50 protein-coding genes, 3 tRNA genes and 3 rRNA genes (2 of these 56 running past the window's edge) are annotated in these 57,671 nt (G+C 56.3%); 23 read left to right on the top strand and 33 right to left on the bottom strand.

What is annotated here, in order from left to right:
- The 9 genes from thrC to ffh form a co-directional block, all read right to left on the bottom strand.
- A protein-coding gene (gene thrC, locus HALO_RS20460) for a threonine synthase (protein WP_050713957.1) crosses the window boundary here: on the bottom strand, positions 1–218 show its beginning. It extends 1,171 nt beyond the left edge of the window; 218 of the gene's 1,389 nt are visible here — the first part of the coding sequence; the start codon lies at positions 216–218; the stop codon falls past the left edge of the window.
- Positions 219–224: 6 nt separating this feature from the next.
- A complete protein-coding gene (locus HALO_RS20465) occupies positions 225–1,541 on the bottom strand; it encodes a homoserine dehydrogenase (RefSeq protein WP_035576509.1) in 1,317 nt (438 codons plus the stop codon).
- A 110-nt stretch (positions 1,542–1,651) separates the two neighbouring features.
- The gene (locus HALO_RS20470; protein ID WP_035576508.1) at positions 1,652–2,455 is read right to left on the bottom strand and encodes a DsbC family protein; all 804 of its coding nucleotides are present in this window, start codon (positions 2,453–2,455) and stop codon (positions 1,652–1,654) included.
- Positions 2,430–3,311: a site-specific tyrosine recombinase XerD gene (gene xerD, locus HALO_RS20475; RefSeq protein WP_035576507.1), complete on the bottom strand. Its 882-nt coding sequence runs from the start codon at positions 3,309–3,311 to the stop codon at positions 2,430–2,432. The genes HALO_RS20470 and xerD overlap by 26 nt, the downstream gene beginning before the upstream one ends.
- A 144-nt stretch (positions 3,312–3,455) precedes the next feature.
- Entirely contained in the window at positions 3,456–3,812 is a 357-nt protein-coding gene (gene rplS, locus HALO_RS20480; protein WP_035576506.1) for a 50S ribosomal protein L19, read from the bottom strand.
- A 161-nt stretch (positions 3,813–3,973) separates the two neighbouring features.
- Positions 3,974–4,735 carry a tRNA (guanosine(37)-N1)-methyltransferase TrmD gene (gene trmD / locus HALO_RS20485; RefSeq protein ID WP_035583021.1) on the bottom strand — a complete coding sequence of 254 codons (762 nt, stop codon included), beginning with the start codon at positions 4,733–4,735 and terminating at the stop codon, positions 3,974–3,976.
- Between the two features lie 86 nt (positions 4,736–4,821).
- Positions 4,822–5,367, bottom strand: coding sequence for a ribosome maturation factor RimM (rimM, locus tag HALO_RS20490; protein ID WP_035576505.1), 546 nt, complete (start codon positions 5,365–5,367; stop codon positions 4,822–4,824).
- A gap of 62 nt (positions 5,368–5,429) precedes the next feature.
- Complete coding sequence (rpsP, locus tag HALO_RS20495; RefSeq protein WP_007111767.1) at positions 5,430–5,678, bottom strand: 30S ribosomal protein S16; 249 nt, start codon at positions 5,676–5,678, stop codon at positions 5,430–5,432.
- A gap of 246 nt (positions 5,679–5,924) precedes the next feature.
- Positions 5,925–7,352: a signal recognition particle protein gene (gene ffh / locus HALO_RS20500; protein ID WP_035576504.1), complete on the bottom strand. Its 1,428-nt coding sequence runs from the start codon at positions 7,350–7,352 to the stop codon at positions 5,925–5,927.
- A gap of 348 nt (positions 7,353–7,700) precedes the next feature.
- Between ffh and HALO_RS20505 the strand changes: the two genes are divergently transcribed.
- Together HALO_RS20505 and HALO_RS20510 are read left to right on the top strand one after the other, a co-directional pair.
- A complete protein-coding gene (locus HALO_RS20505) occupies positions 7,701–8,498 on the top strand; it encodes a cytochrome C assembly family protein (protein ID WP_050713958.1) in 798 nt (265 codons plus the stop codon).
- A 104-nt stretch (positions 8,499–8,602) separates the two neighbouring features.
- Positions 8,603–9,877, top strand: a complete 1,275-nt coding sequence (locus HALO_RS20510) for an HlyC/CorC family transporter (RefSeq protein ID WP_035576502.1) — start codon at positions 8,603–8,605, stop codon at positions 9,875–9,877.
- A gap of 15 nt (positions 9,878–9,892) precedes the next feature.
- Here the strand turns inward: HALO_RS20510 and HALO_RS20515 are convergent, their stop codons facing one another.
- The gene (locus HALO_RS20515) at positions 9,893–10,558 is read right to left on the bottom strand and encodes a 1-acyl-sn-glycerol-3-phosphate acyltransferase (RefSeq protein ID WP_035576501.1); all 666 of its coding nucleotides are present in this window, start codon (positions 10,556–10,558) and stop codon (positions 9,893–9,895) included.
- The gene (locus HALO_RS20520; protein WP_035576500.1) at positions 10,555–11,169 is read right to left on the bottom strand and encodes a TetR/AcrR family transcriptional regulator; all 615 of its coding nucleotides are present in this window, start codon (positions 11,167–11,169) and stop codon (positions 10,555–10,557) included. Before HALO_RS20520 ends, HALO_RS20515 begins: the two co-directional genes overlap by 4 nt.
- Positions 11,170–11,361: 192 nt before the next feature.
- Here HALO_RS20520 and HALO_RS20525 point away from each other — a divergent pair, with 192 nt between their 5' ends.
- Positions 11,362–12,048, top strand: a complete 687-nt coding sequence (locus tag HALO_RS20525; protein WP_050713959.1) for an SOS response-associated peptidase — start codon at positions 11,362–11,364, stop codon at positions 12,046–12,048.
- 77 nt (positions 12,049–12,125) lie between these two features.
- On the top strand, positions 12,126–14,906 hold the full coding sequence (locus HALO_RS20530; RefSeq protein ID WP_442905698.1) for an insulinase family protein: 2,781 nt from the start codon (positions 12,126–12,128) through the stop codon (positions 14,904–14,906).
- Between the two features lie 28 nt (positions 14,907–14,934).
- Here HALO_RS20530 and sbcB read toward each other — a convergent pair whose 3' ends face one another.
- From sbcB to minC, 4 genes are all read right to left on the bottom strand, one after another.
- Positions 14,935–16,428 carry an exodeoxyribonuclease I gene (gene sbcB, locus HALO_RS20535; RefSeq protein WP_035576497.1) on the bottom strand — a complete coding sequence of 498 codons (1,494 nt, stop codon included), beginning with the start codon at positions 16,426–16,428 and terminating at the stop codon, positions 14,935–14,937.
- Positions 16,429–16,522: 94 nt separating this feature from the next.
- On the bottom strand, positions 16,523–16,774 hold the full coding sequence (minE, locus tag HALO_RS20540; RefSeq protein WP_007111776.1) for a cell division topological specificity factor MinE: 252 nt from the start codon (positions 16,772–16,774) through the stop codon (positions 16,523–16,525).
- Complete coding sequence (minD, locus tag HALO_RS20545; protein ID WP_035576496.1) at positions 16,771–17,589, bottom strand: septum site-determining protein MinD; 819 nt, start codon at positions 17,587–17,589, stop codon at positions 16,771–16,773. The genes minE and minD overlap by 4 nt, the downstream gene beginning before the upstream one ends.
- A 157-nt stretch (positions 17,590–17,746) precedes the next feature.
- Entirely contained in the window at positions 17,747–18,493 is a 747-nt protein-coding gene (gene minC / locus HALO_RS20550; RefSeq protein WP_035576495.1) for a septum site-determining protein MinC, read from the bottom strand.
- A 226-nt stretch (positions 18,494–18,719) separates the two neighbouring features.
- On the opposite strand from minC, the gene HALO_RS20555 reads away from it, so the two are divergent.
- Complete coding sequence (locus HALO_RS20555; protein ID WP_035576494.1) at positions 18,720–21,536, top strand: DUF349 domain-containing protein; 2,817 nt, start codon at positions 18,720–18,722, stop codon at positions 21,534–21,536.
- 62 nt (positions 21,537–21,598) lie between these two features.
- Here HALO_RS20555 and phbB read toward each other — a convergent pair whose 3' ends face one another.
- Positions 21,599–22,345, bottom strand: a complete 747-nt coding sequence (gene phbB, locus HALO_RS20560) for an acetoacetyl-CoA reductase (protein WP_035576493.1) — start codon at positions 22,343–22,345, stop codon at positions 21,599–21,601.
- A gap of 271 nt (positions 22,346–22,616) precedes the next feature.
- On the opposite strand from phbB, the gene HALO_RS20565 reads away from it, so the two are divergent.
- A tRNA-Met gene (locus tag HALO_RS20565) sits at positions 22,617–22,693 on the top strand.
- Here HALO_RS20565 and HALO_RS20570 read toward each other — a convergent pair.
- Positions 22,688–23,695, bottom strand: coding sequence for a LysR family transcriptional regulator (locus HALO_RS20570; protein ID WP_050714220.1), 1,008 nt, complete (start codon positions 23,693–23,695; stop codon positions 22,688–22,690). The two genes, HALO_RS20565 and HALO_RS20570, sit on opposite strands and share 6 nt — an antisense overlap.
- A 140-nt stretch (positions 23,696–23,835) precedes the next feature.
- On the opposite strand from HALO_RS20570, the gene HALO_RS20575 reads away from it, so the two are divergent.
- Complete coding sequence (locus HALO_RS20575) at positions 23,836–24,894, top strand: SDR family oxidoreductase (protein WP_050713960.1); 1,059 nt, start codon at positions 23,836–23,838, stop codon at positions 24,892–24,894.
- A 151-nt stretch (positions 24,895–25,045) separates the two neighbouring features.
- Positions 25,046–25,990 (top strand): co-chaperone YbbN, encoded by a 945-nt coding sequence (locus HALO_RS20580; protein WP_035576457.1) that lies wholly within the window; start codon positions 25,046–25,048, stop codon positions 25,988–25,990.
- Between the two features lie 16 nt (positions 25,991–26,006).
- Here the strand turns inward: HALO_RS20580 and HALO_RS20585 are convergent, their stop codons facing one another.
- Complete coding sequence (locus tag HALO_RS20585; protein WP_035576456.1) at positions 26,007–27,173, bottom strand: MalY/PatB family protein; 1,167 nt, start codon at positions 27,171–27,173, stop codon at positions 26,007–26,009.
- A gap of 37 nt (positions 27,174–27,210) precedes the next feature.
- Here HALO_RS20585 and HALO_RS20590 point away from each other — a divergent pair, with 37 nt between their 5' ends.
- The 5 genes from HALO_RS20590 (at position 27,211) to HALO_RS20610 (ending at position 29,662) form a co-directional block, all read left to right on the top strand.
- Positions 27,211–27,642: a hypothetical protein gene (locus HALO_RS20590; protein WP_035576455.1), complete on the top strand. Its 432-nt coding sequence runs from the start codon at positions 27,211–27,213 to the stop codon at positions 27,640–27,642.
- A 101-nt stretch (positions 27,643–27,743) separates the two neighbouring features.
- Positions 27,744–28,151 carry an acyl-CoA thioesterase gene (locus HALO_RS20595; protein WP_035576454.1) on the top strand — a complete coding sequence of 136 codons (408 nt, stop codon included), beginning with the start codon at positions 27,744–27,746 and terminating at the stop codon, positions 28,149–28,151.
- Between the two features lie 42 nt (positions 28,152–28,193).
- Positions 28,194–28,496, top strand: a complete 303-nt coding sequence (locus HALO_RS20600; RefSeq protein WP_035576453.1) for a hypothetical protein — start codon at positions 28,194–28,196, stop codon at positions 28,494–28,496.
- Between the two features lie 12 nt (positions 28,497–28,508).
- Positions 28,509–29,030: a DUF501 domain-containing protein gene (locus HALO_RS20605; RefSeq protein WP_035576452.1), complete on the top strand. Its 522-nt coding sequence runs from the start codon at positions 28,509–28,511 to the stop codon at positions 29,028–29,030.
- An 89-nt stretch (positions 29,031–29,119) separates the two neighbouring features.
- The gene (locus HALO_RS20610) at positions 29,120–29,662 is read left to right on the top strand and encodes a TIGR00730 family Rossman fold protein (protein WP_035576451.1); all 543 of its coding nucleotides are present in this window, start codon (positions 29,120–29,122) and stop codon (positions 29,660–29,662) included.
- 17 nt (positions 29,663–29,679) lie between these two features.
- Here HALO_RS20610 and HALO_RS20615 read toward each other — a convergent pair whose 3' ends face one another.
- Positions 29,680–30,192: a hypothetical protein gene (locus HALO_RS20615; RefSeq protein ID WP_035576450.1), complete on the bottom strand. Its 513-nt coding sequence runs from the start codon at positions 30,190–30,192 to the stop codon at positions 29,680–29,682.
- A 34-nt stretch (positions 30,193–30,226) separates the two neighbouring features.
- Positions 30,227–30,721 (bottom strand): tetratricopeptide repeat protein, encoded by a 495-nt coding sequence (locus HALO_RS20620; protein WP_050713961.1) that lies wholly within the window; start codon positions 30,719–30,721, stop codon positions 30,227–30,229.
- A 245-nt stretch (positions 30,722–30,966) separates the two neighbouring features.
- On the opposite strand from HALO_RS20620, the gene HALO_RS20625 reads away from it, so the two are divergent.
- Both HALO_RS20625 and yaaA read left to right on the top strand, forming a co-directional pair.
- Positions 30,967–31,998, top strand: a complete 1,032-nt coding sequence (locus HALO_RS20625; RefSeq protein ID WP_050713962.1) for an NADP(H)-dependent aldo-keto reductase — start codon at positions 30,967–30,969, stop codon at positions 31,996–31,998.
- A 122-nt stretch (positions 31,999–32,120) separates the two neighbouring features.
- Entirely contained in the window at positions 32,121–32,900 is a 780-nt protein-coding gene (yaaA, locus tag HALO_RS20630) for a peroxide stress protein YaaA (RefSeq protein ID WP_035576447.1), read from the top strand.
- A gap of 14 nt (positions 32,901–32,914) precedes the next feature.
- Here yaaA and HALO_RS20635 read toward each other — a convergent pair whose 3' ends face one another.
- From HALO_RS20635 to lldD, 8 genes are all read right to left on the bottom strand, one after another.
- Complete coding sequence (locus HALO_RS20635) at positions 32,915–33,490, bottom strand: isochorismatase family protein (RefSeq protein WP_035576446.1); 576 nt, start codon at positions 33,488–33,490, stop codon at positions 32,915–32,917.
- A gap of 114 nt (positions 33,491–33,604) precedes the next feature.
- Complete coding sequence (locus HALO_RS20640) at positions 33,605–33,793, bottom strand: hypothetical protein (RefSeq protein WP_035576445.1); 189 nt, start codon at positions 33,791–33,793, stop codon at positions 33,605–33,607.
- Between the two features lie 253 nt (positions 33,794–34,046).
- Positions 34,047–34,162: ribosomal RNA gene (rrf, locus tag HALO_RS20645) — 5S ribosomal RNA — on the bottom strand.
- 155 nt (positions 34,163–34,317) lie between these two features.
- Positions 34,318–37,208 (bottom strand): 23S ribosomal RNA (locus tag HALO_RS20650).
- Positions 37,209–37,468: 260 nt separating this feature from the next.
- Positions 37,469–37,544, bottom strand: a tRNA-Ala gene (locus HALO_RS20655).
- A 187-nt stretch (positions 37,545–37,731) separates the two neighbouring features.
- Positions 37,732–37,808: transfer RNA gene (locus HALO_RS20660), tRNA-Ile, on the bottom strand.
- Between the two features lie 114 nt (positions 37,809–37,922).
- A 16S ribosomal RNA gene (locus HALO_RS20665) occupies positions 37,923–39,455 on the bottom strand.
- Together the 16S, 23S and 5S rRNA genes with 2 tRNA genes alongside form the textbook arrangement of a ribosomal RNA operon.
- A 451-nt stretch (positions 39,456–39,906) precedes the next feature.
- Positions 39,907–41,061 carry an FMN-dependent L-lactate dehydrogenase LldD gene (lldD, locus tag HALO_RS20670; protein WP_035576444.1) on the bottom strand — a complete coding sequence of 385 codons (1,155 nt, stop codon included), beginning with the start codon at positions 41,059–41,061 and terminating at the stop codon, positions 39,907–39,909.
- 274 nt (positions 41,062–41,335) lie between these two features.
- On the opposite strand from lldD, the gene HALO_RS20675 reads away from it, so the two are divergent.
- Genes HALO_RS20675 through HALO_RS20685 form a run of 3 tightly spaced genes read left to right on the top strand, consistent with a single transcriptional unit; the run spans position 41,336 to position 45,403 of the window.
- Complete coding sequence (locus tag HALO_RS20675) at positions 41,336–42,109, top strand: GntR family transcriptional regulator (protein ID WP_050713963.1); 774 nt, start codon at positions 41,336–41,338, stop codon at positions 42,107–42,109.
- Positions 42,106–44,028: a sensor histidine kinase gene (locus tag HALO_RS20680; RefSeq protein ID WP_050713964.1), complete on the top strand. Its 1,923-nt coding sequence runs from the start codon at positions 42,106–42,108 to the stop codon at positions 44,026–44,028. Before HALO_RS20675 ends, HALO_RS20680 begins: the two co-directional genes overlap by 4 nt.
- Positions 44,021–45,403, top strand: a complete 1,383-nt coding sequence (locus HALO_RS20685) for a sigma-54-dependent transcriptional regulator (protein WP_035576441.1) — start codon at positions 44,021–44,023, stop codon at positions 45,401–45,403. The genes HALO_RS20680 and HALO_RS20685 overlap by 8 nt, the downstream gene beginning before the upstream one ends.
- Here HALO_RS20685 and HALO_RS20690 read toward each other — a convergent pair.
- The 3 genes from HALO_RS20690 to HALO_RS20700 form a co-directional block, all read right to left on the bottom strand.
- On the bottom strand, positions 45,379–46,050 hold the full coding sequence (locus tag HALO_RS20690; protein ID WP_035576440.1) for a metal-dependent hydrolase: 672 nt from the start codon (positions 46,048–46,050) through the stop codon (positions 45,379–45,381). The two genes, HALO_RS20685 and HALO_RS20690, sit on opposite strands and share 25 nt — an antisense overlap.
- Before the next feature lie 128 nt (positions 46,051–46,178).
- Positions 46,179–46,724, bottom strand: a complete 546-nt coding sequence (locus HALO_RS20695; protein WP_035576439.1) for a gamma carbonic anhydrase family protein — start codon at positions 46,722–46,724, stop codon at positions 46,179–46,181.
- Between the two features lie 62 nt (positions 46,725–46,786).
- Complete coding sequence (locus HALO_RS20700; RefSeq protein WP_035576438.1) at positions 46,787–48,127, bottom strand: sodium-dependent transporter; 1,341 nt, start codon at positions 48,125–48,127, stop codon at positions 46,787–46,789.
- Positions 48,128–48,356: 229 nt separating this feature from the next.
- Here HALO_RS20700 and prlC point away from each other — a divergent pair, with 229 nt between their 5' ends.
- The 4 genes from prlC (at position 48,357) to HALO_RS20720 (ending at position 54,405) form a co-directional block, all read left to right on the top strand.
- Positions 48,357–50,405, top strand: coding sequence for an oligopeptidase A (gene prlC, locus HALO_RS20705; RefSeq protein WP_050713965.1), 2,049 nt, complete (start codon positions 48,357–48,359; stop codon positions 50,403–50,405).
- An 85-nt stretch (positions 50,406–50,490) separates the two neighbouring features.
- Positions 50,491–50,742, top strand: coding sequence for a YheV family putative zinc ribbon protein (locus tag HALO_RS20710; protein ID WP_035576436.1), 252 nt, complete (start codon positions 50,491–50,493; stop codon positions 50,740–50,742).
- Positions 50,743–51,110: 368 nt separating this feature from the next.
- Positions 51,111–52,100, top strand: a complete 990-nt coding sequence (locus HALO_RS20715) for a TAXI family TRAP transporter solute-binding subunit (RefSeq protein WP_050713966.1) — start codon at positions 51,111–51,113, stop codon at positions 52,098–52,100.
- Between the two features lie 103 nt (positions 52,101–52,203).
- Positions 52,204–54,405 (top strand): TRAP transporter permease, encoded by a 2,202-nt coding sequence (locus HALO_RS20720; RefSeq protein ID WP_050713967.1) that lies wholly within the window; start codon positions 52,204–52,206, stop codon positions 54,403–54,405.
- Between the two features lie 100 nt (positions 54,406–54,505).
- Here the strand turns inward: HALO_RS20720 and metF are convergent, their stop codons facing one another.
- Complete coding sequence (gene metF, locus HALO_RS20725) at positions 54,506–55,348, bottom strand: methylenetetrahydrofolate reductase [NAD(P)H] (protein ID WP_035576433.1); 843 nt, start codon at positions 55,346–55,348, stop codon at positions 54,506–54,508.
- Positions 55,349–55,491: 143 nt separating this feature from the next.
- On the opposite strand from metF, the gene HALO_RS20730 reads away from it, so the two are divergent.
- The gene (locus tag HALO_RS20730; protein ID WP_035576432.1) at positions 55,492–56,427 is read left to right on the top strand and encodes an AEC family transporter; all 936 of its coding nucleotides are present in this window, start codon (positions 55,492–55,494) and stop codon (positions 56,425–56,427) included.
- On the opposite strand, the gene ligB is transcribed toward HALO_RS20730, so the two are convergent.
- Positions 56,424–57,671: the 3' portion of an NAD-dependent DNA ligase LigB gene (ligB, locus tag HALO_RS20735; protein WP_035576431.1), read on the bottom strand. 429 nt of this gene lie beyond the right edge of the window; 1,248 of the gene's 1,677 nt are visible here — the last part of the coding sequence; the start codon falls outside the window, past its right edge; the stop codon is at positions 56,424–56,426. The genes HALO_RS20730 and ligB overlap by 4 nt on opposite strands.

A 57,671-nucleotide genomic window follows, 5' to 3' on the forward strand; every position in this document is an offset into this window, starting at 1 on the left:
TGGAACGTCGCGTCGTCAATTTCACCGTTCACAAACGGCTTCATCACTCGGAAAGCGATTTCCGCGTAGGAGAGCCCGGCCATGTCGGCCAGCTCTTCGCGGGAGAATTCTGGCAGGGTTTCCGGCACATAGAGGCCGCCGTCGCTAGCCATACCGGTGAGCACCACTTCCTCAAAGGAGAGCGCGGGCGCCTGCCCACGCGTGCTGATATAGCGCATCTGGGTTTACTCCCCCTCGTCCAGGCTTTCCACGCGAATGCGTGTTAGCGGCCCGGCAATATCGGCCATAGACTCAATTTCACGGATCGCTGCGTTCATCTGCTTCTCTTTGGTGCGGTGGGTCAGCAGGATAATCGGTACCAGCTCGCCTTCAGTGGCCTCTTTCTGAATCAGCGCTTCAATAGAGATGCCTTGTTCAGCAAGAATCGTTGCCACCCGCGCCAGCACACCGGGACGATCAACCGCCAATAGTCGCAGGTAGTAGGCGGTAATGATCTCTTCCATCGGCATGATGGGCAGTTGGCTGACATCTTCGTCGATGCCGCTAAACGCCAGGTAAGGCACCCGGTAGTGGTGGTCGGTGGAGATATCCCGCGCCACGTCGAGTAAATCGGCCACCACCGCTGAAGCGGTCGGTTCCGCGCCTGCACCCGCGCCGTAGTAGAGCGTCGGCCCAACGGCGTCGCCCATTACCGCAATGGCATTTTTGACACCGTGAACATTGGCCAGCAGGCGCTCTTTGGGAATCAGCGTGGGGTGAACACGCAGTTCAAGGCCCTGGTCGGTACGCTTGGAGATACCCAAGTGCTTGATCACGTAGCCTAGGTTGTCGGCCTGCTCGACGTCTTCAGCGGTGATGCGCGAAATGCCTTCGGTAAAGGCTTTCTCAAACTGCAGCGGCACACCATAGGCAATCGAGGCGAGAATGGTGAGCTTGTGTGCGGCGTCGATGCCTTCCACATCGAAGGTCGGGTCGGATTCGGCGTAGCCTAGCGCCTGGGCTTCCGCGAGCACGTCTTCAAAGGCACGGCCTTCATCGCGCATATGGGTAAGAATGTAATTGCCGGTGCCGTTGATAATGCCCGCCACCCACTCGATACGGTTGGCACCCAGGCCTTCGCGCAGCGATTTAATCACCGGAATACCGCCAGCGACCGCGGCTTCAAACGCTACGATCACACCCTTTTCATGCGCGGCCTTGAAGATTTCGTTGCCGTGGACGGCGATCAGCGCCTTGTTGGCAGTCACCACATGCTTGCCGTTTTCAATCGCGGTAAGTACCAGTTCACGGGCGATGTCGTAGCCGCCAATCAGCTCCACCAGGACATCTACATTAGGGTTAGTCGCCACTTCAAACACATCGGAAGTGGCATTGATGCCGGTAATATCGCAGTCAGGATGAATACTGCGGTGAGCAATCTGCTCAACCACAATAGGGCGGCCAGCACGACGCGCAATATCGTCGGCGTTGCGGGTCAATACGTTAAAGGTGCCGCCACCGACAGTGCCTAAACCACAGATACCTACTCTTACCGGTTTCAAAATACTTCCCCTTTCGTGTTGTGCACCTGGCGGTGCTGGCCTTAATTACGGTTATGAATTCGATCTTAAAGACCGTGTCTCAGCGTTTTGTATTATCTTTCAATGTGACGTTATTCGTCATCCAAGCCTAACATGGCGGAGAGCCGCTCGGGGGGCACAAATCCCGGCACTAGCTGCCCATCGGGCAAAATAATCGCAGGGGTGCCCTGTACGCCCAATGCTTTGCCCAGATCATACTGCCCTGCTACGGGATTGTCGCAGTCTGCTGCGCTGGAAATAGTCTGGCCTTCCTTGGCTTGGGTCATCGCTTCGCTGCGGTTATCCGAGCACCACACCTGCTGCAGCGTGGTGGCGGCTTGGCTTCCCATGCCCGCACGGGGAAACGCCATATAGTGAACCGCGATACCGCGTTCATTCAACTCTGGAATGGTGTCGTGTAACCGCGCGCAGTAGGGGCAAGTCGGGTCAGTAAACACCGTTATAGTGGCTTTCGGTTCATTGGCACCGCGGAAGATCACCAACTCACTGTCAGGCACGGCCGCCAATGCATCGGCACGTTCTTGGTTCTGCTCTTGTTCAGTCAAATTGACCAGCCCTTCATCGGCATTTTCGTACAGGTCACCGACCAGAAAGTGGCTACCGTCAGCATTGGAGTAGAAAGACTCGCCGCTCTCTAAGCGCACGTGATAGACGCCTTCCATAGGCGTTTCGGTGACCGCCTCTACGGGCATCTGCTGGCCATTGACACTTAGTGATCCCGCCAGTTGGTCTGCCACGTCATCAGCCTGGGCAGCGGCGGGCAACAGGCTGGCGGAGAACAAACACGCCAGCATCAAGGAGGGTGTCAATAAAGGGAGTGCTACAAAACGGCGTTGACGCATTATCAATTCAACCTCTTGGGTGGTGTTCTGCATGTAGGCTTTCCAAGCGCGCCTGGGCTACATGGGTATAAATTTGGGTCGTCGACAGGTCGCTATGACCTAGCAGCAGCTGTACGACCCTCAAATTGGCCCCATGATTCAATAAATGGGTGGCAAATGCATGGCGAAGCGTATGTGGCGACAGTGGCCGGGTAATCCCTGCGGTGATGGCATGCACCTTAATCCGGTGCCAAAAGGTCTGTCGGGTCATGGCTTTATCGCCCCGGCCGGGAAATAGCGCGGGCCGGGTTGGGTCGCTCATCAGCACTAGCCGTGCGGTCTGCATATAGTGCGCCAGCCAATCCGCCGCCTCTTCACCCATGGGTACCAGGCGGTCTTTATCGCTTTTACCGCGGACCCGCACCACGTTTTGACGCAGGTTGACCGCGTCGCCGGTGAGCCCTACCAGCTCTGATACCCGCAAGCCACAGGCGTACAGTAGCTCCAGCATGGCACGGTCACGGACGCCCAGCGGGGTGTCGGTATCTGGTGCTAAGAGTAAGCGCTCGACCTCGTCCTCTTCCAAGGTATTCGGTAAGCCGGGGATCACGCGCGGCAGCTTGATGTCGGTGAGGGGGTCGCTTTCCACCTGGTTATTTAAACGCCCCCAGCGGTAGAAGCTGCGCAGCGTCGATAGCAGCCGGGCATTACTGCGCAGTTGATAGCCTTCCTCCCGGCGGCTTGCCAGCCACTCACTGAGTCGCTCCGGTGGCGGCGCCAAGAGCGCTTCGCCGTGGTTCTCCAAGTGGGCTTGCCAGGCGGTTAAATCACGCCGATAGGCGGCTAACGTATGATCGCTGGCGCCCTGCTCTAGCCACAGGGCATCTAAAAATGCATCGATAACGCTCATACGTTAGTCACCTTAAGCCGCTTTTACTCAGCGACATAAACATGCATGTAGATAAAAAAAAACCCGCCCCGCAAAGCGGTGACGGGGTTTTGGTATCCAGGCGCAGCTGTTCGAGAACAGCGTGCGCCCGCAGAATAGCGGCGTTTAAGCCAGCTTTTCCTTGATACGTGCAGAACGACCGCTGCGCTCGCGCAGGTAGTAAAGCTTGGCTTGACGCACGTCACCACGACGCTTGACTTCAATCGAGTCAACCAGCGGGCTGTAGGTCTGGAAGGTACGCTCAACGCCAACGCCGTGAGAAATTTTACGCACGGTGAAAGCGGAGTTCAGGCCACGGTTACGCTTACCGATGACCACACCTTCAAACGCCTGTAGACGCTCGCGGGTGCCTTCTTTTACTTTTACCTGAACGACAATGGTGTCGCCGGGAGAAAAGGCAGGAATTTCCTTGCCCATTTGCTCAGATTCGATCGCCTGGATCACTTTGCTTTTACTGCTCATCATCATACTCCTGAATAACGTGTTGGCTTGACCGCTCAATCATGGGTGGCGGAAGCCGTGATCCCGGCGCTCGAAACGAGCTACGCGGGAGTCGTTATGGGTGACACAGGTGCGCTTTTTCGCCCTGCACCGCCGCTCTGCGCTACGTAGTTGAAAAGCAACTACTTAGTGGACAGAGCGTGTTCCTCGATAAACTCGTTCAACAGCTTGCGCTGTTCGGCATCTAATGTTCGCCCTTCTAAAAGGTCGGGTCGACGTTGCCATGTCCGGCCTAGTGACTGCTTTAATCGCCAACGCTTGATAGCTGCATGATTACCGCTTAACAGCACATCCGGCACTTGGCGCCCGTCGATGATTTCCGGACGGGTATAGTGCGGGCAGTCTAACAGACCGTCATTAAACGAGTCTTCGACAGCGGAATCCTGATGGCCCAGCACGCCGGGAATCAGCCTTGCCGCTGCATCAATTAGCACCATTGCTGGCAGCTCGCCGCCGCTCAACACATAGTCACCAATCGACCACTCTTCATCGATGTCACTCTCCACCACGCGTTCATCAATGCCTTCATAGCGCCCTGCCACGACCACTAAAGGCCCGGCAGAAGCCAGTGCTTGAACGCCCTGCTGATCCAGCTTACGCCCTTGGGGCGAGAGGTAGATCACCGTCGGCACTAAGCCGGTGGCTTGCTGCGCCCGTTCCCGGGCCGCAAAGATCGCTGCGCGCAGGGTGTCGACTTTCATCAACATACCTGGACCACCACCATAGGGGCGATCATCAACGCTGCGGTGGCGGTCAGTGGCGTAATCCCGCGGGTTCCAAAACTCCAGTGCGATGCGTTGTTTCTCTACCGCTCTGCCGACTACACCTTGTTGCGTTAGCGCGTCGAACATCTCGGGAAACAACGACACAACGCCAATCCACATTGCTGGCGACACGACTGCATTTTCACCTAGCACCGGCTCTGCCGAGTCGGTAGACATATCACCGCTCAAACTATTGATCAGTTTGGTCAAAACTCAGGATCCCAATCGACGACCATGTGGCCCTCTTCGGCACTGATTTCGACAATGACATCGTCTGGCAAAAAAGGCAGCAGTCGCTCGCGCTTGTCGATTGACTCAGAATCGCCGCGAACCACCATGACATCGTTGGCGCCGGTTTCAAACAGGTAGCTTACCCGTCCTAGCCGTTCGCCGACCTGAGTGAAGACCGCCATGCCTTCAAGCTCATGCCAATAATACTCATCGTCGGAAAGCTCAGGTAGCGCCTCTTTGGGCATTAAGATATCCGTTTGGGCTAATGCTTCCGCCGCACTACGGTCATCGACCCCTTCAAGCTGCACTACAAGTCCTTTGCCCTGCCGACGCCCCTGAACAATGCTTATGCGCTTAAGAGTTTCACCCTGGCGCACCCACCATTCTGGGTAGTCTAGAATGCTGTCCATCGGGCTAGTGTAGGAATACACCTTGAGCCAACCTTTCACCCCATAAGGGCTAGTCAGCTTGCCTAGCACCACATGCGTGTCGTCAGTTTGGCTTATTTCAAAACGCGTCATCGACGACCTCAGCTACCCAGCAGCACTCATACGTTCTTAAACAACAAGTCCCACAAGCAGGCTTAAGCCTGTTTGCGTGCTTCTTTGACCAGCTCAGCAACACGACCAGACAGCTGGGCGCCTTGGCTCTGCCAGTGAACAACGCGGTCTAGGTCAACGCGCAGACGCTCTTCCTGACCACGGGCAACCGGGTTGAAGAAGCCGATACGCTCGATGAAACGACCGTCGCGAGCGTTACGCGAGTCGGTAACGGTCAGGTGGTAAAAGGGACGCTTCTTGGCGCCACCACGGGCCAAACGAATGGTAACCATACGATAACTATCCTTCGGTTGAGGTTACGAGAGTGTGTTGTTAGCGCTATCGGCTATCGAAACACTCGTCGTGCTATAGGCTATATAAAGGCCTTCATTGAGAGGTGCTGCTACCGCGATCGACGCGCTTTTACGCAACACCCACGCATGAAGAGGCCGCATTCTACGCAAATGCGCTCGGCTTGGAAAGCCTGATAGCCAGAAAACTCATAGACCGTCAACCTTACCCAGCGAGCTGGCAGCTAATTAACGGCGGGGCAATCCGCCAGGGCCACCCATACCGCCCATGCCGCCGGGCCCGCCCATTCCACCTGGGCCTCCCGGGCCACCGCCGCCCATCATGCCTGACATACCACGCATCATTTTCTGCATGCCGCCTTTTTGACCCGCTTTCTTCATCATCTTCTGCATCTGCTTATGCTGCTTGAGCAAACGATTCAAGTCAGGCACCTGCAGGCCCGCACCAGCGGCGATGCGGCGCTTGCGAGAGCCATTGATGATATCAGGCTTGCGGCGCTCTTTAGGCGTCATTGAGTTAATCAGCGCTTCCAGCTTACCCAGCTCTTTCTCAGGGCCAGGGCCTTGGGCCATTTCAGCCATCTGCCCCATGCCGGGCAATTTGCCCATCAGACCACCCATGCCGCCCATTTTCTTGAGCTGCTGGAGCTGGTCGCGGAAATCTTCCAGATCAAAACCGTCGCCTTTCTTGACCTTTTTGGCCAGCTTGTCGGCTTTAGATTTATCGACGGTGCGCTCGGCTTCCTCGATCAGCGACAGCATGTCGCCCATGCCCAGGATACGCGAGGCTACCCGGTCGGGGTGGAACGGCTCCAGAGCGTCCACTTTTTCGCCCATCCCCATAAACTTGATGGGCTTGCCAGTAATGTGGCGTACCGACAGCGCGGCACCGCCGCGGGCATCACCATCAGCTTTGGTCAGGATCACCCCGGTCAGCGGCAGCGCTTCGCTAAATGCCTTGGCGGTATTGGCGGCATCCTGGCCGGTCATGGCATCGACAACAAACAGCGTTTCCTGAGGGGAAACCGCTTTATGCAGCGCCTGGATCTCCGCCATCATGGCTTCATCAATCGCCAGACGACCGGCGGTATCGATCAGCACCACATCGTGAAACTGAATCTTGGCGTGCTTGATGGCAGCTTCGGCAATCGCAACCGGCTGCTGGTCAGAGCGTGAGGGGAAGAAATCTACCTCGACCTCTTTGGCCAGGGTTTCCAGTTGGTCGATGGCCGCCGGGCGGTAGACGTCGGCAGACACTACCAATACTTTTTTCTTTTCGCGCTCGCGCAGGTAGCGGGCCAGCTTGGCCACAGAAGTGGTTTTACCCGCGCCTTGCAGACCGGCCATCAACACAACGGCGGGAGAACCCTTGAGCACAAAGCCGTCGTTGGCTTCGCCCATAATCGCTTCCAGCTCTTGCTGGACGATTTTGACGAACTGCTGGCCAGGCGACAGGCTTTTGGATACTTCCTGGCCGACCGCCCGCTCGCGTACGCGCTCGATAAACTCCTTGATGACCGGCAGTGCTACATCGGCCTCAAGCAGTGCGCGGCGTACTTCGCGCAGGGTATCTTTAATATTGTCGTCGGTCAGGCGAGCCTGACCCTTAATCGACTTTAACGTCTGGGAAAGACGCTCACTTAGATTCTGGAACATGGGGCCTCTCTGCCTCCGTCACTGCCGTCGGCGCGCACGCCCTGGACTAATTAGTGAAAAGATTATACGCGCTCACGCTTTGAGTCTCCATGGGAGAGTACTAGCGATTCCTGCCAGGGCAAGCTGACGCAAGGGCGCTGTCAACCCMCCCATGGCGAAAGCCCCTTGCTTACAGCTTTCCCTGGCATTCCTGCATACTTACTCTGGGTTCTTACCTATTTTCATGCGTTTGCCCCGCTGGGCGATGCCGCTTGGATTAGTTATAGTAGTCGGATAGCTTTTTGTCGTAATCCGTTTAATTCGTTTATTTATTCACAGCAACGCGCTGCAAGGCGCACGGATAGCATCATGCAGGCGCTCCCTTTCGCCACGATTGCTTTTATTGTTTATGTTGCCGCTGCCATATGGCAGGGCATGACGCTGTTCCGGCGTGTACCGCCCCGCCAGGGCATGGTGCGCCTGCTGGCCTTACTGGGTTTACTGCTCCACATTCCTGTCGTAGTCATACTCGTGGGCCAATCCCCAGGCCTACTGCCGGGCTTTACCACCAGCGCTACACTGTTGATGGCGGTGGCGGTTAACGTGGTGCTGGTAGCCAGCCTATTCAAACCGGTGCTTAACGCCGGCATTGTGCTGTTCCCGCTGGCGGGCATTGCGCTGCTCGCCGCCACTTGGCTGCCTAATCAAGGCGGCCACMCCGGGCTGACGCCGGGCATTTTATTGCATGCGATAAGTTCAGCGCTGGCCTTTGCCGTATTGGCGATTGCCGCCGTTCAAGCCGTGCTGGTCGGCCTACAGAACCAGGCGCTGCGCCATCATCATATTCGCGGCATTGTGCAGTCGCTGCCACCGCTGACCACGATGGAACGGGTGCTGTTCGAGCTGGTGTGGGCGGGCATTATTCTACTGACCCTCTCCATCGCAAGCGGGCTTATTTTTCTCGACAACTTTTTTGCCCAGCATTTGGCACATAAAACGGTGCTGTCACTGCTTGCCTGGATAATCTTCACAACGCTTTTGATCGGCCGTTACCGCTTTGGCTGGCGCGGCATGCGTGCCGTACGCTGGACACTGGGCGGCTGCGGCTTGCTGGTGCTGGCCTACTTTGGCAGTAAGTTCGTACTTGAGGTTGTACTCAACCGATAACGGCTCAACCGCTAACGGGGCGCAACCACGCCTTTGGTTGTCTTGACACACCACTCGCTACCTTCTACAAATCGAGCCTAATTCGCCACAAAGGACTTTTCGACTTGAGCGACGACTTCCCCCTGGGGTTACTGTTCGGCCTGCTAGCCTTACTGATACTGCTTTCTGCGTTTTTCTCCAGCTCTGAAACCGGCATGATGTCGATTAACCGCTACCGCTTGAGCCATCAGGCCAACAGCGGTGACCGCAGAGCCAAACGGGTCATGCGCCTGCTCACCCGCCCGGACCGCCTGATTGGCGTTATCCTGATCGGCAACAACTTCGTCAATAACCTGGCGGCCTCCATTGCCACCATTATAGCCATTCACTTCTTTGGCGACGTATCAGGGCCGGCGATCTCTACCGCCCTGCTGACCATTACGATTCTTATTTTTGCCGAAGTAACGCCGAAGACCTACGCCGCGATTAAGCCCGAACGGATCGCCTACCCTACGTCCTATGCGCTTGAACCGCTGTTGAAGCTGCTTTACCCGCTGGTCTGGCTGGTCAACGTCATGTCTAACGGCCTGCTCCGGCTGGTGGGCGTAAAAAGCGTTGATAACGGCGGTGACAGCCTAACCCGCGACGAGCTGCGAACGGTGGTACACGAAGCGGGCACGCTGATTCCCTACCGCCACCGGGCGATGCTGCTGTCGATCCTTGATCTAGAGAACGTCACCGTCAACGACATTATGGTGCCGCGACACGAGGTGCTGGGCATTGACCTGGATGACTCGCTCGAAGAGATTTTGACCCAGATTCGCACCAGCCAGCACACCCGGCTACCAGTCTACAAAGGCGATATCAATAACATTATCGGCATGCTACACCTGCGCAATGCAGCACGCTTTCTCTCCCGCGATGAAGTCACCAAAGCGTCGATTGTGCAGGAGGCTCGCGAACCCTACTTCATTCCCGAATCCACACCGCTACATACCCAGCTGCTCAACTTTCAGAAGCAGAAGCGGCGTATTGGCATTGTGGTGGATGAGTACGGCGACGTGGAAGGCCTAGTCACGCTGGAAGATATTCTGGAAGAGATCGTGGGCGAGTTCACCACCGATGTTTCTGAGGATGAAGAGATTCACCAGCAAGATGACGGCAGCCATGTGATTGAAGGCACCGCCAATATCCGTGAAATTAATAAGATGCTTGGCTGGCAGCTACCTACCGACGGCCCCAAGACGCTCAACGGGCTCATCCTTGAGCACCTTGAAGCCTTCCCAGAAGGGCCGGCGTGCCTGCAGATTGGCAATATGCGCATGGAGATTTTGGAGATTCGCGATAATCTCATCACCTCAGCGCGCTGCTGGCAAAAGCTGCGGGTGCCGCGCCGCTAACGACCAATAAGCGCGTTAGCGGCGGTTGGCAAGATCCTGATCCGCCGCCGCTTTTAACGCCCTAACCCGCGCTTCAAGAAACCGCCGCAGCGCTATGTCATCGGCGTCCAGGCGGTTGAGCGGTGAGCCAAAGTGCAAGCTCACCGGCGCCCGAAACCGCTTAGGGCACTTTTTGAGCGCCTTGCCGTTATGGTGGGATGTCCACGACCCCCATAAGCCTGCCAGCCCTGCCGGAATCACCGGCACATCATCCCGAGCGAGAATCGCCTCTAAGCCGCGCCGGAAGGCGTGAATCTCGCCATCCGGGGTCAGTCGCCCTTCAGGAAAGACCATCACGACCTGCCCCTCGCGTAGCGCTGCGCTGACGTCATCCAACGCACGCCTAAGGGCGCCAGGGCTGCGCCGTTCAGACTCAATGGGAATAGCACCGACCAGCTGAAACCACCACTTAAGCCAGGGAGAGTCAAAAATCGGTTGATCCATGACAAAGCGCAGTGGCCGGGGGCTAGCGCCACCGAGCACCAAGGCATCCATAAAGCTGACGTGGTTACACACCACCAGCGCGCCCCCCTGCTTGGGGATATGCTCGCGCCCATGCACCTGCAGTCGGTAGCAGAGGCGCATTGAGACAAAAATCAGCCAGCGTAGCGCTTGGCGGGCCGCATTGACCCACCCCGTCACGTCGCCGCCTCACGATGGCGCAAACCGGCCAAAATAGTGCTCATCAGTTGATCCAACAACTCATCCACTTTCAACTGCTGCCCCTGCCAGTAGCCCAACCGCTCATTCAGCCCAAGCTGGACTAGCCCGTGAACGCTACCCCACAGCGTTCGCCCCAAACGGCGGGCTTCGAGATCATCCAGCGCTGGCTGGTAAGCTTTGATCGAGGCCTCCACTTGGGTAAATAGCGCTTCGATCAAATCGCTTTGGCGCTGATCCAGCTCACCCTCTTGGGCCAACGGGTAATCGAACAGCAGTTGCCAGCGGTAACAATCCTGCTCGGCGAACCGCCAGTAGGCACGCGCCAGGGAGCGCAGCCATGGCTCAGGGTCATCATCGACCAGGCTGGTAATGGTGTGTTGTAAGCGTGCCAAGGTTTCCACATTGACGTGCTGCAATAAGTTATTGAAGCTGCCATATAGCTTCAGTAGGGTGCTGGGGGCGCAGCCGACTTCTCTGGCCAAAGCACGCAGTGAGAGGCCATGGACTGGCTGCTCAGCCAACCACTCATCACAAGCGTGCATGACCTGCGCGTGGAGGGCATCGGGCGCATGCTGTCTAGGACGGGCCATGGCGATCTCTTAAGGTCAACGGCAAACAAGAAGGAATGCCTCACTGCGCTTTAGCGGGAGCAAGGGATACGATAGGATACCTTACATCGAACACTGTTTTCGACACTAAAACACACCATTTCGTGCTTTATTGCGCGAAGTCCCCCGCGATGCAGGTACACTTCCTCGACGATTTTGCTTAAGGAGATAGCTATGACGGGGCGACTGCATGTGCAACATTTACCGCTGACCCGTTTATTACCGACGCTAGCCACTCCTGAGCCACTGGTTGAATCGCCCAACTTAGCGCCTAGAAGGCCCATCTCGGCGATTCGCCTTGAGCAGGGGGAGTATCGACTATCGTCAATTTTCTGGGGCCTGACCCCCCCTTGGCTGGAGGTACTGGATCACGCCCCCCACTGCGCCCGAGCCGAAACCCTTGAAACACGTGCTATGTTTCGCGATGCCTTTAGCGCGCGCCGCTGCGTGATCCCGGTTAGCGGTTTCTATGTTTGGAAAAGCCAGCCGCGTAGCAAGCAGCCCTATCTAGTCACCCAGGTATCCCGTGCGCCATTGCTGTTGGGCGCACTCTGGTGCCGCTACCACACCACGTTAACGGCGTTCACCGATTCCGCAGCCCTGATCACCGTGCCCGCTAATTTACTTTTATCGCCATTAACCGACCGTTTGCCGGTCACTATTCCCAGCCATGCGCTATCCGCCTGGCTCAACCCGGATACGGATTTAGCAACGCTTAATTCGCTATTAACCCCGGCGCCATTGGAACTGTTGGGCGCTTTTCCGGTATCTAAACATGTCAATAATCCCGCCTACCAGTCACCGGCTTGTGCCCMCCCCMCCGGGTCGATGCTGCGCTGGGCTGTGTCACAGGAGCTGTAATGTTGCAATCCACTTGCTTAACCCGCCGGCGGCTTTTCCCCCAGCGTGCACTGCTTGGCATTATTGCCAGCATCGCGATGATGCCACTCGCCTTCGCCGCGAATGATGACGCCGTTGACGACGCCATTGCTGATACGGTCACCCCGATCATTAGCCCGTATGACAGCCGCGACTACCGGGTTTTGACGCTTGAAAATGGCCTCAATGTATTACTGGTCAGCGATCCGGAAGCTGACAAAGCGGCAGCGTCGATGAATGTACGGGTCGGCAGCGCCCAAGATCCCGATGATCTTCAAGGATTAGCGCATTTTCTCGAACATATGCTGTTTCTAGGCACCGAACCCTACCCAGAATCCGACGGTTACCAGCGCTACATTTCCAATAATGCGGGTTCTCACAACGCCTTTACCGCGCAGCAGGATACCAATTACTTCTTTGATATTGAGCCGTCGGCGCTGCCGGGTGCGCTTGACCGTTTCAGCGAATTTTTCCTTTCACCGCTGTTTAACGCCGACCACCTGGAGAGCGAGCGCAATATCGTTCACTCGGAGTATATGGCGCGCATTCGCGACGAATCCCGGCGCGAAAACGATGTGCTCAACCAACTGCTCAACCCTGACAACCCCACCACCGGGTTTGCCGTGGGTAGCCGGGAAACCTTAGCCAGCCCGCCTGAAGGCGAGGCAACGCTTCGCGAGCGGGTGATCGATTTTTATCACCAGCATTACGACGCCAATGTGATGAACCTGGCGATTGTGGCGCCGCAGCCGCTGGATCAATTGGAAGAGCTGGTAGCCAAACGCTTTGCCGATATTCCCAACAACGACTTAAGCGTGCCGACGATTGACGCGCCGCTGGTTGATGCAGACACGCTTCCCCACTATATCGAGCGTCAGTCGCTGCAGGATCGCCGTCAATTACGCTTCTACTTCCCGGTACCCGACCCCACCGATGACTACCGCACAAAACCCACTCAGGTAATCGCTCACCTGCTTGGCGATGAGGGTGAAGGCAGCCTGCTCGCCGTACTGCGCGATGCTGGACTGGCCGACGGCCTTTCCGCCGGCGTTGGCCGCGGTGATGGCAACCAAGCACTATTCACAGTCTCCATCAGCCTAACGCCCGCAGGCGCCGAGCGCCTTGACGATATTGAAGCCACCCTGTTTGCGGCCATCGAGCAACTGCGCAACGACGGCCTCGCTGAGTGGCGTTACCAGGAACAAGCAGACCTCAATGAACAGGCCTTCCGCTTCCAGCAACATGGCGCCCCGCAGCAGGAAGCCACACGCCTCTCCATGAGCCTATCGCGCTACCCGGTAGAAGACGTGCAGTACGCGGCCTACCGCATGGATGGCCCAGACGCTGAGCGCCAGCAGGCTTACCTGGATGCCCTAACGCCGGATAACATGCTGCGCTTCTACTCGGCGCCGGATGTCGAAAGCGACACCGTCTCACCGTGGTTTAATACTCAGTGGAAAGAGCAAGTACCCGACCAGCCAGGTCAGGCACTGAGTGGCTTGGAGCTCCCTGGCCCCAACCCCTTTATTGCCAGTGATTTAACACTGCAAGAGGGCCAGGATGAGCGCCCCAGCCTGCTGGTCGATACGCCATCGTTTAGCGCCTGGCATATGCAGGATGAACGCTTCGACACCCCGACAGTTGAGTGGCGCGTTAGCCTGCAAAATCCCACCGCCAGCTACTCTGCAGAAGAAGCAGTACTCACCCGACTGCTCGCCAGCTGGCTCAACGACAGCTTGAATGAATCCCTCTACCCAGCATGGCTGGCAGGACAATCGTTTAGCGCTTACCCCCACGCCAGGGGCATGACGCTGTCGTTCTCGGGCTGGCGTGATGGCCAAACCCCGCTGATTGAACAAGCCCTTGAGCAATTAGCGCACGCAGAGATCAGCGACAGCGCCTTTGAGCGGGTGCGTTATCAGCTACAGCGCGAGTGGCGCAACGCGCCCCAGGCGTCGCTCACCGGCCAAGCCAGCCGTACGCTAGGCGAAGCCCTGCTCACACCGCAGTGGTCTAACGCAGAGCTTCTCGCCGCCAGCGAGCGATTTGATCGGGGGCACCTGGAAAATTTCCGCAAGCGCTTTCTAAACGACCTGTACGTCGATGCTATGGCGGTGGGCAACCTGGATGCTGACCTGGCCCGTGAACAAACTCAGCTGATACGCGCCAAGCTCAAGCCACGGCTAACCCGCGACGCCATTGCTAACTTAACCCCCCTTGCGGCCAGTGAGGAGCACCGCGTGCTGCACCCTCACAGTACGCGGGACGAGTCCTTGGTACTGCGCTATTTGCAAGGTCGCGATCAGACCCCAGAGGAGCAAGCCACCACCGCCGTGATCGCCCAGTGGCTGGAAACGCCGTTCTACCAGCAGCTGCGCACCGAGCAGCAGCTCGGCTACATCGTCAACGCAGGTTATTCACCGCTGCTCGAAGCACCAGGCATTGCCCTCATGGTGCAATCCCCCGACGTAGACAGCGATACCATTGCCGAACGTATGGATGCATTTCTTGACGAGGCTAACCAGCGTCTTGAACAACTTAGCGACGATGACTTAGTGCCTTATCGCCAAGCAGTTCACGACCAGTTACGCCAGCGCGATACCAGCCTTTCAGGCATGGCTAACCGCTATTGGCAAGCCACGGCGCTTGAAGACGTTCGCTTCGACCGCCGTGATCAGTTGGCCGAGCTAGTGCTTAACGTTAGCCTTGAGGATATTAAGGCTCTCTGGCCATCGCTGCGCGAGCACACTCTGGACATACGCTTTAACCCAGGCGACGAACCCAGCGATGTCAGTACTTATCGGGAAGCGCGCTCAGCGCTGCCTAAAATGCGTGAATAAACAGCGCTGTTAGACCATCGGTACCGGCTCAGGCATCAAATGCCTGGGCCGGCATCATGGCTTCCACGAACATCACCAGCTCTTCCAGAACCTGCCGCTCGCGATCAGTGAGGGTTTGCTGATTGTACTGCTCGATTTCCCGCGCAAACGCCTTAAGCGTAAAGCCCGCCAAGGCCGGGTCATTGATCCGCATCCAGCGAAACGCCTCCCACTGCTCGCGCTCTTCGCCTTCCAACGTGTCGGGGTAACTGCGCGCACGAAAGCGAAACAGCATCTCTTCCAAACGCGGATCCTGAAACGCAAAGCGCTGACCGACCAGGTCCCACGGTTCCATCTCTCGCACCCGCTCCATCTGCTGACGGTCAGCAGCGGAGAAGAAACTGCCCGAATAGAGCATTAGATCAGGGTCTTGGGGTACATCGTCGTAACCGGCACTAAACACCTCGGCGACCTTAGCGGCGACACCGCTGGCATCGCGCAGGGTTTTCCAGTGCTGCCGACAGGCAGCCACATCTAAGCCTAAGCGCGCGACGATGGTGCCATACTCGCCCTGATGAGGCCCCTCAACGTCTTTCAAAGCACTAGCGGGGAACACCACTGGGCAGCGGTTGATATGGATGATCTTTAGCGGAATGCGCGCCTCGCCTTCGGCGAGATCCTGCTGACTGACAAACACCCGCTCACGAATTTGCTCCGCCGACATGCTCAGCATATCGCTGGGATCAACGCTCAAATCGTAAACAATCACCCCATTAGGGTTTGTCGGGTGCTCGGCCAGCGGCATGACTAGTGCACTACAGCCCCGGCTAGCAGGATAACGGCGGGAGATATGCAGCAGCGGTTTGGCGTTGGGCAAGTCGAGCTGCTTGGCCACCGCGCGCTTACCGCGCAGGCCGAGCAGATAGTCAAACAGCTTGGCATTGCGCACTTTGAGCAACCGCGCCAAGGCGATAGTAGCGCGGACATCTGCCACCGCATCGTGGGCACCCTCATGGGCAATGCCGTTGGCGGCAGTTAAGTGCTCGAGCTTAAAGCTGGGTGCACCGTCTTCGCGCAGCGGCCATTCAATGCCATCCGGGCGCAGCGCATAAAAGGCGCGCACAATATCGATTAAATCCCAGCGGGAATTGCCGTTTTGCCACTCGCGGGAATAAGGGTCAAGCAAATTGCGGTAAAACAGGTGGCGCGAAACTTCGTCATCAAAACGCAGGCTGTTGTAGCCCACTACGCAGGTACCCGGCTCGCTCATGTGGCGCTGAATCTCACCCGCGAACTCTGCTTCGGGGAGACCATGGCGCTGGGCTTTTTGAGGGGTAATACCGGTGATCAAACAGGCAGCAGGATGAGGCAGGTAGTCATCGGCGGGTTTGCAGTAGAGCTCGATGGGCTCACCGATCTCGTTCAGTTCTGCATCCGTGCGCAGTGCAGCGAACTGAGCGGGCCGATCGCGGCGCGGGTCAGCCCCGAAGGTTTCATAATCATGCCAGAGAAAACTGGCAGGGGCAGCATTGGGTGATGCCATGAATAAACACTCCGCTGGGCAATGAAAAGCCCAAGCCTAGCACACCCGCCGCCCCTTTCGCCCCGTCTTCAGTTCCTGGACTTAGCTAAAGGGCTCAGCTCTTTGGAAGCGTAACGTTAAGCTCCAGTACAGAGCAGTTGTCTTCGCTGTCCAAGGAAATTTGAATGGCGTCGTCGTCCACGTGCACGTAACGACGGATCACCTCAAGCAGTTCGCGTTCAAGCATCGGCATATAGTCAGGCTGGCCGCGCTGACTACGCTGGTGCGCCACAATAATTTGCAAACGTTCTTTGGCTACCGAGGCGGATTTCCTGCGCTCACGCTTCAAGAACTCCAGCAGTTTCATCGACGACCTCCCCCGAACATACGGCTTAGCAGGCCTTTGCGTTGCATTTCATGGAAACGCAGCGGCATGTCTTCACCAAGCAGGCGCGATACTGTGTCGCTGTAAGCTTGGCCCGCGTCGCTGGAGATATCGTGGGTGACGGGCACGCCCTGGTTGGAAGCACGCAGTACGGCTTCAGACTCCGGAATCAGGCCCAGCAGATTAATCGCCAAAATTTCGCGAATATCGTCCAGCGTCAGCATATCGCCAGAGGTGACTCGCTCGGGGTTATAGCGGGTAACCAGCAGGTGCTCCTTGATGGGGTCATCGCCCTGCTCAGCGCGCCGGGTTTTAGAGGCCAGCAGGCCTAAAATACGGTCAGAGTCGCGCACTGACGATACTTCGGGATTGGTGACCACAATCGCTTCATCGGCAAAATACATGGCCAACTGCGCACCGCGTTCAATACCCGCGGGAGAATCACACAGAATGTAATCGAAATCTTCTTTCAACTTCTCCAGGATCTCCGCGACGCCTTCCTGGGTTAAGGCATCTTTATCGCGGGTTTGTGAGGCAGGCAGAATGAACAAATTCTCAACGCGCTTGTCGCGAATCAGCGCCTGATTAAGCCCTGCTTCGCCCTGAATCACGTTGACTAGGTCATACACAACACGCCGCTCGCAGCCCATGATCAGGTCGAGATTACGCAGCCCCACATCAAAGTCGATCACGACGGTTTTTTTACCGCGCAACGCAAGCCCTGTGGAGATTGCCGCCGCGCTGGTGGTTTTACCGACCCCTCCTTTACCAGAGGTCACTACAATTATCTTGGCCAAAAGTCACTTCCTTCTTGAAGTCGTTCGTTGCGAGCGCAAGTCAGTGGGCGCTCTGCGCATAACGGGAACGTCAATGTCATCAACATGCCATACTGTAACGGATAGCGTCTTCTACGTCGCTAGGCATGAAGCACCAACGTGCGCTCATACGGAAACATTACCCTAATGGCTTAATTTCGAGCTGTTCTTGCGCAAAGTGCACCTCTGCAGGCTGACCCCGCAGCTGTGCATCGATATCTTCCGAGCGCTTATAATTACCCGCCACCGAAAGCAGCTCGGCGGCCAGTTCACGGCAATAAATGCCCGCTTGGGTGTTACCATGAATCCCCGCCAAAGCACGACCGCGTAGCGCGCCATAAACGTGAATACTGCCGGCTGCCAGCACTTCTGCACCGGCATTCACCGCCCCGATGACGACTAAATCGCCATCAGCAGCGCTGACTTGCTGCCCCGAACGCACGGTGCCACGATACAGCCGGGTGGCAAGCGTTGGCGCTTCCGTCTCGCTCACTGTCTCCTCACGGGTAACCTCATGCACCGGCGAGCTGCTAACACTCTCCAGCACCCGGGCACGCCCCTCTGCCACCGGCGGAAACCACCCCAACCCCAGCGCCCAGGCCGACTGGCGTACTGGCTCGGTGCCGCCGCGCACGGCCACCGGCAACAGTTTATGGTCACGGCACACGGCACAAATGCGCTCAAGAGCTAAGTGGGGTTCATCGAGTTTTTCCACGCTGAGCACAACCGGTGTATGCTGAAAGAAAGCAGGCGACTGGGAGAATTTGCCAGCCAACTGCTGCCGGATTTGTTCCGGATCAGCGCTACTTAACTCCATGACGGTCATCGGCAGCATGCCGCCTTTGAAGGTAAAGGCCACTGCGGCACTATCCACGTTAAGGCTCATGGCCGAACTCCCCGTCATGTTCAGATAAGATAAAGGTAGCGTACTATCACGCATTTCGTCGTCTAGAAACACTGTAGTCTAAAAACAGTGTGTTCTAGAAGCAGTGTGGCCTAGAAAATAGATGCTTGTCACACCATAGTAAGGCCAAGCTAAGCGACAGCGCCGGTGACTGCAACCACCGAGCCGTTTTTTTCACGCTACGCATTTCATACTAGCAGGATGATCCATGCACGGACTGTTAAGACGCCTGTTCGCACCTCGGTGGCAACACCCTGACCCCGAGGTGCGCCGTCAGGCCCTCCAACGACTGAATCCAGAGCAAGCCGAACAGCGCCAGGCGCTGCAATCGCTCACTCAAGATAGCGATAGCCAGATTCGCCTTGCCGCGCTGCTGGCCCTGGATGACTGTGAGGGACTGGTCAATGCTTACCCCCAGCATCAGCAGGAAGAAGCCTGGTTCAATGCCGTTTGCCAACGGCTCAGCGGACGAGAAGGCCATACCGACCTGCACCAGCGCCAATCACTGGTCGAACAGATCGAAGAGTCGCGGGTGCTGAGTGCGGTAGCCTTGCAGGGCGACAACCTTAATCTGCGCCTAGTCGCACTGAGCAAGCTAAGCGATGAGAATGACCTTATTCGTCAAGCCTGCCATAACGGTGTGGCCGCTGTTCGCCATCAGGCCGCCGAACGCATTGAGGACGAAGAGGGGCTTAAGCGGTTAGTAAAAGAGGCGCGCCGCGACCGTCAGGTGGTTCGCTTGGCGCGGGAACGCCTAAACCGCTTGCGTAGCGATGCCCAGTGGCTGGAGGCGGAAGCGCAGCAGCGCGAAACACTTCTGAAACAGCTGGAGCAGCACGCCCGTGCGCCCTGGGAACCACTTTACGGCGGCCGTTTTCGGCATCTTGAACGCCAGTGGGAGCAGCTGACGCAGCCACCCAGCGAGGAGCAGGAGCAGCGCTTTCACCAAGCCCTGCTCAATTGCCGCAAAACGCTACACGACCATGAAACCCAAGAGCAGGCTCGTCAGCAGAGCGACGAGCGCCGCGAGGAAGCCGAAAATACCCGCGAACAGCTGCTTGAAGGGATCGAAGAGACCTTCGATGGCCTGCGCCACGCCTCAGCCATGACCGTGCAGGATATCGACAGCCTGCGCGCCCAGCGCCAACTGCTCGGCCAACGCTGGCAGGCGCTTTCCGATATGCATCCGCCCAGCGAGACCCTGCGCCAGCGCTACACGCAGGCGATACAGCACTACGACCAGTGCTTAGAGGCATGGCAGCGCTGGTGTGCGGTAAGCGCCTCCATCGAAACCGCACTGGCCAGTGGTGACCACGCTACCCTGGCCACACTGATTAGCGAATGCCAATGGCCGGAAGCCTTAACGCCCCCAGCACTGCTCGGCCGCGCCCAAGCGGCTCTCAAGACTGACAACACTGCTCCCGCGCAGCCTACAGAAGACAGCACCACACTGGAGGCCCATGGTGCGGAACTCGACACCTTTGAGCACTTGCTAGAACGCGGCGCCTTTAAAAGCGCCAGCCGCCTGCATCAGCGGCTAAAACCACGCATCGAAGCATTGGAAAGCCCCGCTGCTCAACCGCTCAAAACGCGCTTAAAGCATTTAGCCGCCCGGTTGGCAGAACTACGCGACTGGCGGGGGTTCGTCGCCGGACCCAAGCGCGAGCAGCTATGTGCCAGCATCGAAACTCTGGCTAACGACCCCCATATGGCGGAAGAAGCGCTTGACCGCCACCATCGCCAACTGGTCAAAGAGTGGAAATCACTGGGCGATGCGGCGGCCAACCGCGAACAGTCCGCGCGTTTTCGCAGCGCTTCGGATCGCATCCACGAGCGCCTCGCCCCCTGGCGGGATCAGCTTAGCCAAGAGCGTGAGACCAACCTGCAAGCCCGCGAGGCGCTGTGCGATCAGCTTGAAAGCCTACTGGCCCAGCCCGCTGAAGACGCCGACCCTGATGTGCTGCGGCAAATTCGCGACAAAGCGCGCCACCAATGGCGGCACTATAGCCCCGTGCCACGCGAGCGCTCTGAAACCGTTGGACGTCGTTTCGGCACTATTCGCCACCGTTTGCAGACCTTAATTGATCAACGCGCTGAGACGATCGCCTCACAAAAACGCGAACTGATTAGCCAAGTGAGCGCGCTGCGCGGCGACGACAGCCAACCGTTAGCCCAGCGTATTCACCAGACCAAACAGCTACAGCAGCAGTGGCGAACGCTAGGCCGTGCCCCCAAAGGCGAAGAGCAAACGCTGTGGAAAACTTTTCGCCATGAGTGCGACCAACTCTTTGCCCAGCGCGATGCGCATAAAAATGAGCAGGCAGCGCGCCAGCAACAGCAGTTGGATGAGATGCAGACCCTGATCGACGAAATGGATAGCTGGCAGCCTATTGAGGCCAGCGAGGCGGCCGCACTGGATCGCTTTATCGAACAGGCCAACCAGCTTGAGCCGCTGCCACGCAATCGGCGCAGCGAAGGCATGCAGCGAAGAATGAGCGGGATTGTGCGAGCGCGTCGCGAACGCTTAAATCGCCTGGCGGTTGCCGATACGGTTCAGCAGTGGCACGCACTCATGCCATTAGTAAACGCTCACTTAGCTGCCGACCAGCGCTACCTCAGTGAGGGAACCCCCATCGATGTGGATGCCCAAACGGTGCTTAGCGCCTCGCTTCCCCCCGCCTTTAATGAGGCACATGACGCACGTAATCAACAGCGCCATAACGTGGCAGCACCGCTATCAGACGCAGATCACGCCCGCATAGCCGACTCTCTCGCCAGGCTAAGAGTGCACCTGTCGATGCTGGCCGTGGGTAGCGTGCGTCAAAGCGACGAACCGCTGCGTCTGGCAATTCAGGTAGAGCGCTTGAATGAAGGCTTCAACCAAGCGCGCAGCCGTGATCAAGACGTTGCCGACATCCTGGTTGCGCTATTGGCGCTAGGGCCAATGCCCGCCACGCTATGGGCCGCTGAAGTGGAAGAGCTGGATAACCTGCTAAGCCGACTGGCGCGGGTTCCGTTGCCGTAGCGTTAGCAAGAAAACGGGAGGCTTAATAGCCTCCCGTTTGCGTTCTCCTCTTGAGCTAACCACTAGCCCATAAACTGGCCACCGTTGATATCAATGTTCGCACCGGTGATAAATCCTGACTCCTTATCGGCTAAGAAGGTGACCAGTCGGCCAATCTCCTCTGGCGTGCCATAACGCTTCACTGGAATTGTTTCCCGGATTGCTTCGCGCACTTTTTCTGGAATATTCATAATCATATCGGTGGCGATATAGCCAGGCGATACGGTATTAACGGTAATCCCTTTGGTCGCGGTTTCCTGCGCCAGCGACATGGTTAGGCCATGCATACCGGCTTTCGCCGCCGCGTAATTGACCTGACCAAACTGGCCTTTACGACCATTGATGGAGGAAATATTGATAATCCGACCATAGCCATTTTCAAGCATCATCTCAATGACGCTACGGCAGGTGTTAAACACGCTGTTGAGGTTGGTGTCGAGCACTTCGTACCACTGCTCATAGGTCATTTTCTTCATGGTGCCATCACGGGTAATCCCCGCACAGTTCACCAGCACACTAATGGGGCCATACTTGTCATGGATTTCGCGGGCACCTTCCAGGCAGGCATTGTGGTCAGCAAGATCGACACCCGACAATTCGATATTGTTATAGCCGTCGGCATGCTGCGTTTCTAGCCAGGATTTAGCCTTATCGGGGTTGCGATAACCCGCCACGACTAAATATCCCGCATCTGCCAACGAACGACAAATTGCCGTACCGATACCACCAGTTCCACCAGTTACCCAGGCGACGGGGGCTTGATTGGCCATTGACTACCTCCCTGATATGACAAATGGCTTGGGTCTAAAAGCACCTACATTGCGCCGCAAGCCATTGTGAATAAGCGCGACTGCGCTTGTATTACCCTAGTGCATTAATTGCGTGAACAATGCACCAACGTAAGCTTTTTGTTATGGCTACTTAAAGCATAGCTGCACTTGCCCCATGTTGCCCCAGGTCATAATCAACGGCTATAAGCCAAACGTGTTAATCACCCCATTGACTTCATCTAAAACTTCTGTAGAATACGCCACACGTTGATGCGGGGTGGAGCAGTCTGGTAGCTCGTCGGGCTCATAACCCGAAGGTCATCGGTTCAAATCCGGTCCCCGCTACCAAATATAGAAAAAGCCGTTACCGAAAGGTAGCGGCTTTTTTGTGTCTGAACGCTCGTCACTTAACTCTGTCCCCTCCTGCTCACGCCAGCGATCCCAGCTCGGCGCAGTTCCCACCATCTCAAACAGATGATCCAGAAATACACTCACCTTGCGGGTGTGCAGACGACGCTGAGCATAGAGCACGTGGATATCGCGCCTGCCCGGCATAACTTCGCACTCCCACGCTTCGAGTATCGGCACCAGTGCGCCGGATGCCAATTCGTCAGCGATCAGCCAGGTGGGGAACATCACTAGCCCCTGCCCCATTAGTGCTGCTCGTACCAGGCTCTCGGCATCGTTACTGTAGAGGCTGCCGTCGACTTTATAAGTGCAGGCTTGTGACTGGTCGGCAGTATTGAAATACCAGCGCTGGCGGCCCATTTCGCCCTGGTAGAGTAGGCAGTCATGCTGGCTCAGATCATCCGGGCGGGTGGGCGTACCACAACGTTGCAAATAGGCGGGCGCCGCGGCCACCACATAGTTCATTGGCGCTAGGCGGCGCGCCACCAAGGTGGAATCCGCCAATGCTCCGACGCGAAAGGTGATATCGATGCCCTCACGCACCGGGTCGGTCAATTGATCGGTGAGCATCAGCTCGGCTTTGATCGCCGGGTAGCGGCGCTGAAAATGGTGCAGAATCGGCACGATCTGCCGCTGGCCGAAGGCCACTGGAGCGTTAAGGCGCAGCACACCGCTGGGCTCGGTATTGGGTGCCATCAGCGCTTCAGTCGCCAGGTCGAGCCGCTCAAGAATCTCGCGAACCTCCTGATAATAGCGCCAGCCCGCTTCGGTCAGCGTCACGGCACGGGTGTGGCGATAGAAAAGCTGCTGTCCTAGCGCCTCTTCTAACGCGGCGATCTGACGCGAGACCGACGACACGGCGCGATGAAAATGACGTGCGGTGGCGGTAAAGCTTCCTGTCGCGGCCACGCGCTCAAAAATACGTAGCGCATTGAGATCCATCGACTTGCTCCTGATGCAATAAAGATTTGCGATTTTTCCAATTGTAGCAATGATCATCAAAGACCAAACTGCTTTTCATCGGGCACGAGCACAACGTTTTTTGCCCGTTCCGAATCTCTTGTTTGCATAAGGAATTAACGATGCGCAAAGGCACAGCACTTGTAGTAGGCGCTACCGGCATCACCGGCGGCAATCTGGCCAGCTATCTCGCCGCTAGCGGTTGGACCGTTTACGGTTTATCACGTCGCCCCTCTCAACAAGAGGGTGTCATTCCCGTCACCGCCGATCTGCTTGATCGCGAAGCGACGGCTAAGGCGCTCGCGGGCTTACCCATTACGAACGTTTTCTACTGCACCTGGGTACGCCGTGACAACGAGAAGGCCAATGTTGAGGCTAACGGCGCGATGATGCACAACCTGCTCGACGCTTTGCAGGGTGCAAGCGTGGTGCATGTCTCGTTGGTCACCGGCACCAAGCAGTACCTGGGCGCCTTCGAGAACTACGGTAGTGGCAAGACCGAGACGCCGTTTCGTGAATCAGCACCCCGCGTACCGGGTGAGAACTTCTACTACACCCTCGAAGACATCATGTTCGCAGCGGCGGAGCGCGACGGCTTTAGCTGGAACGTGCACCGTCCGCMCACCGTGATCGGCTATGCCCGTGGTAATGCCATGAACATGGGCGTAACGCTGGCGGTTTATGCCTCTATCTGCAAGGCAACGGGCAAGCCGTTCATCTTCCCAGGCTCGCAGACCCAGTGGAACGCTTTAACCGACCTAACCGATTCGCTGGTGCTGGCGCGGCAGATGGAGTGGGCGGCAGCATCGCCCGGCGCGCATAACGAAGCCTTTAACACCGTCAATGGCGATATTTTCCGCTGGCGTCGGCTGTGGAATGAAATGGGTGAGTTTTTCGGCCTTGAGGTGCCAGACTGCCCGGAAACGCCGCAGCCGCTTGAAACGCAAATGGCCGACATTGCGCCAACCTGGGCTGAGATTGCCGAGCAACACGACCTGATTGAACCTGACGTTTCCAAGTTGGCCTCTTGGTGGCACACCGATGCCGACCTGGGGCGCGAACTTGAGTGCGTCAACGACGTGACCAAATCACGCGATTTCGGCTTTGACCACTTCCGCGAAACCCGCGCGGCGTTTTTCGACTTGTTCACCCGCCTCCGCGCTGAACGCATCATTCCTTAAGCAATACCAGCAACAAGGCCAGAAAAATAGTGCTACCAGGGCGCGTATCATCGCGCCCTGGGTTTTATTTCCCTTCCTTTCCTTGAATCCTCCTGGGCATGCCTGCATATCATGGGGAACTATTGTTCATTTTTTGATATCGAGCCTACCCATGCAGATTATTGATCCCCGCTCAGGTAAACCGCTAACTGCGGATACAGGAAATGCCGACGCCCCCGCGCCTGACGCTAACCAGGCAGCGGTGCGCCCTGAAGACGTTATTATCGAGCTTAATGCAGGCAATATTCAGCAGGTGCTGGAAGCCTCTATGCAGGTACCGGTACTGATGGGCTGCTACTCGCCATCCAACGCTGGCAGTAGCACCCTCCTCGCGGTGCTGGACAAACTGGTGGTTGAGTACGCGGGTGCCTTTCTGCTCGGTAAACTCGATATTGAAGCGAACCCGGAAATAGCTGGCCAGCTGGGCGTACGCTCGGTGCCCGATGTGAAGCTGATTAGCCAAGGCGGCTTAGTCGATGGTTTTCAGGGCGCTCTGCCGGAGAAAGACGTCCGCGAGTGGCTGAACCGCTACTTCCCCGCACCCGGCGAAGCACCCCCCACCCCTGAAGAGCAGGCGGAAGAAGCGCTTAAAGCCGGAGACACTGCCGCTGCCGGCGAGATTTATCAAACCCTAATGGGCCAGTACCCAGAGCACTATGCCTACCAAGTAGCCTTCGCACGGGTATTGGTGGCCGAAGGGCGCGGCAGTGAGGCCCGTGAAGTACTCGACAACCTGCCCCCGGAAGAGCGCGACGCGGCACCTGCGCGTGGCGTACGCGCCAGCATTGAGTTTAGCGAGCAGGCACTCTCAGCCGAAGAGATTGCCGCCCTCGGGGATCGCACCGATAGCGAAGCGCAGTATCAGCGCGCCCTGCGTCAAGTGGCCGACGGTCATTACGATGCAGGACTGGAAGCACTGCTGGCGCTGATGAAGCAGGATCGCGCCTATAACGACGACGCGGCGCGTAAAACGCTGCTGCAGGTGTTCGATGCCCTCGGCGCCGACCACCCGCTTACCGTTGCTTACCGCCGCAAACTCTTTGCGATGCTGTACTAGGGTCTTCCGAAGGCTTTCAATCCCGCTTCAGCAGGGAATCCATACGAGACAGCGCCGCTTCCAGCTGGGAAGCGGTGGTACCAAAGTTAAGCCGCACAAAGCCGGGGCAACCAAAGGCAGCCCCGTCCGAAAGCGCTACTCCCGCCTCTTTCAGCAGCGTCTTATGCGGCGCGTCGCCTAGCCCTGCCTCGCGCATATCCAGCCATGCTAGATAGGTCGACTCCGGCGCACTCCAACTAACACCCGGCCAACTCGCTAACCGCGCCTGCAGCGTTGTGCGATGCTCTCGCAACACGCTTAACAGCGCCTGACGCCAAGGCTCGCCATGGCGATAAGCCGCCTCTGCGGCGACCAAGCCAAGCACATTGCCATCGGGCAGTAGCCCTTTGGTTGCTGCCGCAAAACGCTCACGCAGTGCAGGATCGGGAATCACCGCACAGGCACTGGTCAGCCCGGCTAGGTTGAACGTTTTCGACGGCGCCCAGAGGGTAATAGTGCGCTTCGCCAGTGCAGGAAATGCCGCGGCTAACGGGCGGTGCTGGGCGCCTTCGTCTAACAGCAGATCGCAGTGCAGCTCATCGGAGACCACCCAAAGATCGTGGCGCTCGACCAGCTCAGCCAATGCAGCAAGCTCCTCATGGCGCCATACACGGCCCGTCGGGTTGTGGGGCTGACACCACAGCAGTAAGCGGGTACGCGGCGTAATCGCTGCTTCCAGGGCGGCAATATCGAGCTGCCATGGCGCATTAGCCGTCGAAGGCGCAGCCATCATCGCCTGTTGGGGCAGCCGCCCGGTGCGCTTTGCCACGTCTAAAAATGGCGGGTAGATCGGTGCCACCGTTAATACGCCGTCGCCCGGCTCGGTTAGCGCTAATGCGGCGATGTGCAAGGCCGGCACGACGCCCGGTAGCCACTGCTGCCACGCCGACTGAATCGGCCAATCATAGTGGTGGGCACTCCACTCACACAGGGTTTCTGTTAACGTAGCAGGCACTTCGCCATAGCCGTATACACCATGAGCCACCCTAGCCTGCAGCGCATCGATCACCGCTGGCGGGGAGCGAAAATCCATATCGGCGACCCAAAGGGGTAACACATCGTCGCCGTAACGGTGCCACTTTTGCGATACCCAGCCACCTTCTGGGTGGCGTCGCTCTACAGGCGTGGCAAAATCATAGGCCATGAAAAATCTCACTCATTGAATAGGGGTTGTGCCAAGCATGCCGCAAGATGACTTTTATACCAAGATGCGCGCAGGGCTATCTGCGCTGCTGCGGCAATGGCGCTCGCTAGGTCAAGCGGATACAGACCAGCTAGCGCTTATTTTGGCTGAAACAGCACGGGTAGCGAAATTAGGCACGCCCGATGCCACGCCCAGTGGCGCGATTCTTGAACAGTGGAGTCACGATGAGCTTGGCGAGATGCCGCTATGGGCACCCCGTACCGCGGTGTTTTTGCTTAATCAAATGCCCGCTCGCCCGACCCCCTATAGCGATGCCGAGGCCTGCGCCTGGGCCTACTGCTGGCTACGTAATCGCTCCTTTGATTCACTGCAAGACGCTCATGACGCGCTCCCAGGGCACTTAAAAGTCCCCCTGGAAGAAGCGCTTGAAGCCGCCTGGCGCGACCAGCAAGGGCTGCGTTTAGTGTAACGGGTACTTGACCAAGCGCTTGCTTGGGTTAATTCTGAAGAGCTTCGTTATGCCAATAGCTGCTTCTTTCATACCCCTGTTCATAACTACAAGGACATGCCATGTTTACCCGTACCATTGAGCCCGCGTTTTACGATACCGATGCGTTAGGGCACATTAACAACACACGCTTGCCTGCTTGGTTTGAGCTTGCCCGCAATGACCTGTTCAAACTCTTTACCCCTGACTTAAACCCCAAGCAGTGGCGCTTGATTATGGCGCGTATGGAAGTCGACTACCGGGCTGAACTGTTTTACGGTCACGATATCGAAATACGTACTTACTTAACGCGATTAGGCAATAGCTCGTTTACGGTGACCCAAGAGGCGCGGCAGCATGGCAAGCTCACTAACCTGGGGCATACCGTTATGGTGCAGTATGACCACCAGGCCAAGTGCGCCATGCCTATTGAGGGTGACCTGCGCGAGGCGCTAACGTCGCACCTCCAAGACGCGCCTGAGCCCGCCTGATTGACGCTGCCCCGCACTACCGGGGCAACCAGGAGCCTTATAATGGCAATCCGCTACAACCTCTGGATAGACCCTGACAACGTCGCCCAGCACCGTGCCGTAGAGGCCGATCTGGAAAACTATTTTGTTGAACGCTTTGCCGACTATCCGCATATCCGCTTGTTTGGTGCCGACCCCTACGATTATGATGCCCCCTTCAACCGCCTTTATGACGTGCTAATGGCACGAGCCGCCGAATACTGTGAGCGGACGTGGTGCTATGTCGCGTCCCCTGAACAGCTCAATCGCTGCTTTTTCCGTGCCGTTGGCCGCTCGACTAAATTTGTTCAAGACGACCGTTCGTGAGAGACCAACCCGATGGTGATACGCACCAACCAAGCGCCTGACGAACGTCAGCTCGCCATTATTGCCCAGCAGCTTGGCCGCGCGCCGCGTGGTATCGAAGCGGTAGCCGCCACCGACGGTGAAGGCACACCGCTAGTACTGCGTATGGCGCCGATTGTCGACGGCAAACCCTTCCCCACCCTGTATTGGCTCTGTTCCGATGTGCTGAAAGTTGAGATTTCCCGCATCGAAGCCGTTGGGGTTATTAAAGCGCTCGAACAACGCCTGCAGGAAGAGCCTGAATTTCTTGAGGCTTACCAACAGAGCCATCGCGACTATGTGACCGCCCGCTGGGACGCTATGAGCGATGCTCAGCGTGAAGAAGTTGCTAAATTGGGTTATACCGACGTGATGACCAAACGCGGGATTGGCGGCATTAGCAACTGGCACCAGATACGCTGCCTGCATACCCAGTACGCCCACCACCTTTGCGGTGACAATGCGATTGGACAGTGGATGGATGAACACTATCAGGTAGACCGCTGTTTACCCTAAGCCCCTTTTACCCTAAGCCTCGTAGTAATCTCGTTTTCTTTTTGGCTACGTTTTAGTTACGTTCATTTTTAACGACAGGAAATAAACGAATGGCTCGAATTTGCGTTTATCTTGGTTCCCGTGAAGGTAACAGCCCGGCGTTCCGTCAGGCGACTAATAAACTGGGACGCACGCTCGCTGAACGCGGTCACAAGCTGGTTTATGGCGGGGCGCGGGTTGGTCTGATGGGTGAGCTGGCTAACGCAGCACTTGAGGCCGGTGGTGAAGTCATTGGTGTTATGCCCGACCACCTGGTGGAGCGCGAACAGGCGCACTTTGGCTTAAGCGAGCTGATTCGGGTGCGCAATATGCACGAACGCAAAGCCACCATGGCGGCCAACGCCGACGCTTTTATTGCGCTGCCCGGCGGGATCGGCACCTTGGAAGAGCTGTTTGAAATATGGACGTGGGGCTATCTAGGCCTGCATGAAAAACCCATGGGGTTGCTGAACATCGACGAATTCTACTCGCCGCTACTGACTTTTTTAGACAGCACGGTCAGCCATGGCTTTTTGGCGTCTCCCACCCGCGAAATGCTACTCGACGCACCGTCACCAAATGAGTTGCTTGATGCGCTAGAAGCTCTGTTGTAGCGCTTTGGGAAGCGTCACTAGCGTCCCGGGTGCTCGGTGAGCTTGCGGGTATGCTGATAGGTAAGCTGCAGCAAGCGGGCATCTTCACCTGCCCGATGGCGGTGAATCCCCTGTTCGGCGATCAGCGCTTCTTTGGTATCGCTCCAAACTGCCTGCTGATCTTCGCTAAGCAAAATCCTTAACGCCTCAAGGCGAAAACGCGGCAGCATGCCTGCGTGATGAAAGAGCAGCGACAGCCAGGTGTTGTCGTAACCCCAACTATCGCTGTACGCCTTACCCAGCTCGCGTAGCTCATCGTTCAGCCAGTGGGCGACCTGGCGTACCGGGTAGCCCTCCTGAATGAGGCGATCACGGGAGATACCATGCAGCAGTTCGGCCTTGGGATCCCAGTGCGTCCACTCTTCCAGCGGTTGAATGAGAAAAGCACAGCAGCTTCCGTCGGCACGTGCGATGCCGACTTCAATCGGGTAGCTGCCACGCCCAAATCCGGACGCTTCAATATCTAGTACTGTGGGTAGCGTCTCGGACACAACCTTCCTCMCTCAATCAAAACGCGGTAACGCTTCATGCGGCGGCCACGTTATTTAGTGTCTGCTGTTCCGCCTGTCGCTGCCAGTAAGCCGCTCGTTCGCCGTCCACCGCCAAGCCTAACTCACCCAGGCGATAAGCACGGGCAAGTCGCTCCGCCGCTAGATAGTGCCCCGACTGAGCGGCACGGGCGTACCACGTGACCGCGTAGTCTTCGCGGCGCGGGTATTGAGCACAGCCGTGCTCGTGGATTTGTGCCACCTGGTACTGTGACTTTACATCCCCGGCATGCGCCGCTTCCAGAACGTACCGCGCMCCGCGCGCTTTGTCCTGGGGCGTCTGACTGCGATGAAACAACATATGGCCATAAACAGAGMGCGCGTCAGGGTGACCCGCCTCTGCACAGCGCTTGAATAAGCGCATCGTTAAACGCTGGGTGCGCGGCGAACGCGGCAACAACCAGTGATTATGGAACAGCCGTTCAGCTAGGCGAAATTCTAGCCGAGTAAATAACGTTGATGCCTGCAGCATGGCAAACCACCCTGCCTGTCTGTTGGAACCTTGGGCCAGCAGTCATGAAATAGCTGCCAACCACACGAGAAACCGGCCTTTAGCCGGTCGATGGGCTGGCAAGCATACGCCTGCCTTTGCGACGACTCAACCCCATTAATTTGCTGCTTTCCCAGAGCCTCGCTAACATGCCCTTCACAGGCCGTAAACCATCCTGGTTATGGCAGCTTATCTTGTGGCAATTTCGCCTTAGCAAGGAGAGAAAAATGCAAACGCGCCCACTTGGCAGAACCGGCATGGAGGTAAGTCGACTCTGCTTAGGCACGATGACGTTTGGCGAGCAAAATAGCGAAGCCGAAGCCCACGAACAGCTCGACCGGGCAGTGGCTTTTGGCATCAACTTTATTGATACCGCAGAAATGTACCCCGTCCCGCCCATGGCCGAGACCCAGGGCCTGACGGAACGCTATATCGGCAGTTGGCTTAAGCAGCGCGGCGCCCGAGACGATCTCATCATAGCCACCAAAGCCGCAGGCCCAGGGCTTGACCATATACGGGGTGGGCCGCGCTTAACCCGTGAACATATTCATCAGGMCATTGACACCAGTCTAGAGCGTTTGAATACCGATTACGTTGACCTTTACCAACTGCACTGGCCAGACCGGCAAACCAACTTCTTTGGCAAGCTGGGCTACGTGCATAGCGAAGACGAAGACGCGACGCCGCTAGAAGAGACGCTTGATGCGCTGAAAGAGCTGGTTGATGCCGGCAAGGTGCGGGCTATAGGGCTCTCTAATGACACCCCCTGGGGTGTGATGCGCTCATTGCAGCTTGCCGATAAGCTGGATTTACCGCGCGTGGCGTCTATTCAAAATCCTTATAACCTGCTTAACCGCTCTTTTGAAGTCGGCTTGGCGGAAATTGCCCACCGTGAAGATGTCGGCCTACTTGCCTATTCACCGCTAGGGTTTGGGGTACTCTCTGGTAAATATCTGAATGGCGCGCAGCCACCCAAAGGTCGTTTGACGCTGTATGAGCGCTTCAAGCGTTACACCTCGCCCGAAGCCGAGGCGGCCACCCAGGCTTACGTTGCGCTTGCTGAAAAGCACGAGCTAGACCCTGCACAAATGGCGCTGGCGTTTGTTAATTCACGCAGCTTTTTAACCAGCAATATCATTGGTGCCACCACAATGGAGCAGCTGGAAAGCAATCTTGCCAGCGAGAGCCTCAAACTGGATAACGAAGTGCTAGAGGCAATCGAAGATATTCACCGCCGCATGCCGAATCCCTGCCCTTAAGCGGCTGCTGAGCTCCGCCTATAGGCAGTAAGCGGCTCTGCCAGAACTATCGAAGCTATAGCCTCGGCCTTGGCCGAGGCTTGGTATACTACGTTCACTTATGATGGCCCTAGGAGCATGCGATGCTGAGCGTTATCTCTCCCGCTAAAACGCTAGATTTTGAAACCCCACCGACCACAGAGCAGGTGACACAACCTGACTTTCTAAAACACAGCCAAGCGCTGATCACTATTTTGCGCGACTACTCGCCCCAGCAAATCAGTGAACTTATGGGCATCAGCGATAAACTGGCGGGGCTGAATGCAGCGCGCTTTGAGGAGTGGCGCCCCCCTTTCACGCTGAGCAATGCCAAACCTGCTGCGCAGGCGTTTCAGGGCGACGTTTATACCGGCCTGCAAGCGGAAAGCTTCAGCGAAACAGAGAACCGTTACGCGCAATCCCACCTGCGCATACTCTCTGGCTTATATGGCCTGCTACGGCCTCTGGATTTGATTCAGCCCTATCGGCTAGAGATGGGCACCAAGCTGTCCAACAGTGCCGGTAAGGATTTGTATGCCTACTGGAAGCCTATACTAACGCCTGCGCTCAATGAGGCCATTGCTGAAAGCGGCTCTGACGTGCTGGTGAACCTCGCTTCTAATGAGTACTTCAAAGCGGTAGATATCCAGCAACTCAATGCCAGAGTCATTACGCCGGTGTTTAAGGATGAGAAAAACGGCACCTTTAAAATCATCAGCTTCTACGCCAAAAAGGCCCGCGGGCTGATGAGCGCCTGGTTGATTCAGCAACAGGTCAACGACCCAGAGCAACTCAAGGCATTCGATGTAGCAGGCTATCGTTTCGATGCCTCGGCATCCGAGGGGGATACCTTCGTTTTCGCTCGCAAGGAGAGTGATCGCTAGAGCGAGGCGAACAGCTAGAAGAAACGTACGGGGCGAGCCGAACGTGGCTTTAAAAACCGCTGATGTGCCTCTTTAAATAGCGCAGTGTCACAGCGGTGTAGCCACTCATAAGCCACCATGTCTGCCGTCACCGCCACAGCACCGCTTGCGCAAGCGCGCTCACGGGCAAACGCAGCCTCTTGCGGGCGGCGGCTGGCAGATGCGTCACACAGCCAATACAGCTCATAGCCTGCCGCTAATAGCCCCAGACCCGTTTGCAGTACGCAGATATGCGCTTCTGTTCCACACAGTACGATCTGCGTTTTTCCCGTTGCGTTTAGCGCTTCACCAAACGCAGCTTCCGCCATGGCGCCAAAATGCTGTTTTTGCCAGAGCTGATAGTCATTCAGGCAAGCAAGTAGTGGCATTGAGGTGCCGCCCAGCTTTTCTGGAGACTGCTCAGTTAGCCATACAGGTACCTCAAGCAAGCACGCCATTTCGCCTAGCCAAGCCGCCTCGTTAACGGCTTCTTGACCACCATCGATCACAGGCAGTAACCCCGCTTGGAAATCGACCATTAACAGCAAACTTTTATCGCGTTGTAGTAGCACGCTGCCACCTCATTTTTTATCGTTATATAGGCTAACCATAATAGACGCGATACAAACAATAAAGCAGCCGCTTTTAGCGACTGCTTCGGTTAACTCATCAAGCAAATGCTCGGCCTAGTTCTCGGCCGCCTCTTCCATATCTTCGCCGAGCTCTTCCATGCTCTCCCCGGCATCTTCTGTAGCATCATCAATGTTTTCACCCGCTTCTTCAGCCGGCCCTTGATCATCACAAGCGATCAATCCGCCTGCCATCAAGGCCATAAATAGGGCGATTGCTAACTTCTTGGCTACTTGCGTCGTCATACCGTTTCTCCTCCTGAGATTTTACTTCTGGGTACGTGCAGCATAATACTAGATGCTGCTTGGCAACAATACCATGCCGAATGCACAAGCTATTGTTATATCTGGAATAAAATACCTGGAAATCGCGTTGAGGTGTGAGGTGTGAGGTGTGAGGTGTATCATTTTCTACTCACGATTTACCCCTTACGCCTCACCCAACACGCAAAAAAAAATCCCCCAAGGCATCAGCCCTGGGGGATTTTTCGTAATAAGTGCCTGACGATGACCTACTCTCGCATGGGGAGACCCCACACTACCATCGGCGCTAAGCGGTTTCACTTCTGAGTTCGGCAAGGGATCAGGTGGTTCACGCGTGCTATGGTCGTCAGGCGTAACTGTTAATGTACATCATGCTGACTAGCGTTTTTGCTATCTTGTGATCGTCTCATTGCCTGTCGCCCTGGCGTTATGTCGCTTGGGCCACACGCTGCGTATCCGGCTTTGAATGTTGCGTCATCATCACGACCAGACCCCTTGGGTGTTATAGGGTCAAGCCTCACGGGCCATTAGTACACGTTAGCTCAACGCCTTGCAGCGCTTCCACACCGTGCCTATCAACCAGCTGGTCTCGCTGGGCCCTTCAGGAGGCTCTAGGCCTCAGGGATGTCTCATCTTGAAGGGGGCTTCCCGCTTAGATGCTTTCAGCGGTTATCCCGTCCGACCATAGCTACCCGGCAATGCCACTGGCGTGACAACCGGAACACCAGAGGGTCGTCCACTCCGGTCCTCTCGTACTAGGAGCAGCCCTTCTCAAACATCCAACGCCCACGGCAGATAGGGACCGAACTGTCTCACGACGTTCTAAACCCAGCTCGCGTACCACTTTAAATGGCGAACAGCCATACCCTTGGGACCGACTTCAGCCCCAGGATGTGATGAGCCGACATCGAGGTGCCAAACACCGCCGTCGATGTGAACTCTTGGGCGGTATCAGCCTGTTATCCCCGGAGTACCTTTTATCCGTTGAGCGATGGCCCTTCCATACAGAACCACCGGATCACTAGAACCTGCTTTCGCACCTGCTCGACGTGTCTGTCTCGCAGTCAAGCACCCTTATGCTCTTGCACTCAATGCACGATGTCCGACCGTGCTGAGGGTACCTTCGTGCTCCTCCGTTACTCTTTAGGAGGAGACCGCCCCAGTCAAACTACCCACCACACACTGTCCTCGATCCGGATAACGGACCTGAGTGAGAACGCCAATGATGCCAGGCTGGTATTTCAAGGTTGGCTCCACCCGAACTGGCGTCCGAGTTTCAAAGCCTCCCAGCTATCCTACACAGGCAACATCAGCGTCCAGTGTGAAGCTATAGTAAAGGTTCACGGGGTCTTTCCGTCTAGCCGCGGGTACACCGCATCTTCACGGCGATTTCAATTTCACTGAGTCTCGGGTGGAGACAGCGTGGCCATCATTACGCCATTCGTGCAGGTCGGAACTTACCCGACAAGGAATTTCGCTACCTTAGGMCCGTTATAGTTACGGCCGCCGTTTACCGGGGCTTCAATCAAGAGCTTCGCCTTGCGGCTAACACCATCATTTAACCTTCCGGCACCGGGCAGGCGTCACACCCTATACGTCCGCTTGCGCGTTAGCAGAGTGCTGTGTTTTTAATAAACAGTTGCAGCCACCTGGTATCTTCGACCGGTTCGGGCTAGGAGAGCAAGTCTCTTCACCCTACGCCGGCGTGCCTTCTCCCGAAGTTACGGCACCATTTTGCCTAGTTCCTTCACCCGAGTTCTCTCAAGCGCCTTGGGATTCTCACCCTGACCACCTGTGTCGGTTTGGGGTACGGTCGCACATGATCTGAAGCTTAGAGGCTTTTCCTGGAAGCGTGGCATCAGTGACTTCCTGACCGTGGTCAGTTCATCTCGTGTCTCGGCCTTGAAAGGGTCCGGATTTACCTAAACCCTCAGCCTACTCACTTTCACCAGGACAACCAACGCCTGKCTCACCTAGCCTTCTTCGTCCCCCCATCGCAACCATGTMCGGTACGGGAMTATTKACCCGKTTCCCATCGMCTACGCCTTTCGGCCTCGCCTTAGGGGCCGACTCACTCTGCYCCGATTAGCGTCGAACAGAAACCCTTGGTCTTCCGGCGAGGGAGTTTTTCACTCCCTTTATCGTTACTCATGTCAGCATTCGCACTCGTGATACCTCCAGCAGACTTCTCAATCCACCTTCATTGGCGTACACGACGCTCCTCTACCGCTCATCCCAAGGATGAACCCGTAGCTTCGGTACCTGGTTTAGCCCCGTTACATCTTCCGCGCAGGCCGACTCGACTAGTGAGCTATTACGCTTTCTTTAAAGGATGGCTGCTTCTAAGCCAACCTCCTAGCTGTCTGAGCCTTCCCACATCGTTTCCCACTTAACCAGGATTTCGGGACCTTAGCTGACGGTCTGGGTTGTTTCCCTTTTCACGACGGACGTTAGCACCCGCCGTGTGTCTCCCACGCGTTACTCACCGGTATTCGGAGTTTGCCTCGGGTTGGTAAGTCGGGATGACCCCCTAGCCGAAACAGTGCTCTACCCCCGGCGGTACTACGTGAGGCGCTACCTAAATAGCTTTCGAGGAGAACCAGCTATCTCCGAGCTTGATTAGCCTTTCACTCCGATCCACAAGTCATCCAAATCTTTTTCAACAGATCCTGGTTCGGGCCTCCAATTGATGTTACTCAATCTTCACCCTGCTCATGGATAGATCGCTCGGTTTCGGGTCTATATCCAGCGACTGTGTCGCCCAGTTAAGACTCGGTTTCCCTACGGCTCCCCTATACGGTTAACCTCGCCACTGAATATAAGTCGCTGACCCATTATACAAAAGGTACGCAGTCACAGAACAAGTCTGCTCCTACTGCTTGTACGCACACGGTTTCAGGATCTATTTCACTCCCCTCTCCGGGGTTCTTTTCGCCTTTCCCTCACGGTACTGGTTCACTATCGGTCAGCCAGGAGTATTTAGCCTTGGAGGATGGTCCCCCCGTCTTCAGTCAAGGTTTCTCGTGCCCCGACCTACTCGATTTCACATGATCAGATTTTCGACTACGGGGCTATCACCCGCTACGGCCAGACTTCCCAATCTGTTCGCCTAATCAGTCACATGCTTAAGGGCTGGTCCCCGTTCGCTCGCCGCTACTAGGGGAATCTCGGTTGATTTCTTTTCCTCAGGGTACTTAGATGTTTCAGTTCCCCTGGTTCGCCTCGTACACCTATGTATTCAGTGCACGATACTCATCTTATGATGAGTGGGTTTCCCCATTCAGAGATGTCCGGGTCACAGGTTGTTGCCACCTCACCGAACCTTATCGCAGGCTACCACGTCTTTCATCGCCTCTGGCTGCCTAGGCATCCACCGTGTGCGCTTCATTGCTTGACCCTATAACCCGAAGGAGTCTGGACTCGCAATGATCACGTTTCATTTTGCCGGATACGCTGACGCGTATCACAATTTAAGACCACTTCTTGCGAAGTGTTCTTGTCAGCATGATATACATTGTTAAAGAGCAACTGTTCAATGAACAGTGATAAAGCGGCATTCTGTAGCTATAACAACACTTATAGCGACTACAGCGCAGCGACTTATCAATGGTCACGAAACGTTCACAAACGGTATTTAAGTTAAAAAGTAGTACTAAATGGTGGAGCCAAGCGGGATCGAACCGCTGACCTCCTGCGTGCAAGGCAGGCGCTCTCCCAGCTGAGCTATGGCCCCATTAATACATAACTTTTCCGGGAAATTTTATTCAGAACAAGGCATTTTATGGCGAAGCATAGCCTGACTATGCGAGTCATAAAATAACGCAGTGCTGAATAAAATATAATTTGTGTGAGACTAGGCGCTTCAGTGCGACGCATAGCCTGCTATGCGAGTAGTGAAGCAACGACGTATCACGCAAATTTGGTGGGTCTGGGCAGACTTGAACTGCCGACCTCACCCTTATCAGGGGTGCGCTCTAACCAACTGAGCTACAGACCCGGCTATTCAGCCATTACAGATCTTGAGAACCTGTAGCAACTAAATTAACTACCGTTTGCTCTATCTTTGATCAGGTAATTCATTGTGGACGCTTACCGACTGTGACGCATCGTTTAAGGAGGTGATCCAGCCGCAGGTTCCCCTACGGCTACCTTGTTACGACTTCACCCCAGTCATGAACCACACCGTGGTGATCGCCCTCTTGCGTTAGGCTAACCACTTCTGGTGCAGTCCACTCCCATGGTGTGACGGGCGGTGTGTACAAGGCCCGGGAACGTATTCACCGTGACATTCTGATTCACGATTACTAGCGATTCCGACTTCACGGAGTCGAGTTGCAGACTCCGATCCGGACTGAGACCGGCTTTAAGGGATTCGCTGACTCTCGCGAGCTCGCAGCCCTTTGTACCGGCCATTGTAGCACGTGTGTAGCCCTACCCGTAAGGGCCATGATGACTTGACGTCGTCCCCACCTTCCTCCGGTTTGTCACCGGCAGTCTCCTTAGAGTTCCCACCATTACGTGCTGGCAAATAAGGACAAGGGTTGCGCTCGTTACGGGACTTAACCCAACATTTCACAACACGAGCTGACGACAGCCATGCAGCACCTGTCTTACAGTTCCCGAAGGCACACCAGAATCTCTTCCGGCTTCTGTAGATGTCAAGGGTAGGTAAGGTTCTTCGCGTTGCATCGAATTAAACCACATGCTCCACCGCTTGTGCGGGCCCCCGTCAATTCATTTGAGTTTTAACCTTGCGGCCGTACTCCCCAGGCGGTCGACTTATCGCGTTAACTTCGCCACAAAGTGCTCTAGGCACCCAACGGCTGGTCGACATCGTTTACGGCGTGGACTACCAGGGTATCTAATCCTGTTTGCTACCCACGCTTTCGCACCTCAGTGTCAGTGTCAGTCCAGAAGGCCGCCTTCGCCACTGGTATTCCTCCCGATCTCTACGCATTTCACCGCTACACCGGGAATTCTACCTTCCTCTCCTGCACTCTAGCCTGACAGTTCCGGATGCCGTTCCCAGGTTGAGCCCGGGGCTTTCACAACCGGCTTATCAAGCCACCTACGCGCGCTTTACGCCCAGTAATTCCGATTAACGCTTGCACCCTCCGTATTACCGCGGCTGCTGGCACGGAGTTAGCCGGTGCTTCTTCTGCGAGTGATGTCTTTCCTACCGGGTATTAACCGATAGGCGTTCTTCCTCGCTGAAAGTGCTTTACAACCCGAGGGCCTTCTTCACACACGCGGCATGGCTGGATCAGGGTTGCCCCCATTGTCCAATATTCCCCACTGCTGCCTCCCGTAGGAGTTCGGGCCGTGTCTCAGTCCCGATGTGGCTGATCATCCTCTCAGACCAGCTACGGATCGTTGCCTTGGTAAGCCATTACCTTACCAACTAGCTAATCCGACATAGGCTCATCCAATAGCGGGAGCCAAAGCCCCCTTTCTCCCGTAGGACGTATGCGGTATTAGCCTGGGTTTCCCCAGGTTATCCCCCACTATCGGGCAGATTCCTATGCATTACTCACCCGTCCGCCGCTCGTCAGCGGGTAGCAAGCTACCCCTGTTACCGCTCGACTTGCATGTGTTAGGCCTGCCGCCAGCGTTCAATCTGAGCCATGATCAAACTCTTCAGTTTAAGATCTATGCGGTTCTTACCCGCCACTCGAAAGTGACAGAAGCGAACCAAACTTGGCTCAAGGTTCAAACGAATTCATTCAAAACAGATCCCAAAGGACGAATCCTTTAAAACCTTATTGCTTGAGTCGCTTGCCTTGATATTTGGTGATTTGTCACCAACGCCAGCAAGCGCCCACATGAATTACCTGATCAAATTGTTAAAGAGCTGTTTCGCTGTACTTGACTGGCTAACCGTTGAACTGGCTTGCCGCAGCGAGGAAGGCGTATTCTACGCATTTCCTGGCGGTTGTCAATATGCGACTCTCAAAACCGCTAACTCGTTGACAAACCAAAGGTTTTCACCTTCATTCACCGCTGGAAACGCTTAGCGTCCCCGGCAGCGGATGCGTACTTTACGGTTTCACTGACGGGTTGGCAAGGGGTTTTTAAAATTAAAAGAATCAGTACTCTTATCCAAGGTGGCGGATCGAATCTGGAACCAGCGAGTCCGTACCAAGATCAGCAATGCTATGCGCTCCGGTGAGCGTCATTGCAACCCGCATCTCTTTTTCGAATAGCTCAAGCAGATGAGTCACCCCGGCCTCTCCAGCAGTGGCAAGCGCATAGATGAAAGCTCGCCCAATCAATACGGTGTCAGCCCCCATGGCGATCATCCGCACCACGTCGAGCCCGCTGCGCACGCCGGAATCGGCCAAAATGGCCAAGTCACCCTTTACCGCATCGGCGATAGCAGGCAACGCACGTGCAGTAGAGGGAACACCATCGAGCTGGCGGCCACCATGGTTGGAAACAACAATACCATCCGCACCGAAGCGAACCGCATCACGGGCATCCTCGGGGTCAAGTATGCCCTTAATGATCATAGGGCCATCCCATTGCTCTCTAATCCACTCCAAATCCTTCCAGGAGATGGACGGATCAAAGTTATCACCCAGCCAGGCAATATAGTCCTCAAGCTCCGTTGGTTTACCGCGATAATCAGACACGTTACCCAAATCATGAGGACGACCATGGATACCCACGTCCCAAGCCCATAAAGGATGTGTTGCGGCCTGAAGCATGCGCCTCACTGGCCCGCTCTTTCCGCTCATACCAGAATGAGCATCGCGATAACGCGCACCAGGAACAGGCATATCAACGGTAAAAATCAGCGTCTTGACGCCAGCAGCCTTGGCCTTCTCCAGCACATGCTTCATAAAACCCCGGTCTTTCAGCACATAGAGCTGAAACCAGATGGGCCGATCAATTGCCGAAGCCACCTCATCAATAGGGCATACCGATACCGTCGACAGCGTAAACGGTATACCTTTATTAGCCGCTGCCCGCGCCGCCTGCACTTCCCCGCGCCTGGCGTACATACCCGCCAGCCCCACCGGCGCCAGGGCAATCGGCATGGCAAGCTTTTCACCAAACAGCTCGGTTTCAAGTGACAGCGACGACATATCCTTCAGCACACGTTGGCGCAATGCGATGCTGGCAAGATCCTGAACATTATGGCGCAGCGTATGCTCCGCGTAGGATCCACCGTCGGCATAATGAAAAAGAAAGGGAGGTATACGACGCTTGGCGGCTTGGCGGTAATCCGTAGATGCTGAAATGATCATGAGGAGCCCTATGCGATGGATGCGCTAAACACTGACGCTCCAAAGTGGAAAATTGGTTTTACCAATTTACAAAAAATTAGCATTAACAGTAGTGAGCCACCCTAAGCGTGTCAAACAGTGATAACGATTAAAAGCGCTATACTTTAGTTTAAATGCACTACCAACAAACATTACAAACGCCAAAGCTCATCCTTCAGACGCTTGAGATCGACTTCCAAAGCTTTTAATATTGGTCTTACCAATTGCGGACGCTAATCGACATGAGCTATTAAATATGAGCTACCCACCGCYCCGCCAACAGCGCTTGGCCGATGTTATTACCGAGCGCTTAGAAGCCATGATGCTGGAAGGCAGCCTAAAGCCAGGCCAGCGCTTGCCCCCTGAACGTGAGTTAGCCGAACGCTTTGGCGTCTCGCGCCCCTCTTTGCGGGAAGCCATCCAGAAATTAGCCGCGCGAGGCTTACTGACCAGCCGCCAAGGCGGCGGCACCTTTGTTAACGACGACCTCAGCAATGGGTATACCGACCCGCTACTGGAAATGCTTTCCCGTCACGGCGAATTTAACCTGGATCTACTTGAATTTCGCGATGCCATGGAAGGGATATCCGCCTACTACGCTGCGCTACGCTCCACACCTGCTGATAAGGCCGTCCTGATCCAGCGCTTTGAGGAACTCGACGGCGGCTTTGCCGGGGCGGATCCTATCCAAGAAGCTAAGCTAGATGCAGCCTTTCACCTAGCGATTGCTGAGGCCGCCCACAATGTCTTGCTGCTACATACCATTCGCGGCATTTTCCACCTGTTGGAAAAGAGCATTGTGAATAACTTGGCTCACTTGTTTGCCAAGGAGGGTTCGCGAACCCAGCTTATGCAGCAACACCGAGCCCTGCTCAACGCCATCTTGGAAGGACGGGCAGAAGACGCCCGTGCTCGCGCCCATGAACACTTGGTATTTGTTGAAGAAGGCCTACTTGAGATGGCAAAGGCTGAGACACGGGCTCAGCGCGCCCTTCGCCGTGCCCAAGGCAGTGGTAAGACGTCGGCATGAACAGCGCTGCTGGCATCAACAGCCAAGCGCCGGCCCCTTTACCGCCACGCTGGCGACGCCTATGGCTGGTGCTCATTKCACTTKGCTTACTATTTTGTATGTGGCAGGCCGCCCAATTAGCCCGTGAACAAGCGCTGTCTAAMTTACAGGACGAAGCGGAAAATGAGCTTCGCCTGTCTGCCGCCAACTTAAACGGCTATTTGTTACGTTATGACTACTTGCCACAAATGCTTGCCACCCGGGAAGGCGTGCAGCGTTTTTTGGCCTCTCCCGATAACCAAGACCCAATGCCCCTGAACATGCTGCTGGATCGTTTCCGTTTTACAGCGGGGGTATCGGACGTCTATTTACTCAATCGCGATGGTGACACGGTCGCCGCCAGTAATTGGCATCGACCCAACACCTTTATAGGTCAGAACTATGCATTTCGCTCCTATTACACCGATGCCATTGCCGGGGGCCAGGGGCGTTTTTTTGGCTTAGGCATCAAGTCGCTTGAGCGGGGCTACTACTTTTCGTCCCCCGTGTGGCTAGACAACACCTCGCCCGATGCGCAGCCAGACGGCGTGCTAGTGGTTAAAGTACTGTTAGATGACGTTGAAGAGAGCTGGGCAGAGCAAGATGCCGAGCTCTTTGTCACCGATAGTGACGACATTATCTTTATGGCCAGCCACCCCGAGCTGCGCATGAACGCACTCTACCCGCTCACCGATGAGCAACGCCAAAGCCTGCGGGCAACACGCCGCTATGCCATGGAGCCGCTGACGCCTTCGGGCATCGAAGTCGATGCGCCTTACCGGCAGGGCAGTCAGTTGGTCAGTTTCTCCCAGGGCCCGCTAAGCAACGGCGACTACCTTAGCCTGACCCGGCATATCCCCGAGTTTGGTTGGCAAATGCATATTTTAAAGCCGCTAACGCCGGTGATAAGCGCCCAATGGATCGCCGCCCTTATGGCAGGTGGTCTTTACGGCGTGGTCACTCTCGGTGCGGGCATTGGCTGGCAGCGCCTGAGGCTGCGCCGAGAGCGTGAAGCGTTCGCCGAGCGGGAGCGCAACACCTTGGCACGCGTTCGTGATGAATTAGAGGTCAGCGTGGAACGCCGCACCCGAGACCTAGTGGCCAGCAACCAACGCCTTTCGGATGAAATTGAAGAGCGCCGCCGCGCTGAAGCCAACCTACGCCAGACCCAGGATGAGCTGATTCAAGCGGCCAAACTCGCGGTACTGGGGCAACTTGCTGCGGGCATTAACCATGAGCTTAACCAGCCACTGGCGGCTATTCGCGCCTACGCTGAAAACGCCCGTCGGTTTATGGAACTGGCCCGCCACGACAAGGCGGATGCCAACCTTGAACAGATTGTTGAGCTAACCGAACGGATGGCGGATATCAGCGCGCAGCTGCGCCAGTTTTCGCGTAAGAGCAGCGAGCGCCAGGAAACTATTTCGGTACAAGCCTGTATCGACTACGCCCTACGCCTATTTCAAAGCCGCCTGCGCGAAGGCAATATCACCATTGTTCAGGATTGGCCTGCTGAAACGCTATGGGTCAAAGGTGACCTAGTACGCCTGGAGCAGGTATTGGTGAATTTAATCGGCAATGCGCTGCAGGCGATGAAAAGCGTACCTGCCCCACAGCTTACCCTGGGCGCCCATAGCCACCAGCAGCAGGTCATTATTAGCGTTAGCGATAATGGCCCCGGCATCCCCGAGGAGCACTTAGGGCAGATTTTTGAACCCTTTTTTACCACCAAAGCGCCGGGGAGTGGTTTAGGCCTGGGGCTCTCGATTTCGTCGCGTATCATGGACGATTTAGGCGGCAAGCTGCAGGCTTCTAATCAGCCCGATGGCGGCGCCAGCTTCACCATTACCCTGCCCCACTCACCGTTAACCCACCCTCAGGAGATCCCCTCTTATGCATGAGCCGTCGACGCTGCCGGTCATGGTGATCGACGACGAACCGCATCTGCGGATCACCGCCAGCCAAACCCTCGAACTTGCCGGCTATACGCCCTACTGCTTTGAATCCGCAGAACAAGCGCTGGCGGCGTTGACGCCTGACTTTCCGGGGGTCATTGTCAGCGATATTCGCATGCCGGGGATGGATGGCATGGCGCTGCTCCATGAGCTACACAGCCGCGACGCCACTCTGCCGATTATTTTAATCACCGGACACGGCGATATTTCCACAGCCGTAGAAGCCATGCGCGCCGGGGCCTGGGATTTTCTCGAAAAGCCGTTTGCCGGTGATCAACTGCTGGATGTGGTGCGCCGGGGCATTGAGAAGCGCCAGCTCAGCTTGGAAAACCACCGTCTTAAAGCCGAGCTGGAGGTGCAGCAAGCCGCGCTAGGGCCACGACTGGTGGGCCGCACACCGATCATTTCGCGGCTGGCCGCCATGATTCAGCGCATCAGCCAAGTCGAAGCAGATGTACTGCTGTTTGGTGAGACCGGCACCGGTAAAGATCTGGTTGCCCGTGCCATTCACGAACGCAGCGGGCGGCGTAACAGCCCCTTTATGGCGATTAACTGCGGCGCGGTGCCCGAGAACACCATAGAGTCCGAGCTGTTTGGCCACGAAAAAGGCGCCTTCACAGGTGCCGTCGAACGGCGCATCGGCAAGTTCGAGCACGCTAACGGTGGCACGGTGTTTTTGGATGAAATTGAGTCGATGCCCATGGCGCTGCAAGTCAAACTGCTGCGGGTACTGCAAGAGCGCAGCGTCGAGCGGCTAGGCGCCAATGAAACCGTGCCGCTCAATATCCGCGTGATTGCAGCCACCAAGGTGGACCTCAAAACCGCGTCAGAGGAAGGACATTTTCGTGAAGACCTTTACTACCGGTTAAACGTCGTCACCCTGCCATTGCCCGCCCTGCGTGAAAGGCGGGAGGACATTCCCTTACTGTTCCAACACTTTGCCGTGGTCGCTGCTAACCGCAGCGGACTGGAAGCGCCGACCCTCGATAGCCCTGCAATTGCCGCTCTGCTGGCCCATGACTGGCCCGGCAACGTGCGCGAGCTACGCAACCTTGCCGAGCGCTACGTGCTGCTGGGCGCTGCCTTTGACTATCGTTTGGATGCGCTTCTGGAAGGGGTCAACGCTGATACCGAAGAGCCGACTCTGCCGCGCCAGGTAGAGCTGTTTGAAAAGAGCCTGATCAGCCAATCGCTGTCGCGCTACCATGGCCGGGTAACCGACGTCTGCCGCCACTTGGGCATTCCACGCAAAACGTTTTACGACAAGCTTAAAAAGCATGGTCTCCATGCCGATGACTATCGCCACAGCAGCGAGCCCTGATGCAGCAACTCGCCCAGCACCGACCAGGGCGGCGCCCAAGGCACCAAGGTCAGTGTCGCAATCAGCATTAGCAGATTGGACATTGGCCGACGGCTATCGCCTAGCTTAAGCGCCGTTCCAAACGAGCGCTTAAGCCGCGCGCCTTCAAGGTCAACGCTGTATATCTCATCCAAACTCAAGTGGATCAAAAACCCTACCAAGGTGGCAGCACCGTGAGACCAAGCCAGCCACGCTGGCTGGTTGAGTAAATTAAAACTTAGCGCAGCGGTGAGCAGACTACATAGTCCACCCGCTAGCAGCGAGTGCCAAATACCACGGTGTACGGTAAAGCGCGAGAACAGCACCCCCGCCAAATAGCGCACGCTAAAATAGATCCCACCGCAGGCAATCAACAACGCTCCCGGCGTCAACCATGGCTGCAGCAACAGGACGCCCAACACCAGAGCGGGCACCGAAAGAAGATTGAATATCAAGCGGATAGAATGGGATCGATCGGCATCAATATCGGGCAAAATCCCCCCGAACGTGACCAGCGCAATCATCACCACCGCCTGGGAGGGCGGCCACCATTGGCCTTTCCAGCCTGCGTAAGCTACCAGCATGCCGCCCGCCGCTGCCACCGTAATATGCGTGCGAAAATTAGCCATGACGCGGCATCCCAAAGTCTGCAAAACAGAAAACTGTATAAATTAACAGACTTTTGCCGTCCGCGACATGGCTAATAAAGAAAAAAGGTTGCTAGGCCAACCGCTTAGGGTTGATTTAGCTAAGGCACCTAAAGGGAGGATTCAGCCAGAAAGCGATCTTTTAATTTAACGTAGTTGCCTGCGGTGTAAGGGAAGAAGGCACGCTCTTTATCTTTCAGTGGGCGCAGCGCTTTAGCCGGATTACCGGCATACACATAGCCACTTTCCAAATGCTTACCCGGCGTTACCACGGCGCCCGCGGCAATAATCACCTCGTCCTCAACGACCGCGCCATCCATCACAATCGCGCCCATACCGACAAGAATCCGGCTTCCCAGGGTGCAGCCATGCAGAATCGCTTTATGGCCGATGGTGACATCATCACCAATGGTGAGCGGAAAACCATCCGGGCTGAAGTCACTGGCATGGGTAATATGCAGCACGCTGCCATCCTGCACGCTGGTACGTGCGCCGATGCGAATGCGGTGCATATCACCACGGATCACTGTCATCGGCCACACGGAGCAGTCGTCGCCCAGCACCACGTCACCGATGACCACACTGGCCGGATCAATATAAACGCGCTCGCCCAATTGGGGCTCCATACCTTGATAGCGCCGTAATGCACTGCTCATAACTTGCTCCTGAGATGTCGGATGGAAAACGGAGACATTGATCAACTCACTATAGCAATTCGTTAAAGCAACCCCGCCAATAGAACAATAAAGGTCAGCGGAATCGACACCCAGCGGATGATATTGCGCCACACCAAATAACCACTTTCACCCACACCTAACGCGCTCACCACCTTCTCACGGGGCATTACCCAGGCCGCGAAAATCGCGATCAGCAGCCCGCCCAGGGGTAGGAAAACATCCGGCGGTATACTGCTGACTAGCTCGAAGACATTGCGCCCAAATAGCGGCCGAAACTCCGCCAGCGTTGAAAAAGAGAAGGCTGATAGCAGCCCGATCAACCAGACGCTGAGCGCCACGATCGCCGTCGAGATACTGCGCCGTAGCCCCAAGCCCTGCAGCGTGGCGACCATCGGCTCCGCTAGGTTAATCGCCGATGTCCAAGTGGCCAGCAGCAGCAATAAAAAGAACACGCTTAACCACACAGAGCCCCACGGCAGCTCAGCGAACGCAATCGGCAGGGTGACAAACATTAACCCTGGGCCGTCGGTGGGATCCATCCCTTGGGCGAATACCACCGAGAAAATAGCGATCCCTGCCAGTAACGCCACGCTAATATCAAGCACCGCGACCGCGACCGCGGCTTTAGGCAGGCTTTGCTCTTCCGGCATATAAGCGCCATAGGCCATCAAGGCACAGGCCCCTACCGCCAGAGTAAAGAACGCATGGCCCATGGCATGCACCACCACTGAGGGGGTCAGCGCCTCGAAAGAGGGCAGGAATAACCACGCTAACGCTGGCGCAAAACCATCGGTGGTCGCGGCATAGCCCGCCAATAGCAGCAATAGTAGATAGAGTAGCGGCATCAGCAGGTTATTGAGCCGCTCAAGCCCCTTGGCGACCCCCGCCGCGACAACTGTCATGGTCATAAACAGAAACAGCGAGTGATTGAAGATCAGCAGCCCTGGGTTGGCTAAAAAAGCCTCGAAACCAGCGCCAATTTCAGCGGCACTCGCACCATTGAAGTTGCCGTTAACAGACGCGACCAAAAACTCAATCGACCAACCCGATACCACCGAGTAGAACGACAAGATGCAGAAGACGGTGAATGCCCCGAACAACCCCAGCCAACGCCAGTGGGGCGATGCGCCAGCCTCGGCTGCCAGGGCACCCAAGGCTTGCATCGGCCCCCGCCGGCCGGCGCGGCCAATCAGGATCTCCGCCATCATGACTGGGATACCCAGCAGCAGCACAAACGCCACGTAAATCAGCAGGAACGCCGCACCGCCGTTCTCTCCCGCCACATAAGGGAAGCGCCAGATGTTGCCTAACCCCACCGCAGCACCTGTTACCGCCAAGATAAAGGCCCGTTTCGACCCCCAGCGCTCCAGCGTCTCGCTCATCACATGCTCCTGCCATTGGTGGCATTAAAAGGCGGCAAGACTAGCAGGCACTTGCGCGCAGGCCAAACCCTGAGATTAAACCTAACATTGTGTCCCGCATTGAACGTCGCATTAAACCCAGTGTTGAACCTAGTATTGAAACACGGCTTAACCGCCCGCACTGTGTCATTATTGTTGCGTGTTTTTGCGCTCCCTAACGATCTTAAAAATGTTGCCAATCGAGGTACCCATGTCCACCAATCCGCTGCTTGAAACGCACGAGCTCCCCCCTTTTGCCCAGATTCGCGCTGAGCACGTGGAGCCTGCCGTGGACACGCTGCTAAGCGAAAGCCGCGAGGCCATTGATCACCTCGCCGAACAAGCAGCCGCCACCCCGCCCAGCTGGGACAATTTTGCGGCCCCCCTTGAAGCGGTGAATGATCGGCTCACCAAGATGTGGTCCCCTGTTTCTCACCTCAATGGCACCATGAACTCGCCGGAAATGCGCGAAGCGTACCAGGCATGCCTTGAGAAGCTCTCCGACTTTGGCACCTGGGTAGGCCAACATGAAGGCCTGTTCCATGGCTGGCAAGCGTTGAAAGATGGCCCCGCATGGGAGCACCTGGAGGCCGCCCAACGGCGTACTGTAGAGAACGCCCTGCGCGATTTCCGCCTGGCCGGCGTTGACCTACCCGCCGATAAGAAAGCCCGCTATGGCGAAATTCAGTCACGGCTTTCCATGCTATCCAACCAGTTCTCCAATAACGTGCTAGATGCCACCCAGGCATGGCACAAGGATATCGATAGCCAAGAAACATTAGCGGGGGTGCCGGAAAGTGCTCTCGACACCCTGAAAGCCACCGCCGAGGCCAAAGGCGTGCCGGGCTATCGCATTACCTTAGACTTCCCCAGCTTCTTTCCGGTGGTGAGTTACGCCGATAACCGCGAGCTACGCCGCGAGGTGTATACCGCCTTCGTTACCCGTGCCTCTGATCAAGGCCCGGATGCGGGCAAGTTCGATAACGCAGAGATCATGGAAGAGATCCTGGCGCTACGTAGTGAAATGGCCCAGCTGCTGGGTTTTGTCACCTACGCCGATTACTCGTTGACCACCAAGATGGCGGACTCTCCCGAGCAGGTGCTCGATTTTCTCAACGACTTGGCCCGCCGTGCGCTGCCTCAAGCGAAGGAAGAGTTTGCTGAACTCAGTGACTACGCCCGAGACGAACTAGGCCTAGAGACGCTGGAGCCGTGGGACGTTGCCTATGCCAGKGAAAAGCTGCGCGAAGCGCGCCATTCGATCTCCCAAGAACAGCTACGCCCCTATTTTCCGGCCCCCCAAGTGGTCGATGGTCTGTTTCAGGTCGTTGAACGTCTATACGGCGTGCGCTTTGCAGAAGATACCCAGGCGCCTCGCTACCATGATGACGTGCGCTATTTCCGTATCACCGAAAATGGCCAGCCGATTGCCGGTTTTTATCTCGATCTCTACGCCCGCGAAGGCAAGCGCGGTGGCGCCTGGATGGCCGACTGTCGAGTACGCCGCCAAACGGAGCAGGGGCTGCAACTGCCGGTCGCCTTTCTTACCTGCAACTTCACTGCCCCGGTAAGTGGCCGCCCTGCACTGCTCACCCACGATGAAGTCACTACCCTGTTCCATGAGTTTGGCCACGGCCTGCACCATATGCTAACCCAGCAGCAGATCGCCGATATTTCCGGCATTAACGGCGTCGCCTGGGATGCGGTCGAGCTACCCAGCCAGTTTATGGAAAATTACTGCTGGGAGCGTGAAGGCTTAGATCTACTCGCCAAGCACGTAGATACCGGCGCACCGCTACCTGCAGAGCTTCTTGAGCGCCTGCAGTCAGCCAAGAATTTTCAGTCGGCCATGGGCATGATGCGCCAAATCGAGTTTTCGCTGTTTGACCTGCGCTTACACCATGAGCTTAGCGCCCCCAGCGCCAGCGATGTTCAAGCGCTGCTGGATGAAGTGCGTTCAGCGGTCTCTGTGCTGCCGAAAGTACCGTTCAACCGCTTCCAGAATAGCTTTGGCCATGTGTTTGCGGGTGGCTACGCGGCCGGTTACTACAGCTACAAGTGGGCGGAAGTACTGTCAGCCGATGCCTGGAGTGCCTTCGAAGAGGCTGGGATTTTCGATCCCGAAACAGGCCAACGCTTTCGCAGCGAAATTCTTGAGCAGGGCGGCGCCCGCGATGCCGCCGACCTGTTTGTCGCCTTTCGGGGCCGTGAGCCGAGCGTTGAGCCACTGCTGCGCCATAGCGGCATTCGCGCGGCTTAATGCGCTTTCAAGCACGCTTTTAAACACTTTCTTCATGCGCGGCGTCTTTTGTGAGCGCCGTGTATGAAGAACCTAGGAGTCTTTCATGTCGACTATTAAGCGATTTATCGCCGGTGTTACCTGCCCCAGATGTGCGGCGATGGACCGTGTCCGCGCCTGGGAGCAAAACGGTATTCGCTACCGGGAATGCGTCAGCTGCGATTTCTTCGAGCAACTACCCATTGAGGAAGACGCACTTACCGAAATGACCACCCGGGTCAATCAGGTACGCGATGATCAGAAGCAGCAGGATGTGCAGCCCGTGCGCATTCTAGATCCAGGTAAACCCTCGCGTTAACACCTCATTTCTATCCCCTCACCCTTATCTCCTCGCCACCACGGCTGGCCTATTCAACTTTCACCAGCCGGGTAGCCCTACGTTTACGACCCGACTTATAGCCGTTAGCGTACGGACAACTCAATTTGTGTGCGGTTATCCGCACACAAAAAAACCGTCATCGTGCGAACACTCGGACACTTCAGCTGTTAGCACTTGCCACCAAAGTTGAATAAAAAATTTATAAATAACTGATTTTAAAAGAACAAACTTTAAATGGCACAACTATCGCTGTTATATACAGGCATACCTGCTTAATGCAGTATCCACTGGCGGTATTAATAGAGGCCGTCAGTATATAACCCCAATAACAGCTAGGAATTTTCGCCATGCGCAAACATATGCCTAAAACGTTCACTCTCCTCGCCAGCAGCGCCCTGCTTGTCGCAGCGGCCAGCAGCGCCCAGGCTCAAGACCGTTCCGGGTGGCCCGACAACTTCACTGTTGGCACCGCTAGCCAAGGTGGCACCTACTTCGTTTACGGTTCAGGCTGGGCGAACTTTATTGCCGATGAGTTAGGCGTATCTGGCGGCGGTGAAGTCACCGGCGGCCCCACTCAAAACCTGGCACTTGKGCACACGGGCGACATGGCATTTGGTTTAACCACCATGGGCCCCGCCTCTGATGCCGTTAAAGGTGAAAGCCCGCTAGCGCCTGGCATGGCAATGGACAATGTATGCGCCATGTTCCCCATGTACGAAACGCCGTTCTCCATTACCGCGCTTTCTGACAGCGGTATCGAGTCAATTTCCGACATTCCTGATGGCGCGCGCATCGGCTTTGGCCCGGCTGCCTCAACCTCTGACACCTACTTCCCAGCAATCCTAGAAACGCTAGGCGTTGACTTTGAGCGCCGCAACGGCGGTTGGTCAGATCTGGGCGGCCAGTTGCAGGATGGCTTGCTTGACGTTGTTGCCTTCGCTGCCGGCATTCCGATTCCCGCCGTTAGCCAGTTGGAAGTACAAACTGACGTCAATATCATCGAATTTAACGAAGAAGAGCTGGCCACGGTGCTAGAAAACTTCCCCGTTGCTGAATTCATGATCCCGGCCAGCACCTACACAACGCTGGAAGAGGACGCTCGCGCTGTCTCCATGTGGAACTTCGCTATTGCGGGCTGCGACCTGCCGGAAGATTTCGTCTACGAAGTCACCAAGGCCACCATGGAAAACAATGACCGCATGCGCTCTGTGCACCGCAGTGCTGAAACCACCATTCCAGAAAACATCAAGCACAACACCGTGCTGCCGTTTCACCCCGGCGCGGCACGCTGGTACGAAGAGAACGGCTATGAAATTGATGATGACATGATCAACTAAGCAACCTTCAACGTTCTAACTGCCCCGTTTCCGGCCCTGCCGGGCGGGGCAGCTTTCGCTGCTACTACCCCTTTGTCTGCTTTTGCTGTGAGGGTGAACTCTAATGAGTCACAAAACCGACCAAGAACCCGATGACCTCAAAGATGATGCCCACGCGGCGTCAGCGATACCCGAGTCCATTGCCGATGGTGTCGATGAAGACCTTGTTGAACCCAATCGCCGCCTGTTTACCGGCTGGCAATTCCTGCTATTTGCGGCATTAGCGATCGCTTACTCAAGTTTCCATCTGATTTCACTCAACGTGTATCCGATGGAAACCTGGTCGTTTCGTATCGTGCATATTGCCGGCGCGCTTATTCTCGGTTACGGGCTATTTGCCGGTGCCCGCTTTGCCGATGACGATCACCAAGCATCAGGTGCCTGGATTAAGTGGGTGAGCTACGCGTTACTGATACCCGCCGCCTACACTCTGGCGCAAGTCTTTTTGATGTATCAGACACTCAGCGGCGGTGCCATGCGTATCGACCCGAGCGTCGAAAACTGGCACTACGGCTACCCGCTCATGGCGACCACCGCGGGGGCAATTGTCCTGTCATGGTTTTATAGTCAGGCACGGCATCGCTTCAACCCTGCCGATTTGGTACTGATGGTCTGTGCACTGGCCAGCGCTGGCTATTTACTGGTGGCGTATAACACCAATATCCGTATGTCGACGGGCACTTCTTTCGCCCCCTCAGGCATCTCCTGGGCGGCCATCGCGGGCTCATTGCTGATTCTGGAGCTCACCCGCCGGGTAGCGGGTTTAGCGTTGGTAGTGATCTCCGCGATCTTTTTGACCTACGTTTTTGCCGGCCCTTATTTGCCGGGCTTTCTGGGCTATCCGGGGCTGTCACTGCAGCGCTTCTTTAGTCAGGTGTATACCGACGCCGGTATTCTCGGCCCCACCACTGCGGTGTCGTCGACCTATATTATTCTGTTCATTATTTTTGCGGCTTTCCTCCAGGCCTCTAAAGTCGGCGATTACTTCGTTAACTTTGCCTTTGCCGCAGCAGGCCGCGCCCGTGGTGGCCCGGCCMAGGTGGCTATTTTTGCCTCTGGCTTGATGGGTATGATTAACGGCACCTCGGCAGGTAACGTGGTTTCCACCGGCTCGTTGACCATTCCATTGATGAAGAAAGTCGGCTACCCCGCACGTAGCGCGGGTGCCATTGAGGCCGCCGCCTCAACTGGCGGGCAAATCATGCCGCCGATTATGGGCGCGGGTGCGTTCATCATGGCGGAAGTGACCGGCATTCCGTACACCGAAATTGCCCTTGCCGCGGTCATTCCGGCGATTCTGTATTTTGCCTCTATCTACTTTATGGTCGACTTTGAAGCCGCCCGTAAAGGCATGCGCGGGATGCGCAAAGATGAGATCCCGCTGTTCTCTAAGCTGGTCAAGCAGGTCTACCTATTTGCGCCGATTATTATCCTGATTGTCGCGCTGTTTATGGGCTATTCGGTGATTCGCGCCGGCACCCTGGCGACGGCTTCAGCCGCGGTGGTTAGCTGGCTTTCACCCAATAAAATGGGATTTCGTGCGATTCTTAAAGCGCTGCAAATAGCGGGCACCATGTCGATTCAGATTATCGCCGTGTGTGCCTGTGCGGGCTTAATCGTCGGGGTTATCTCGTTGACCGGTGTTGGCGCGCGCTTCTCATCGCTACTGCTGGGACTAGCAGGTGTTAGCCAACTATTGGCGCTAGTGTTCGCCATGCTGATTAGTATTCTGCTGGGTATGGGGATGCCGACCACTGCCGCCTATGCGGTGGCCGCTTCTGTGGTCGCGCCAGGCTTGATCAATATCGGCATTGAGCCGCTAATTGCTCACTTCTTCGTGTTCTACTTTGCGGTCGTCTCAGCGATTACGCCGCCCGTTGCCTTGGCCTCCTATGCCGCCGCCGGTATCTCTGGCGATAACCCCATGGGCACCTCGGTGGCCTCGTTCAAGATTGGCTTGGCTGCGTTTATCGTACCGTTTATGTTCTTCTACAGCCCGGCCATGCTGATGGAAGGCTCACCGATGCAGATTCTGCGCGTTGGGTTAACTGCGACGCTAGGTATTGTGCTGCTTTCTGGTATGGTTCAAGCGTGGTTCTTTGGCCCCGTTAACCTAGTGCAGCGTGTCGTCATGCTGGTAGGCGCGCTGTTTTTAATCTACGGCGGTATCTATACCGACATTGCCGGCCTTGCGATTGGTATCGTGCTATTCATGATGCAGCGTAAGATGCACGGKGGTGGTAGCAAAACGGCGCAAGCTGGCTGATTGATTTAAGCCGCTAAACGCTAAGCGTTAAAAACCCCGCTCAACAATTGTTGAGCGGGGTTTTTAATGAGCGCAAGGTAGGCAAAGAAAAGAGGCTTGGTTAATCGGTCAGGTTATCGACGATTTTCAGCACCGGCGCCGCTTGGTTAAGCGTGTAGAAGTGCAGGCCTGGCGCGCCGCCATCCAGCAATCGCTGGCAAAGACGGCTCACCACATCGGTGCCAAAGGCAGCAATGGCTTCGCTGTCGTCGCCATAGGACTCTAACTGTTTGCGAATCCAGCGTGGTATCTCGGCACCGCAGGCGTCAGAAAAACGCGCCAGCTTGGTGTAGTTGGTAATCGGCATGATGCCGGGAATAATCGGCTGCTCGACGCCCAGCGCGCGGGCTTTATCGACGAAGTTAAAATAGGCATCGGCGGTAAAGAAATACTGGGTAATGGCCATATTGGCCCCCGCCTTCATTTTACGCGCAAAGTTTTCCACATCCTTATCAAGGTTGGGCGCCTGTGGATGCGATTCAGGATAGGCCGCCACCGCAATATCGAAATGATCGCCGGTTTCTGCGCGAATAAACTCAACCAGTTCATTGGCATAACGCAGTTCGCCAATGCTTCCCATACCTGAGGGCATGTCACCACGCAGCGCGACCAAGCTATCCACGCCCTCCTCGCGGTACTGCGCCAGCAGATCACGCAGTTGGGCTTTTTCACTGCCGATGCAGGAAAGGTGCGGGGCGGTCGTGATGCCGCTCTCACTGACCTCGCGCACCACCTGGCGGGTACGCGCCTGGGTAGACCCGCCAGCACCGTAAGTCACCGAAAAAAAGCGCGGATTGCGGGCGGCCAGCTCATCGCGAACGTAGATCAGCTTGTCGCGCCCAGCATCGGTATTGGGCGGAAAGAATTCAAAGCTGATACCTAGCGGATGCTCGTGGCTGCTCATGGGACTTCCTTATTAGTGATTAATAGTGGTGATATTTTGCGGTATTCTCGCTGTTCCATCGCGCTGGGGCTAATGAAAGATTCCACGCTTGGCCTTTAATTCGGCTCATGTTAGCCGTTCATATCATTTTACCGGGAGCCATCATGGATTTAGCACCCAGCGCCTTAATGGGGCCACTGCTGATGTTATTGGGGTATGTCGGGCTAGGCTGGATAGCCGCACAACGGTTAAAAATAGATCCCCGCCCGATTGCGACGCTGCTGGTGTACCTCATTGCCCCCTTTACGATTTTTCGCGCGCTGATGAACGGTGGCCCAACCCCTAGCTACCTGTTACTCACATTAGCGCTATTTATGCTGGCGAGCCTAATGGCGCTGGTGGTGCAACGCATCACACGCCACCGTTTTGGTGAACAGGAAGCCGCTCTGCTGGCGTTCTCTTCAGGAACGGGCAATACCGGCTATTTTGGTTTACCGATTGCGTTGATCTTGCTGCCCCCCGAAGGTGTCACCCTTTACCTGTTCTGTATGCTGGGGATTAATATCTACGAATTTACCGTGGGCTTTTATCTCAGCGCACGCGGGCGTTTTTCGGTGCGCGAAAGCCTGATCAAAATTTCGCGCTTACCGCTTATCTACGCCTTCCTGTTAGCGTTACTGCTTAGCACCCTTGACGTCGCCCTACCCGCCGCGGTCATGAGCTCACTGCAAGTGTTCCCTGCCACCTATACCCTGCTGGGTATGATGATTATTGGTATGACGCTGAGCCAAGTGACGCTTTCCGCCTGGGATACGCGCTTTGTAGCCGCCTGTTTAGGGCTACGCTATCTGATGTGGCCATTGGTCATGCTAGTGGCCGTGTTAATACTGCAGTGGGTCACGCCACTTTCCACAGAGTTAGCCCTAGCGCTGCTGTTGATAGGCGTGGTGCCCATGGCTGCTAATGTGGTGGTGGTGGCGATGGAACTGGGTATTCAGCCACAAAAAGGCGCGTTAGCGGTGCTGGTCACCACGCTGCTTGCGCCACTGCTGATTCCACTCTATCTCGGTTTAATGCTGCGCCTCACCGGGTTGGGCTAAAAGCCGGCAACACCCGCTTGGTTAAGCTGTGCAGCCATGCGCTGCATTTCCGGGTGACTGAAAAATGCGACCAGCGCGTCAGCACGCACAGGGCCAACGCCTGGCACGGCTTGCCACTGTTCGCGCCGATAGCCTGCTAACTCATACCAATCCCCGCGAGCCGCGTCACTGCCCGGCGGCGCGCCCAGCGCACTTAGCCAAGCTGCAAATGGTTGACCACGGGCTGCTTGAAATTGCTCAGTGAGCGAGGCGGCAGTGGCCTCGCCAATGCCGTAGGCCTCGCGCAACTGGCGTGGCTCAACGTTCAGCCAGTCGAGTAACTGCGTGACGACGCCCGCCTCCATCAGCGCTTGCCAAGTACCTTCACCGATACCCTGCATGCCTAGCTGCTCGCCCAGGTAGGTAAGCCGCGATAGCAGTTGGCTTTCGCAGCCGGGGGTTAATTCAAAACAGCTCAGCAGGTGGTAGCGCTGCGGTGACGGGGGAGTCAGTGGCGAGCGCTCCTGGGTATGCCACACCACCTCGCTTAGCTGGGGAATCGTTAGCCCCGCTAGCGAAATCGCCACTTGGTCTCCGGGGCGGACATCCAGTGATTCCCAGCGATCCAAGGAGCCCAGTGAAACGCGGCTAATGCGCCGCCCTTCTAACAGTACGGGATTGAGCCATACCAGCGGCGTTACGCGCCCGGTGCGCCCAACGCGAAACTCAATGCCGCGCACCTCCGCCAGCGCCTGCTGGGCAGGGTATTTCCAGGCAATGGCCCACTCCGGTGGTGACGAAGACCAGCGGCGCACGCCAGGGCGCTCGGCTTGTTTAATCACCACGCCGTCAGTGGCAAACGGCAGCGGGCCGTTGAACCAGGTATCGCGCCAGTAGGCGGCATCACGGCGATCATCCAAGGGATAGGTGTAGTCGGCGCTATCAAAGCCCAGCGCACTCAGTTGGGCTAAGCGGCTTTCCATGTCGGTCGGGCCGTCAGGCCAGCCCCACACAAACAGGCCAATACGCTCAAGGGTGGTCGCTTCAGGCGAAGACTGCGCCATGGCGCCTGCCACGGCGCCTCGGGCACCCGAAGAGGGTGAGCGCGACTGAACGTGTGCTTCCAAGCGCCAATACAACTCGCCTTGGAGTAGCGCAGAAATCGGCTCGGGTAGCGTATTGGGAACGGCAGGCAACTGTCGGGCACGGGCTGTCCAGTCTTGCCCTCTTTCGCCATCGCCACGGCTAACAGCTTCGACCAGCTC

This window comes from Halomonas sp. R57-5, from assembly GCF_900070345.1.
Classification (GTDB): Bacteria; Pseudomonadota; Gammaproteobacteria; order Pseudomonadales; family Halomonadaceae; genus Vreelandella; species Vreelandella ventosae_B.

What these genes read in the sequence shown, in the direction of transcription:
- HALO_RS20470 (WP_035576508.1), bottom strand. Translation starts at nt 2,455, where the DNA reads ATGCAGAACACCACCCAAGAGGTTGAATTGATAATGCGTCAACGCCGT.
- HALO_RS20555 (WP_035576494.1), top strand. Translation starts at nt 18,720, where the DNA reads ATGCACGGACTGTTAAGACGCCTGTTCGCACCTCGGTGGCAACACCCT.
- HALO_RS20585 (WP_035576456.1), bottom strand. Translation starts at nt 27,173, where the DNA reads ATGGCCTATGATTTTGCCACGCCTGTAGAGCGACGCCACCCAGAAGGT.
- HALO_RS20570 (WP_050714220.1), bottom strand. Translation starts at nt 23,695, where the DNA reads ATGGATCTCAATGCGCTACGTATTTTTGAGCGCGTGGCCGCGACAGGA.
- HALO_RS20730 (WP_035576432.1), top strand. Translation starts at nt 55,492, where the DNA reads ATGGATTTAGCACCCAGCGCCTTAATGGGGCCACTGCTGATGTTATTG.
- HALO_RS20595 (WP_035576454.1), top strand. Translation starts at nt 27,744, where the DNA reads ATGTTTACCCGTACCATTGAGCCCGCGTTTTACGATACCGATGCGTTA.
- minE (WP_007111776.1), bottom strand. Translation starts at nt 16,774, where the DNA reads ATGAAACTGCTGGAGTTCTTGAAGCGTGAGCGCAGGAAATCCGCCTCG.
- trmD (WP_035583021.1), bottom strand. Translation starts at nt 4,735, where the DNA reads ATGTGGATTGGCGTTGTGTCGTTGTTTCCCGAGATGTTCGACGCGCTA.
- ffh (WP_035576504.1), bottom strand. Translation starts at nt 7,352, where the DNA reads ATGTTCCAGAATCTAAGTGAGCGTCTTTCCCAGACGTTAAAGTCGATT.
- HALO_RS20690 (WP_035576440.1), bottom strand. Translation starts at nt 46,050, where the DNA reads ATGGCTAATTTTCGCACGCATATTACGGTGGCAGCGGCGGGCGGCATG.
- rpsP (WP_007111767.1), bottom strand. Translation starts at nt 5,678, where the DNA reads ATGGTTACCATTCGTTTGGCCCGTGGTGGCGCCAAGAAGCGTCCCTTT.
- HALO_RS20590 (WP_035576455.1), top strand. Translation starts at nt 27,211, where the DNA reads ATGCCGCAAGATGACTTTTATACCAAGATGCGCGCAGGGCTATCTGCG.
- HALO_RS20580 (WP_035576457.1), top strand. Translation starts at nt 25,046, where the DNA reads ATGCAGATTATTGATCCCCGCTCAGGTAAACCGCTAACTGCGGATACA.
- HALO_RS20520 (WP_035576500.1), bottom strand. Translation starts at nt 11,169, where the DNA reads ATGGCCCGTCCTAGACAGCATGCGCCCGATGCCCTCCACGCGCAGGTC.
- HALO_RS20610 (WP_035576451.1), top strand. Translation starts at nt 29,120, where the DNA reads ATGGCTCGAATTTGCGTTTATCTTGGTTCCCGTGAAGGTAACAGCCCG.
- HALO_RS20530 (WP_442905698.1), top strand. Translation starts at nt 12,126, where the DNA reads ATGATGCCACTCGCCTTCGCCGCGAATGATGACGCCGTTGACGACGCC.
- minC (WP_035576495.1), bottom strand. Translation starts at nt 18,493, where the DNA reads ATGAGCCTTAACGTGGATAGTGCCGCAGTGGCCTTTACCTTCAAAGGC.
- xerD (WP_035576507.1), bottom strand. Translation starts at nt 3,311, where the DNA reads ATGAGCGTTATCGATGCATTTTTAGATGCCCTGTGGCTAGAGCAGGGC.
- yaaA (WP_035576447.1), top strand. Translation starts at nt 32,121, where the DNA reads ATGCTGAGCGTTATCTCTCCCGCTAAAACGCTAGATTTTGAAACCCCA.
- HALO_RS20695 (WP_035576439.1), bottom strand. Translation starts at nt 46,724, where the DNA reads ATGAGCAGTGCATTACGGCGCTATCAAGGTATGGAGCCCCAATTGGGC.
- HALO_RS20685 (WP_035576441.1), top strand. Translation starts at nt 44,021, where the DNA reads ATGCATGAGCCGTCGACGCTGCCGGTCATGGTGATCGACGACGAACCG.
- rplS (WP_035576506.1), bottom strand. Translation starts at nt 3,812, where the DNA reads ATGAGCAGTAAAAGCAAAGTGATCCAGGCGATCGAATCTGAGCAAATG.
- HALO_RS20710 (WP_035576436.1), top strand. Translation starts at nt 50,491, where the DNA reads ATGTCGACTATTAAGCGATTTATCGCCGGTGTTACCTGCCCCAGATGT.
- HALO_RS20700 (WP_035576438.1), bottom strand. Translation starts at nt 48,127, where the DNA reads ATGAGCGAGACGCTGGAGCGCTGGGGGTCGAAACGGGCCTTTATCTTG.
- HALO_RS20600 (WP_035576453.1), top strand. Translation starts at nt 28,194, where the DNA reads ATGGCAATCCGCTACAACCTCTGGATAGACCCTGACAACGTCGCCCAG.
- HALO_RS20640 (WP_035576445.1), bottom strand. Translation starts at nt 33,793, where the DNA reads ATGACGACGCAAGTAGCCAAGAAGTTAGCAATCGCCCTATTTATGGCC.
- phbB (WP_035576493.1), bottom strand. Translation starts at nt 22,345, where the DNA reads ATGGCCAATCAAGCCCCCGTCGCCTGGGTAACTGGTGGAACTGGTGGT.
- sbcB (WP_035576497.1), bottom strand. Translation starts at nt 16,428, where the DNA reads ATGGCATCACCCAATGCTGCCCCTGCCAGTTTTCTCTGGCATGATTAT.
- rimM (WP_035576505.1), bottom strand. Translation starts at nt 5,367, where the DNA reads ATGACGCGTTTTGAAATAAGCCAAACTGACGACACGCATGTGGTGCTA.
- lldD (WP_035576444.1), bottom strand. Translation starts at nt 41,061, where the DNA reads ATGATCATTTCAGCATCTACGGATTACCGCCAAGCCGCCAAGCGTCGT.
- HALO_RS20605 (WP_035576452.1), top strand. Translation starts at nt 28,509, where the DNA reads ATGGTGATACGCACCAACCAAGCGCCTGACGAACGTCAGCTCGCCATT.
- metF (WP_035576433.1), bottom strand. Translation starts at nt 55,348, where the DNA reads ATGAGCAGCCACGAGCATCCGCTAGGTATCAGCTTTGAATTCTTTCCG.